The organism is Paraburkholderia rhizosphaerae (assembly GCF_004366595.1).
GTDB lineage: Bacteria > Pseudomonadota > Gammaproteobacteria > Burkholderiales > Burkholderiaceae > Paraburkholderia > Paraburkholderia rhizosphaerae.
Genome location: NZ_SORE01000031.1, coordinates 1 through 57,671, shown reverse-complemented (window position 1 = coordinate 57,671; position 57,671 = coordinate 1). Strand labels below are relative to the sequence as shown.

At 61.0% G+C, this 57,671-nt stretch carries 53 protein-coding genes (1 of these 53 running past the window's edge); 16 read left to right on the top strand and 37 right to left on the bottom strand.

The window, feature by feature from the left end; genetic code table 11:
- The 4 genes from BX592_RS29390 to BX592_RS29375 all read right to left on the bottom strand — a co-directional run.
- Positions 1-61: the start of a cytotoxic necrotizing factor Rho-activating domain-containing protein gene (locus BX592_RS29390; protein ID WP_166676500.1), read on the bottom strand. It extends 2,063 nt beyond the left edge of the window; the window shows 61 of its 2,124 coding nt (coding positions 1-61); it begins with the start codon at positions 59-61; the stop codon falls past the left edge of the window.
- A gap of 468 nt (positions 62-529) precedes the next feature.
- Positions 530-2,146, bottom strand: a complete 1,617-nt coding sequence (locus tag BX592_RS29385; RefSeq protein WP_134196803.1) for a cytotoxic necrotizing factor Rho-activating domain-containing protein — start codon at positions 2,144-2,146, stop codon at positions 530-532.
- Between the two features lie 207 nt (positions 2,147-2,353).
- Entirely contained in the window at positions 2,354-2,614 is a 261-nt protein-coding gene (locus tag BX592_RS29380; protein WP_134196802.1) for a hypothetical protein, read from the bottom strand.
- A 38-nt stretch (positions 2,615-2,652) separates the two neighbouring features.
- On the bottom strand, positions 2,653-3,189 hold the full coding sequence (locus tag BX592_RS29375) for a lecithin retinol acyltransferase family protein (protein ID WP_134196801.1): 537 nt from the start codon (positions 3,187-3,189) through the stop codon (positions 2,653-2,655).
- 458 nt (positions 3,190-3,647) lie between these two features.
- Between BX592_RS29375 and BX592_RS29370 the strand changes: the two genes are divergently transcribed.
- Together BX592_RS29370 and BX592_RS29365 are read left to right on the top strand one after the other, a co-directional pair.
- Positions 3,648-3,935 (top strand): hypothetical protein, encoded by a 288-nt coding sequence (locus BX592_RS29370; protein WP_134196800.1) that lies wholly within the window; start codon positions 3,648-3,650, stop codon positions 3,933-3,935.
- A gap of 8 nt (positions 3,936-3,943) precedes the next feature.
- On the top strand, positions 3,944-4,720 hold the full coding sequence (locus tag BX592_RS29365; RefSeq protein ID WP_134196816.1) for a PP2C family protein-serine/threonine phosphatase: 777 nt from the start codon (positions 3,944-3,946) through the stop codon (positions 4,718-4,720).
- Between the two features lie 58 nt (positions 4,721-4,778).
- Here the strand turns inward: BX592_RS29365 and BX592_RS29360 are convergent, their stop codons facing one another.
- The 9 genes from BX592_RS29360 to BX592_RS29320 all read right to left on the bottom strand — a co-directional run bounded on the left by BX592_RS29360 (position 4,779) and on the right by BX592_RS29320 (position 17,515).
- Positions 4,779-6,146, bottom strand: coding sequence for a sigma-54 interaction domain-containing protein (locus tag BX592_RS29360; protein WP_134196799.1), 1,368 nt, complete (start codon positions 6,144-6,146; stop codon positions 4,779-4,781).
- Entirely contained in the window at positions 6,143-9,199 is a 3,057-nt protein-coding gene (locus BX592_RS29355) for a peptidase domain-containing ABC transporter (RefSeq protein ID WP_134196798.1), read from the bottom strand. The genes BX592_RS29360 and BX592_RS29355 overlap by 4 nt, the downstream gene beginning before the upstream one ends.
- A 57-nt stretch (positions 9,200-9,256) precedes the next feature.
- Complete coding sequence (locus BX592_RS29350; protein ID WP_134196797.1) at positions 9,257-10,009, bottom strand: peptidylprolyl isomerase; 753 nt, start codon at positions 10,007-10,009, stop codon at positions 9,257-9,259.
- 59 nt (positions 10,010-10,068) lie between these two features.
- On the bottom strand, positions 10,069-11,442 hold the full coding sequence (locus BX592_RS29345; RefSeq protein WP_134196796.1) for a beta-barrel domain-containing protein: 1,374 nt from the start codon (positions 11,440-11,442) through the stop codon (positions 10,069-10,071).
- On the bottom strand, positions 11,420-14,041 hold the full coding sequence (locus BX592_RS29340) for an FHA domain-containing protein (protein ID WP_134196795.1): 2,622 nt from the start codon (positions 14,039-14,041) through the stop codon (positions 11,420-11,422). Before BX592_RS29340 ends, BX592_RS29345 begins: the two co-directional genes overlap by 23 nt.
- Positions 14,042-14,274: 233 nt before the next feature.
- Complete coding sequence (locus tag BX592_RS29335; protein ID WP_134196794.1) at positions 14,275-15,690, bottom strand: efflux transporter outer membrane subunit; 1,416 nt, start codon at positions 15,688-15,690, stop codon at positions 14,275-14,277.
- Between the two features lie 354 nt (positions 15,691-16,044).
- A complete protein-coding gene (locus BX592_RS29330) occupies positions 16,045-16,314 on the bottom strand; it encodes a hypothetical protein (protein WP_134196793.1) in 270 nt (89 codons plus the stop codon).
- Between the two features lie 254 nt (positions 16,315-16,568).
- Entirely contained in the window at positions 16,569-17,003 is a 435-nt protein-coding gene (locus tag BX592_RS29325; RefSeq protein WP_134196792.1) for a DUF4399 domain-containing protein, read from the bottom strand.
- Between the two features lie 59 nt (positions 17,004-17,062).
- Complete coding sequence (locus tag BX592_RS29320) at positions 17,063-17,515, bottom strand: DUF4399 domain-containing protein (protein ID WP_134196791.1); 453 nt, start codon at positions 17,513-17,515, stop codon at positions 17,063-17,065.
- 179 nt (positions 17,516-17,694) lie between these two features.
- Between BX592_RS29320 and BX592_RS29315 the strand changes: the two genes are divergently transcribed.
- On the top strand, positions 17,695-19,647 hold the full coding sequence (locus BX592_RS29315) for an SUMF1/EgtB/PvdO family nonheme iron enzyme (protein WP_134196790.1): 1,953 nt from the start codon (positions 17,695-17,697) through the stop codon (positions 19,645-19,647).
- A 44-nt stretch (positions 19,648-19,691) separates the two neighbouring features.
- Here the strand turns inward: BX592_RS29315 and BX592_RS29310 are convergent, their stop codons facing one another.
- Positions 19,692-21,881 carry a serine/threonine protein kinase gene (locus tag BX592_RS29310; RefSeq protein WP_134196789.1) on the bottom strand — a complete coding sequence of 730 codons (2,190 nt, stop codon included), beginning with the start codon at positions 21,879-21,881 and terminating at the stop codon, positions 19,692-19,694.
- 382 nt (positions 21,882-22,263) lie between these two features.
- Between BX592_RS29310 and BX592_RS29305 the strand changes: the two genes are divergently transcribed.
- The 5 genes from BX592_RS29305 to BX592_RS29285 all read left to right on the top strand — a co-directional run bounded on the left by BX592_RS29305 (position 22,264) and on the right by BX592_RS29285 (position 24,696).
- Positions 22,264-22,533, top strand: a complete 270-nt coding sequence (locus tag BX592_RS29305; protein WP_134196788.1) for a hypothetical protein — start codon at positions 22,264-22,266, stop codon at positions 22,531-22,533.
- 130 nt (positions 22,534-22,663) lie between these two features.
- The gene (locus tag BX592_RS29300; RefSeq protein WP_134196787.1) at positions 22,664-22,936 is read left to right on the top strand and encodes a hypothetical protein; all 273 of its coding nucleotides are present in this window, start codon (positions 22,664-22,666) and stop codon (positions 22,934-22,936) included.
- Between the two features lie 220 nt (positions 22,937-23,156).
- Positions 23,157-23,384: a hypothetical protein gene (locus BX592_RS29295; RefSeq protein ID WP_134196786.1), complete on the top strand. Its 228-nt coding sequence runs from the start codon at positions 23,157-23,159 to the stop codon at positions 23,382-23,384.
- 329 nt (positions 23,385-23,713) lie between these two features.
- Complete coding sequence (locus BX592_RS29290) at positions 23,714-23,956, top strand: hypothetical protein (RefSeq protein ID WP_243849785.1); 243 nt, start codon at positions 23,714-23,716, stop codon at positions 23,954-23,956.
- Positions 23,957-24,099: 143 nt separating this feature from the next.
- A complete protein-coding gene (locus BX592_RS29285; protein WP_134196785.1) occupies positions 24,100-24,696 on the top strand; it encodes an IMPACT family protein in 597 nt (198 codons plus the stop codon).
- A gap of 132 nt (positions 24,697-24,828) precedes the next feature.
- Here BX592_RS29285 and BX592_RS29280 read toward each other — a convergent pair whose 3' ends face one another.
- The gene (locus BX592_RS29280) at positions 24,829-25,608 is read right to left on the bottom strand and encodes an H-NS histone family protein (protein WP_243849784.1); all 780 of its coding nucleotides are present in this window, start codon (positions 25,606-25,608) and stop codon (positions 24,829-24,831) included.
- A gap of 659 nt (positions 25,609-26,267) precedes the next feature.
- Between BX592_RS29280 and BX592_RS29275 the strand changes: the two genes are divergently transcribed.
- Both BX592_RS29275 and BX592_RS29270 read left to right on the top strand, forming a co-directional pair.
- Positions 26,268-28,271: a bifunctional DedA family/phosphatase PAP2 family protein gene (locus tag BX592_RS29275; protein WP_134196784.1), complete on the top strand. Its 2,004-nt coding sequence runs from the start codon at positions 26,268-26,270 to the stop codon at positions 28,269-28,271.
- A 130-nt stretch (positions 28,272-28,401) separates the two neighbouring features.
- Positions 28,402-29,451 carry a VTT domain-containing protein gene (locus BX592_RS29270; RefSeq protein WP_243849783.1) on the top strand — a complete coding sequence of 350 codons (1,050 nt, stop codon included), beginning with the start codon at positions 28,402-28,404 and terminating at the stop codon, positions 29,449-29,451.
- 59 nt (positions 29,452-29,510) lie between these two features.
- On the opposite strand, the gene BX592_RS29265 is transcribed toward BX592_RS29270, so the two are convergent.
- Positions 29,511-30,620, bottom strand: a complete 1,110-nt coding sequence (locus BX592_RS29265; protein WP_134196782.1) for a diguanylate cyclase — start codon at positions 30,618-30,620, stop codon at positions 29,511-29,513.
- A gap of 102 nt (positions 30,621-30,722) precedes the next feature.
- Entirely contained in the window at positions 30,723-30,992 is a 270-nt protein-coding gene (locus tag BX592_RS29260) for a hypothetical protein (protein ID WP_134196781.1), read from the bottom strand.
- A 3-nt stretch (positions 30,993-30,995) separates the two neighbouring features.
- Here BX592_RS29260 and BX592_RS29255 point away from each other — a divergent pair, with 3 nt between their 5' ends.
- Entirely contained in the window at positions 30,996-32,582 is a 1,587-nt protein-coding gene (locus BX592_RS29255; RefSeq protein ID WP_134196780.1) for an inorganic phosphate transporter, read from the top strand.
- Positions 32,583-32,737: 155 nt separating this feature from the next.
- Here the strand turns inward: BX592_RS29255 and ppk2 are convergent, their stop codons facing one another.
- The 16 genes from ppk2 to BX592_RS29175 all read right to left on the bottom strand — a co-directional run bounded on the left by ppk2 (position 32,738) and on the right by BX592_RS29175 (position 50,852).
- Positions 32,738-33,652, bottom strand: coding sequence for a polyphosphate kinase 2 (ppk2, locus tag BX592_RS29250; protein WP_134196779.1), 915 nt, complete (start codon positions 33,650-33,652; stop codon positions 32,738-32,740).
- 124 nt (positions 33,653-33,776) lie between these two features.
- On the bottom strand, positions 33,777-34,178 hold the full coding sequence (locus BX592_RS29245; RefSeq protein WP_134196778.1) for a VOC family protein: 402 nt from the start codon (positions 34,176-34,178) through the stop codon (positions 33,777-33,779).
- A 117-nt stretch (positions 34,179-34,295) separates the two neighbouring features.
- A complete protein-coding gene (gene ggt / locus BX592_RS29240) occupies positions 34,296-36,032 on the bottom strand; it encodes a gamma-glutamyltransferase (protein ID WP_134196777.1) in 1,737 nt (578 codons plus the stop codon).
- 147 nt (positions 36,033-36,179) lie between these two features.
- On the bottom strand, positions 36,180-37,580 hold the full coding sequence (locus BX592_RS29235; RefSeq protein WP_134196776.1) for an aspartate aminotransferase family protein: 1,401 nt from the start codon (positions 37,578-37,580) through the stop codon (positions 36,180-36,182).
- Between the two features lie 65 nt (positions 37,581-37,645).
- Entirely contained in the window at positions 37,646-39,148 is a 1,503-nt protein-coding gene (locus BX592_RS29230; RefSeq protein ID WP_134196775.1) for an NAD-dependent succinate-semialdehyde dehydrogenase, read from the bottom strand.
- Between the two features lie 146 nt (positions 39,149-39,294).
- Complete coding sequence (locus tag BX592_RS29225) at positions 39,295-39,786, bottom strand: Lrp/AsnC family transcriptional regulator (protein WP_134196774.1); 492 nt, start codon at positions 39,784-39,786, stop codon at positions 39,295-39,297.
- A 46-nt stretch (positions 39,787-39,832) separates the two neighbouring features.
- On the bottom strand, positions 39,833-40,906 hold the full coding sequence (gene doeB / locus BX592_RS29220) for a N(2)-acetyl-L-2,4-diaminobutanoate deacetylase DoeB (RefSeq protein WP_134196773.1): 1,074 nt from the start codon (positions 40,904-40,906) through the stop codon (positions 39,833-39,835).
- Between the two features lie 3 nt (positions 40,907-40,909).
- Positions 40,910-42,130 (bottom strand): ectoine hydrolase DoeA, encoded by a 1,221-nt coding sequence (gene doeA / locus BX592_RS29215; RefSeq protein ID WP_134196772.1) that lies wholly within the window; start codon positions 42,128-42,130, stop codon positions 40,910-40,912.
- A 9-nt stretch (positions 42,131-42,139) separates the two neighbouring features.
- Positions 42,140-43,141, bottom strand: coding sequence for a cyclodeaminase (locus tag BX592_RS29210; protein WP_134196771.1), 1,002 nt, complete (start codon positions 43,139-43,141; stop codon positions 42,140-42,142).
- A gap of 15 nt (positions 43,142-43,156) precedes the next feature.
- Positions 43,157-44,131: a hydroxyectoine utilization dehydratase EutB gene (gene eutB, locus BX592_RS29205; protein WP_134196770.1), complete on the bottom strand. Its 975-nt coding sequence runs from the start codon at positions 44,129-44,131 to the stop codon at positions 43,157-43,159.
- Between the two features lie 191 nt (positions 44,132-44,322).
- On the bottom strand, positions 44,323-45,720 hold the full coding sequence (gene ehuR, locus BX592_RS29200; RefSeq protein ID WP_134196769.1) for a MocR-like ectoine utilization transcription factor EhuR: 1,398 nt from the start codon (positions 45,718-45,720) through the stop codon (positions 44,323-44,325).
- A 249-nt stretch (positions 45,721-45,969) separates the two neighbouring features.
- The gene (locus BX592_RS29195) at positions 45,970-47,373 is read right to left on the bottom strand and encodes an MFS transporter (protein WP_134196768.1); all 1,404 of its coding nucleotides are present in this window, start codon (positions 47,371-47,373) and stop codon (positions 45,970-45,972) included.
- A 148-nt stretch (positions 47,374-47,521) separates the two neighbouring features.
- On the bottom strand, positions 47,522-48,286 hold the full coding sequence (locus BX592_RS29190; RefSeq protein ID WP_134196767.1) for a phosphocholine cytidylyltransferase family protein: 765 nt from the start codon (positions 48,284-48,286) through the stop codon (positions 47,522-47,524).
- A gap of 33 nt (positions 48,287-48,319) precedes the next feature.
- Entirely contained in the window at positions 48,320-49,324 is a 1,005-nt protein-coding gene (locus BX592_RS29185) for a flippase-like domain-containing protein (protein ID WP_134196766.1), read from the bottom strand.
- Positions 49,321-50,145, bottom strand: a complete 825-nt coding sequence (locus BX592_RS29180) for a HalD/BesD family halogenase (RefSeq protein WP_134196765.1) — start codon at positions 50,143-50,145, stop codon at positions 49,321-49,323. The genes BX592_RS29185 and BX592_RS29180 overlap by 4 nt, the downstream gene beginning before the upstream one ends.
- The gene (locus tag BX592_RS29175) at positions 50,142-50,852 is read right to left on the bottom strand and encodes a CDP-alcohol phosphatidyltransferase family protein (protein WP_134196813.1); all 711 of its coding nucleotides are present in this window, start codon (positions 50,850-50,852) and stop codon (positions 50,142-50,144) included. Before BX592_RS29175 ends, BX592_RS29180 begins: the two co-directional genes overlap by 4 nt.
- 233 nt (positions 50,853-51,085) lie before the next feature.
- Here BX592_RS29175 and BX592_RS29170 point away from each other — a divergent pair, with 233 nt between their 5' ends.
- From BX592_RS29170 to BX592_RS29150, 5 genes are all read left to right on the top strand, one after another.
- Positions 51,086-51,520 (top strand): hypothetical protein, encoded by a 435-nt coding sequence (locus BX592_RS29170; protein ID WP_134196764.1) that lies wholly within the window; start codon positions 51,086-51,088, stop codon positions 51,518-51,520.
- 250 nt (positions 51,521-51,770) lie between these two features.
- Positions 51,771-52,199, top strand: coding sequence for an HIT family protein (locus tag BX592_RS29165; protein ID WP_134196763.1), 429 nt, complete (start codon positions 51,771-51,773; stop codon positions 52,197-52,199).
- A gap of 566 nt (positions 52,200-52,765) precedes the next feature.
- Positions 52,766-53,917: a porin gene (locus BX592_RS29160; protein WP_134196762.1), complete on the top strand. Its 1,152-nt coding sequence runs from the start codon at positions 52,766-52,768 to the stop codon at positions 53,915-53,917.
- Between the two features lie 314 nt (positions 53,918-54,231).
- Complete coding sequence (locus BX592_RS29155; protein ID WP_134196761.1) at positions 54,232-54,570, top strand: sugar ABC transporter ATPase; 339 nt, start codon at positions 54,232-54,234, stop codon at positions 54,568-54,570.
- Entirely contained in the window at positions 54,570-55,103 is a 534-nt protein-coding gene (locus BX592_RS29150) for a metal-dependent hydrolase (RefSeq protein WP_134196760.1), read from the top strand. Before BX592_RS29155 ends, BX592_RS29150 begins: the two co-directional genes overlap by 1 nt.
- Here the strand turns inward: BX592_RS29150 and BX592_RS29145 are convergent.
- The 4 genes from BX592_RS29145 to BX592_RS29130 form a co-directional block, all read right to left on the bottom strand.
- On the bottom strand, positions 55,100-55,387 hold the full coding sequence (locus BX592_RS29145; RefSeq protein WP_134196759.1) for a hypothetical protein: 288 nt from the start codon (positions 55,385-55,387) through the stop codon (positions 55,100-55,102). The two genes, BX592_RS29150 and BX592_RS29145, sit on opposite strands and share 4 nt — an antisense overlap.
- A 454-nt stretch (positions 55,388-55,841) precedes the next feature.
- Positions 55,842-56,756, bottom strand: coding sequence for a hypothetical protein (locus BX592_RS29140; RefSeq protein ID WP_134196758.1), 915 nt, complete (start codon positions 56,754-56,756; stop codon positions 55,842-55,844).
- Complete coding sequence (locus BX592_RS29135) at positions 56,753-57,487, bottom strand: glycoside hydrolase family 19 protein (protein WP_243849782.1); 735 nt, start codon at positions 57,485-57,487, stop codon at positions 56,753-56,755. Before BX592_RS29135 ends, BX592_RS29140 begins: the two co-directional genes overlap by 4 nt.
- 4 nt (positions 57,488-57,491) lie before the next feature.
- A partial coding sequence (locus tag BX592_RS29130; protein WP_243849781.1) for a hypothetical protein occupies positions 57,492-57,671 on the bottom strand: 180 nt, incomplete at its 5' end.

Genomic DNA, 57,671 nt, shown 5'->3' with positions numbered 1-57,671 from the left:
GCGGCACCATCTGAGCGGCGTCCGGATAGTGCTTGAGCGTGTCGTTCGGCTGCGCAGGCATGGCCGCGTCCGAATTGTCCTGAACTTTGCGTCGACCTGACCGTTTCACCGACGGTTCGCGTCGCCCGGAAGCATTTCGTTTCGTCTCCACCCTATTTCTTTGCGCAGGCCCGCGTTGCATCGCGGGAATGGCATTCGACTGCGGCGCGTCATCGTCATCGGGCCGAGGGGAAGTAAAGTCGGGGCGTTTCAATAATGTCGGATAAGGTGTTCCCGCGACAATCTGCATGGTGCGCGCTCCTTGAAAGCGGTCGGTCGACTTGCCACGCGGCACGACCACGCGGCCCCCACAGCATAGGCAGCGCGGCCAGCGTTCATGTGGTGGCCGATCAGGACGGCTCGCAATTGAAAGGTGCACGGCGGCGGCGGGCTTGCGGCGTGTCCAGCGTCTTAAGTTTCGCTTAATCTTCGGGGGCCAAGATCGTTCGCATCCCCTGTTAAGCCGCCGCGGTCCTGGCGGCATTTTTTTTTACTGCGTCGATGGCGGTACGGTATAGCTCGTGGTCATACTGTCGATCGACTTATACCGAAAGCCGACGGCTCCGTCTCCGAGATGCTTCATCGAATCCAGATAGCCCCGTTCGCCCAGTACCTGAACCGTCACCACGCCCTGTTTGCTCTTCGATATCACCGCCTCTGCCGTGCCGATCGGCCGCGGATACTCGTTAAGTGGTGTGAAATAGCTGTAGATCTTCGAGGATGCCCGTGCCGGGTCGCCTCTATCGTCAGCCGCATTGATGCGGTCATCAGACGTTTTTCGCTGCGGATCCGTCGTGTATTTGCCGTAGTGGATCAACGTCGAAAACGGATACTGCCGCGCCGCCGCCACCAGCTGATCGCGATTGCTCAGCGAGGTTGAAGACACCGAAGCATCGTCCGGCCGCATCAACTCATGCGCATTCACAATACTGCGCGCGCCATTCTCCGCCATCGACCAGCCGCGGGTCGAGCGCCCGGCATGATACGCATAAAAGCTCTTTTGATCGGCCGCGAACAGCATCGTACTGGTTTGCATCGGCCCGCCGGTCACGACCGTGGTCGAACCCGGCGGGATGTCTTCGAAGTTCAGACGCATCGCGGCGACGCCGTCTTTTCCCGGTCCCAACTTGATGATGTTGGCGCCTTGCAGTTCGGAAATCCCATCGCGCGGCGTCCAGTTTCTACCGACGTACGCGTTCGCCTCCGGGAAGTAAGAGGTCGCGTCTTCGCCCTTGCCGACCGCCAGCACGCCGTCGCGCGCATCGGCGTCTGTCCTGCTTGCGGCAATTGGCTCGAGCAGGTCCAACGTGTCCTTGTCGTTCCGGTAATAGCTGAACCGCGGCTTGAATTGTTCGATGCGCTGCTGATCTTCGCCTGCATCGCGCGCGGGCTCAAGGTTGACCGGCCCTGCCGCTTTTAACCGCTTGATCGTCGCCACGCCTTGACGAACCGACGTGGGTGGCGATATTGCCGAGGACCAGGTCCCACCCGGCGCAGGTGCAGCCGGCGGCTGACCTGGAAGCTCAAGGATGTCCCGCCCTGGCGCGAATTTGACGGCGTTGGGCATCTTGAGCTCAACGGAGAACATCGATACCACGCCATGTATGTGGTCACCCATTTGTTCCGGTGTCGGCATATCGCCATGAATGGCTTGATTCAAGTGGTTGACCATCGTGCCGGCAAATTGGGTCGCGCCATTCACCGGTGCAATGCCAGCCAGTTTGTCCAGCACCTTTCCGACGTAGTCGATGTTGGCCTGTTCCTCTTTCGTCAACCTGCGATCGCTGAACAGTTGCGTTGCATGGTCCCCCGCGCTCCTCATGAAGCTGGTGAACGGTCCAGTGAACGCGTCGCCTGCTATCTGAAGAACCTCCCGCGTCGAATATTGTGTTTTTATTTTTATTCCGCTTATCCGCACCTTTGCTACGCCCCCATCGCCTGGCTTCGCGTTGTTGTGATCGGCAGACTCGTCCTTTCCTGGCAGCAACGGCGATGGCGGTGAAGGCGGCGCCGGCGATCGCTTCTGCCTTTCAACTATTCCGGTACCGGAGGAGCCCGCGGCGTCGCTCGCGGCGTATGAAGTCTGCTGCGTGAATGAATCGCTCACTCTCAATTCAAGTTTCTCCCTTTTTTCCGGTTACCTGACCAAACCCAAGGATCAACATCCGATATTCAGGCGGCATTTTTATGCGTAGAAACTTGACCGAAGCAATATAAGCATATGTTTTACACAGTTCGCATCCCTTCATCGTCGCGGTGCTCAGGCATCACCAGGGTTCGCAACGGTTGAGCCCACGCATCGATTAGTGCGCGATCATCGGACCATCGACGACGTGCTTATCGAGCCGCTCATCGCCGGACGCTCAACCGCGGGCGGGAATACATTCCACGAACCATCGCGATGACGGAAGAAGAAGATCGCCATCAGGCCGCCCGGCTGCTCGGCTTCAACGCGCACGCAACGACGCCCCTGTCCGTCGCCGCGGGCGAAACGCGTCACGCGCGCGGGTCTCGCGGGTGTTGGCGCAAGCCATTTGTCGACGGCCCAATGCAGCGTCTTTCCGGTGGCATTCATGTCGGTCTCCCTCGGCTGTTGTTTGGCAAACCGCGACATCACGCGGCACGTGCGGCAAGCTGGCCGCCCTTGCACTTCGCGCCACGCGCGGCGAATGCGGTAATCAGGTACAGCAGCGCACGCAGGCCCGCGCAGGGATGCGTGAGGCACGCATGGACCTGCTCGCTGCGGCTTTCGCCGAACAGACACCATGCGCAAAAGTGTTCGCAGTTGTTGGTCAGCAAGCGATAGTGGTCTTCGCCAAGACGCGAACGGGCCCGCCGCACCGCTTCGGCGCCGAAGAACGTCGGCAACGGATGCGGTTCCACCGAGATCGGATGACCTGCGGAAAACTGTTCGAGTGTGATCTCGGCAACCGGGCCGCGATGCGCGGAGCCGGCATAACCCGCGTAATGAACGACCTTGCCGCCGCCGACGTAGATGCCGTGGTGCGCATAACCACGACGTTGCGTGACGAGATGAGCGCCGAGCGCCGGTTCGTCGTCGAAGCCGTAGACCGTGACATCGTTCACCGCGCAGGCCGCCGCGTTGCGCATCGGCTGATGTTCGATGTTCGCTGGCAGGTAGGTGTTCATCGCTCGCCTCGGATCCGTTCAGAAAGTCCCCACAGTTGCGAGCTTTTTTGCATCATCCGGACCAGCGCATGCAAGTCATTGATTCATCGGCAAAGCCAGCAAAAATGGCGGTGCACGTGACGCACAGATGTGCGTGCGAGTCGAACACATCGGGCACACGACTGTTGGTTGCGATCGATCATTTCAGAGGCATCGTGCGCGCTTTGCTGCCGCACGGATTCACGGCGCAATGTGTTGGGTCCACCAACGCCGTGCGCGCGATTGTGTTGGCCAGCGCGGAACGCATCGCGACGCCCGCAGATGCGAACGCACGGCCGCGCATCCGAAGATCGCTACACAATCAATGCCTTAGCGCGGAGTATCCGCAACGGATACAAACTGGCATACCCCTTGCGCCATTTGCCGCAGCTATCCTTTGACTTGTAGCCGCTTCGTCACGGCTCTCCCGGAGGCTCACCATGGCTTCGATTGCTATTCATGATCTCTCACACAGCCTCGCGCTCGATCGCAAGGCGATGACCGCGATCCGCGGCGGCAACAGCAGCGGCGCGTGGGTATTCGGCTGGATTGCGCCGTATGTGAGAACCACGCCGAGCATGGGTCCAGTCGTCAACCTGTACGAAGTGCAGAACAACTTCTACGCGGACCAGATGATCAACCAGTTCCAGACTGTCGACGTGCGCAATAACGGCGCGAACTCGAATATCCACGTGTCGCCTGACGCGCTTAGCCGGAATACTGCGTGACCGATGCCGTGAGTTGCGCGAGCCACTTTCACTGGGTGTCGGCGGCGCGCTCGGACACTGGGCGCGTCCGCGACATCAACGAGGACGCCTGTCTGGACGAGCCGGCCGTTGGTCGCTGGGCAGTCGCCGATGGCATGGGCGGCCACGCGGTCGGCGATCTGGCGAGCCGGCTAGTCATCGATATGCTCGAAAAAATGCCCAACGCCACGGGCATCAAGCAGCGCTGCGCGCAAGCACACGCGCAGTTGCTGGATGCGAACCGGCAGTTGCGCGACGAAGCGGCGCGCCGCCAGGTGCAGCGTATCGGCAGCACCGTCGTCGTGCTGCTCGCCAGCGACCGCTTCTGCGGCTATCTATGGGCCGGCGATAGCCGCATCTATCTATACCGGCACGGACAACTGCGGCAATTGACGCGCGATCATAGCCATGTCGAGGAATTGCGCGCGCTCGGTCAGCTGACTGACGAGGAAGCGCGCAATCATCCGGCGCACCACATCATCACGCGCGCGGTGGGAGCGACCGACAGTCTGTCCGTGGACGAAGACGCGATCGAAGTGGCCGACGGCGACGTGTTTCTGCTTTGCAGCGATGGACTGTCGAATGAACTGACCGACGCAGAAATTCGCGCGACGCTCGCCTCCGCCCCGCACGATTGCCGACGCGTAACCGATGAGTTGATCGACATGGCTCTCGCGCGCGGCGGGCGCGACAACATCACCGTCGTGGTCGTGCAGGCCGAAGACCCGCATGCGTCCGACAAGACGCTGATCAATCCGGTAAGCTGATCGTCGACGCACGCGGCGGATGAACCAGCCTAAGGTGCGAACGAAACCTGTCGGCACCTCAAAGCGTATCGGCCTCGCTATCGTCGGCGTCATTTACGCTGTTCTTGTGCACTCCGCCGCGCGTCGGTTGCGGATGGCGAAAGTCCTTCGAATGGAGCCCGTGCTTCTTCAGCAGCATCTGCAGATGCGAGCGATTCATATCGACACGCCGCGCCAGTTCCGCGACAGTGCCGCCAACTTCACGCAAACCGCGTTGCAAGAACGCCTTCTCCGCTTCGTCGCTAGCCGCGCGCTTTGCATCGCTTAGCGAAAGCAGATTGGCGATACCCGTGGCTTCGCCGTTCACCGGCGCCGCAAACGCCGCTGCCGCCGCCGATGGCGTGTGCTCCGTCGGCCGCACGTCGAGCGGCAAATGCTCGATATCCGCGATATCGCCGGCAAGACACGAGATTCGATACATGATGTTGCGCAACTCGCGGATATTGCCGGGGTACGCATAAGTCAGCAGAAAATCGCGCAGACGCGGCGTCAACCGGACCGGCCGGCGCTTGAGCATACCCGCCGCTTCGTCGCCGAAATACGAGAACAGCAGCGGTATTTCATCGCGCCGGTCGCGCAACGGCGGCAACGTTACGTGGATTACGCTCAGCCGATAGAACAGGTCCTCGCGGAAGATCCCCTGCTCGCTTAGCTTGCGCAAGTTCCGGTTCGTTGCAGCGACGATGCGCGTATCCACCGCGATCGGTTCGTCGGAGCCAACCCGCTGTATTTCATGCGCCTCGAGCACGCGCAGCAGTTTCACCTGTCCAGGCAGCGGCAACTCGCCGATCTCATCGAGAAAGATCGTGCCCGTATGCGCGCTTTCGAATTTGCCCTTGCGGTCGCCGACCGCGCCCGTAAACGCGCCCTTGCGATGGCCGAACAGTTCCGATTCGAGCAGGTTGTCCGGTATCGCGCCGCAATTCACCGAAATGAACGGCTTGTCCGCGCGGCCTCCGTTCGCATGAATCACCTTCGCCATCAGTTCCTTGCCGGTGCCGCTTTCGCCGTCGATCAGCACCGGAAGGTCTGTGGGCGCCGCCTTTTCCGCAATTTCGAGCGCTTCGAGCAGCTTCGGGTTATCGCCGAACGTCCCTTCGAAAATAAAGCTGCGTGCGAGCAACGCTTCGCGGCGCGCCGCGCGCGACAGATCGGCGTGACGCTCAGGCTCCGCGGACGCCGCAGCCTGCACGAAGCGCTCCTTGTGCGACATCTGCATGACCTCGTCGCGAAGCGTACTGGCCTGACGCAACAGCTTTTCGATGTCCGCGCGTTCGAGCCGCGATGACCAGCGCAACGTCGAGCGCAGAATTTCGATCTTTTCGATCAGCCCGGCATAGGAAATCGCGGGGCTGCTGTCTTCCGGCTGGTCGAGTATCTTCATCATGCGCTCAACTGTTTCTGGACGAGCTGGTAGTACATGCCCTTCCGGTTGACCAGTTCCTCGTGTCGCCCCTGCTCGACAATCGCGCCTTCATACAGCACGAGGATCTTGTCCGCCCGCATGATCGTACTCAACCGGTGTGCAATGATCACCGCGGTGCGGCCTTTCAGGATGTCGTGCATATTGCTGAGAATATTGCTTTCCGATTGCGTATCGAGCGCCGACGTCGCTTCGTCGAACACCAGCAAGCGCGGGTCGTGATACAGCGCCCGCGCGATGCACAGCCGCTGGATCTGTCCGCCTGACAATCCAATGCCGCGTTCGCCGACCACCTGCTCGTAGCCGAGCGGCATCTTCGCGATAAATGCATGCGCATCGGCCATCTTCGCGACTTCTTCGATACGCCGCCGGTCCGGCGTATCGTCGCCGCTCGCGATGTTTTCGGCGATCGTCCCCGAAAACAGCAGGTTACTTTGCATTACGTACCCGATTTGCGCGCGGTAGTACGCCTTGTCGATTACGTTGAGGTCGTAGCCGTCGACTGTCATCTTGCCTTCGCTCGGTGCATAGAAGCCGACCAGCAGCTTCGCGAGCGTGGTTTTTCCCGAGCCGCTGCGCCCGACGATCGCGACCAGTTCGCCGGGCTTGATATCGAAGCTGATGTTTTCCAGCACATACGGCGTATCGGTATCGCCATAGCGAAAGTAGACGCCATTCAGGCTGATCTCGCCTTGCAAATCCGGCAGCATCACGCGCGATTGAAGATCCGCGGGCTTCTGCTCCGGCTCGATATCGAGCACGTCGCCCAGCCGCTCCATCGCGACGCCCGCGTCATTCAGCATGCTCCACAAGCCGACGAGCCCCATCAACGGACTCAGCACGCTGCCCATGAACGCGTTGAATGCGATCAGCTGGCCAATCGTCATTTCACGTGCGAGCACGAGGTTCGCGCCGACCCAAAGAATTGCGATTGTCGTTGCGGCATTCAGCAACTGGCTGCCGAAGCCGACCATGATGTTGAACGCGTGCGCGCGGTACTGCACTTCGAGCGCCTTCGCGTACTTCTTTTCCCAGCGCAAGCGGACCGGACGCTCGATGCCCATCCCCTTGACCGTCTCGACGCCCGACAGCGCCTCCATCAGAAACGCCTTCGAATCGGTGGACGCGGCGAACACTTCGCGCGCGTAGCCCTTGATTTTCGGCGTCGCGATTACGGTCAACGCGATGATCGGAACGACGAACGCGATGAGCGTCAATGTCATCTTCACGTTATAAAAAAACATGATCGCGAAGTAGATGAACACCATCAGCAGATTCAGCGCGGTGGTCACCGTCGACTCGGTGAGGAACGCGCGAATCGTCTGGTTCTCCTGGAAGCGCGCGAAGATGTCGCCGGTCTTGCGTTTCGCAAAGAATGAAAACGGCAGCGACATCGTATGTTTGAAAAACTGCGACATCATCGCGAAGTCCATATTGCGAACCATAAAGTTCGACAGATACGCGCGAATGGTCGACATCAGCTGCGAAAACACGTTCGAGATGATCAGCCCGATAATCAGCAGGTGCAGCAGACCGATGTTTTGATGAACGATCACGCCATCGAGGATGTTCTGGATAATCAGCGGCGGAATCACGCCCAGCACCTGGATGACGAAGGTCGCCATAAACAGGTACGCCAGTATCTTGCGATAAGGCGTCAGGTAACCGATAAAGCGCAGCCACGGCGAGCGCGACGCGGCCAGTTGGATCAGGTTCGCGCCCGGCGAAAAGAGCAGACAGGTGCCGCTCCAGCCGCGCTCGAAGTCTTCGACGGCGAGCTTTCTGAACCCGAGCGCCGGGTCCGCCAGCCACACGTAGTCGCGCGACACGCCGTACACGATCACGTAGTGGTAACCCTCCCAGTGAACGATGAACGGTAACTCGAAGCCGCGCAACGAGTCGAACGTGCACTGCACGCCATGCGTGGTGAAGCCAAGCGATTCGCCGGCGCGCGCGAGGCTGTCCAGCGTCGCGCCCTGCGTCGTCACATTCGCAAGCTCGCGCAGCTTGCCGAGCGTCATCGGGATGCCATAGTGTTTGCAGATCATCGCGAGGCACGCGGCGCCGCAGTCCATCTCTTCCGCTTGCTCGACCAGCGCAAAGCGGCGTATCACCCGTTCGCCAAATTCCGGCTTCGTGTGCAGATCGAGCGTCAGCGGTAGCTTGCGCCGCTGCTCGAGGCGTTTCTGGCGTTCGAGTTCGCGATCCGAATAGCGTATCCGGTCATCCAGCACCTCGCGCAGCTTCGGGTTGCGCTCGAGAATAAAGTGCACCGTGCGCTCAGGAATGACGAGTAGCCGCGTATCGGTGCTCGCGATCACGGACGCCATTTGCTCCTGACGCATCAGGCACGCCTTTTCGCCGAAAATCTCGCCGTCGCGCAAGGTCGCGATCGTATAGTCATGCCCGTCCTCATGGCGCACGAGCTTCACTTCCCCCTGCCGCACCACGTACAGCCGGCGGTCATCACGCGCATCCTGTTTCAGAATTTCCTTGCCGGCGCTCACGCGTTTCACGCCGACGCTGCGCACATACTCTTCAAGTTCCGCCTTGTTCAGCTTTCCGCGCAGATCGAAGAGTTGCGCAACGAAGCCGCCCGCCGAATTAATCGCGACATAGCTCGCAACGAAAGCATGCGCCGCCTGATTGGCGAGTATCACCGGCTCAATCGCCGCATGCGGAATAAACAGCAGTTCCGTTTTCGCCGATGCACGCACCGATGACTCGTGCACAAACGCACGCAGCATCGAGATCTCGCCGAAGATCTCGCCTTGCTTGCGCACGCCCATGCTGATTTCCTTGCCGTGCTCATCGGTGAAAATGCGTACCGATCCGGACTTGATCACGAACAGCCCGTCGGCCGGATCCCCGGCATTGCACACGGTTTCGCCAAACGTATAGAAGCGCGACTGCGCATGCGCGGCGAGCCGCTCCAGTTCATCGCGCGAAAACGGCGACAGGATCTCGACCGACGCGAGAAACTCGGCGGTGGACGGCGAAGTTTGCGGAGCGTCCATATCAGTTCGATCCGGTGCTTGTGCGGCGTGTGCGATAGCGCGCGGCGGCTAACGCCGTCAGCGCGCCTCGATGATGTGTTCCTGCGCGCGCGCCATTAACCATTCCTCGCGCAGCAGCCGCTTGATTTCCGCGGCGACATCCGCATCGAGCTGGGCCGGATACTTCGCGGTCACCGCGAAAATCTCGAAGCATGAGCGATCCGCCGATGCAAACGGACCAAGCAGATCGCCGACGGCCGCATTGAATATCTTCGCTTCGATGTCCGGTTTCAGCGACCCGCGCAGCACCTTGCCGATCACGCCGCCCGCCGAACCGGTATCGGCAATAGAATGCTCGCGCGCCATCTCCGCAAAGCTGTCCGGATCGTCGTGCAGATACGAGATCATCTCCTTCGCCTTGCCTTCGCTGTCCAGCACGATATGACTGACTTCGATTGCGTCGAACTTCGGCGAATTCAGCGAAAAGTACTCTCCGATTGCGCCATCGTCGGCAATACTGTCGAGCATTTTTTCCTGATACAAACCATCGGCGATGAACGTCTCGAACTGATCGAGCGATACACCCATCGCATCCAGATACTGATTCGTATCGGCCGCGCGGTGCAGGCCTCGTACGCGGCGAAACTGGTCGGCGCGCTGCTGGATTTCATCGGCACTGACTGTGACGCCGTGTTTTCTTGCCGCGTGCACCGTCAGCTTTTCACGCACCAGTTGCTCGATCAGGCTCTCGAACTGGCCCGTCAATTTCAGCAAGCGTATGAACTCGGCATCGTCGACGACCTCATCGTCGATTCGTACAATCGCGGTCATCTCATTCGCTCCTCAGGTTGTGGCCCGCGCATGCGAAACGGGCTCGAGCTTGTTTTCTGCTAGCCGGCAAGTTGCCGGAACGGGTCCAGTCCCAGGTCGATCAGCCGGCGTTCGCGCACGACAATCTCCGCACTCGCGGTCATTCCGTAGCGCAACGGGTAGCGATTTTCCGCGACCTGGTAGTAGTCTTTGTCGAGCGTGACACGGCCCTCGTAGACCGGTTGCTTGTCCGCGCCGGACGGCTTGGTTGCCGGCGAAATGTACGCGAGCGTGCCTTTGACAATGCCGTAGCGCTGGTAAGGAAACGCGTTGAACTTCATCTTCACCGGCATCCCCTCGTGAAGGAACGCTCGGTCGCGTTCAGCAATTTCTATTTTCAGCACCGGGCGCGCATCCTTCGGCGCGATACCGCCGAGCGGCGCGTTCGCCTGAATCTTGTCGCCGGTCTGCGTCGACGTGACGTCGGTGATCACACCGGACACCGGCGCGAGGATCAGCAGGAAATTGTCCTTATCGATGTTCTCGAAGCGGATGCGCGCGGCGGCATCCGACACGAGCCGTGCGGTCTGCAATTGCAGGCGTAACTTGTCTTCGGTGCTGGTAATTTCTCGCACGGCCGCGTCATACTGTAACTTGAGGCTGGTCGACTGCTGGCCGCTGGTTTCGAGCTGTGCGTTCGCTTCGGAGAACTCGTGGCTCAAGCGAAAATCGAGTTCGGTTAATTTCGATTGAGCAACGCGGTACGCGTTTTCCGCTTCCAGATACGCATTGCGCTTCTGTTCGACCTGCAGTTCGGCCACGCCGCCGCCGCCGGGCTGCGCGAAGAGCCGTGAGTACTTGTCGAGTTCGCTGCGCGTCGCATCACGTGCACGACGTGCATTGTCGAGGTTGCTACGGGCTTCTTCGAGTTGCGCCTTCTGGCCTTCGGCAAGCTTGGTCGTGCCTTCCGATACGCGGTTTTCGTGAAGCCGTTCTTCGACTTCCAGCTGGTCTTTTAGAGCAGCCGCCTTGCGTTCCATCAGTTGTTTCTTTTCCGGGAACTGCTTCCATTCGCGTTCCGCGTCATCGAGCTTCAACTGCGCTTGCAGCGCGTTGGTCGCCGCTTCGATCGCGCCGCGCGCGTTCAGGCGCGCAAGCACGTCGCCTTTCGATACCGGCTGCCCTTCCGCGATATAAAGGTCCGCGAGTTCTCCGTCGATGGGCGCATAGATGCGCCGTACTTCCGATTCAGGCGACAACGTGCCTTGCGCGGTCACGATCACATCGGCGCGGCCGAAGAACGACCACAGCAAACCCGCGGCGACCAGCGCGACCATTGCCAGCACAAGCGCCTGCGCAATACGGACGGGCTCAGCCGTCAGAATCGCGATGCCCTCGACGCTGTGGTCCTCCAGCGCCTCATGCAGCGGCTTAGGGTGAGGATCGCGCTTCATCGTCATCCGCTCCGATCAATGCCAGCTTCGTTTTAAGCAGGTTCGGCTCGAGCACCATCCGTAGTTCTTCGAGCGAGCGGCGCTGCAATGCAGCCTCCGCGTCGATGTCTTCGAGCATCTGGTCCCATTGCGATGGATGATCCGCTTTGAGCTGTGTATACACGCGCATGCCGCGCTGCGCGGAGGCCTGCGCGTCGGTCAGTAAGCGGGCCTGGCTGCGAAACCGTTCGGAGATGCCCGATTCGAGCCGTTGCGTGCCGCCAATCGAACCGTTTGCGCGGTACTGGCGCCACCAGGTCTGCGCGCGCTCCAGCTGATCGTGCGCATGCGCCAATGCGTTATCGCGCACGGCCGCGACATCCGGCGCAATGGCGTGTGCAAACCAGCTGTCTTCGGTCGGGTTTAGCCCAGCATAGAACGATAGGAGACGCTGCTCGTAGTCCTTGCCGCCACGATTGCGTCTCAAGTCCGCGAATTGAGCGGCCAGCGCCTTCTTGTGCGCGTATTCAGCGGAGATCTCCGTCGACCAGGCGCCGCTTGAAATGTGTTGCAAGCCGTCGAGCGCACGGTCGACGTCGCCGCGCTGCCATGCGGCAAGCACCGCATCGAGCTGGCGCACCGCGTCCGCGGATGGCAAACGCGATGCCGCGAATTGACGGTATTGCGCGACGAACGGCGGCGTCGTGAATCGCACCTGTTTCATCCGCGTGAGCAGTTCGGTCAAACGGCGCGCGAGCAGCACATTGAGCAGGCCGGTGTATTGGCGCAAGTCATCGCGTAGCGCGTCGAGTCCGGCAAGCCGCGGATAGCGCTGCGCGTAGTCGTCGAATATCGCGGTTAGCACATCCGGTTTGTCGCGGGCGAGCTCCGCGTTGATCGTGGCATTCAGGCGATCGATCGCGGCGACGTACACCGAATCGTCGCTTTGCAGCTTGCGCAGATGGCTTAGCGCGACGGCGTACGGATCGGCGAATTGCGGCACGTAGGACGCGATGCGATCGAGTGTTCGTTGGTGACTCTTCGGATCGTCGTTCCAGTGCTGCAGCAAACCGTTGATGCGATCCTCGTCGCCATAAATGCGGATCGGCGGATCGCCGCCCGGTGCATCACCACCAGGCTGCGCGCCACTTGAACCCGCGGCGCCGTCGCGACGCAACGCGAAGCGCTCGAGATCGCCGACCCATTGCAGTTCATCGATCAACGGCGCCGTGTCGGTATTACCCGCGCTGGTCGCTCGCATACCGCCGATCAGCGCGGCCGCGCGATCGAATTGACGCGCTCGCACCGCATCGACCCAACCGGGCACACGCGCCTTCATCAGCGCCTCGCTCGCGAGCGCCTTCACTGCATCGTCTGCCGGATTGTGTGTCAAATAGCTGTTTGCCACCGCGACCGCCTGTTCATCGTCGCCGCTTGCCAGCAGATGTTTCAGCTCCCTCAGCGACGAACCTCGCATATGGAGCACCGTCGCGATGGCCGCGATCACTATCAGAGTCGCGACCGACCCGAAGCCGATGCGACGCAGCGTCGTGCGATCGCCGCCGGCAAACGTGCGCGCGAACTCCGAGGCGAGTGCGCCGATCAGATGCCGCGGCTTGCGCTTGCGCGATTCGTTTTCCTGACGATCGACGCTCGCCGGACGCGCGGCTTCGTTGACCTCATCCTCCCGTTGCACCGCACGATCGACATAGAAGATGTCGAGAAACGAATGCGCGGCACCGACAAACGTCGTCTTATCCATATCGACGGCCGGCTCCGGCACGGGCGCCGGTCGTCCAGCCACAGCGCCATCCGGCGAAGCGGAAGCGGGTTGCGGAGCATTGTCGGGCAGAGCGTTGCGCGCCATCAGATGAGTGACAGTCGGCTCGATCTCAACCGGCTTGTGCACCTTCACCCGGTAAACGAAGTGGTCGCCGCCGAATCCAAGTACGTCGCCATCATGCAGTTCGACTGCGGACTCGTCGAGCCGCTTTCCTCCGACAAAGGTACCGTTCGTGCTGCCGAGATCTTCGACGTAAGGCTCGCCGCCGCGCAAAAAGAGGTGCGCATGACGGCGCGAGATGTAGTTCACCTGATGCGGAAAGCGCTCTTTGTAGCGCGCAAACAGCGCATCGGTTTTGCTGACAAGAAACGGGAATGCGGTGATGTCGATCGGCTCGAGGCCAAGGTCGGCGCGCTCGGGAATCAACGTGACGCCGAGCAGTTGCGCGGCGCGCGCCGCAGCCGGATCGAACGCGCGCGGCTCGATGCCGACGCGGTATGCGAGTTCGCCGCCGAAGCACAACTCGTCGCCGGCTCGCACACGGCTCGGCGACTCGCATACGCTGATGCCGTTGACTGACGTTCCGTTCTTGCTATCCAGATCTGCGACGTACACCGCGCCTTGCTCGGAAAAGATGCGCGCATGACGCCGCGATAGACGTGCGACGGTCTCATGCGGATAGTCGGCGAACGGGGCCTCGCTGCGACCGATCGCAAACAGGCTTTCGGAGATGCGGATCACGCCCAGCGCCGGATTCGAGACCGGCACGAGCACGACGTCGAACTCCTGGTTCAAGGTCGCCCGCATCTCAGCAATCGGAGCTTCGCCGGGGTTCATCTCTCTGCATCACTAAGCGTATACCCGCTGGCGCATGCGTTGAACCGAAGCGTCAGAGGAATGCCGTCAGGAAGCGCGGCGGATGGCGCGCGAGCGGCCCGGAACACCGGGCGGCCGGCACACAGCGATTGTAAGTCACGCATCACGGTAGTCAATTTTCTGATCGAGCGGATTAAAAGCGGTGCTTCACATCTTTATCCGGCGAGCCCAGAATGAAGAGCGCCGGGTTTTCCCTACTGCTTGACGTCATTCACCTGCATCTGGATATCGACTGGCGGCCAGCCGCCACCCAGTGCCTTATAAAGCAACACCGTGTCCGACAGAATCTGCTGATGGTTCAGCAACAGTTCGAGTTGCGCCTCGAGGTACGACCGGTCGGTTTCGAATACATCGAGTTGGGAAATCACCCCTTCTTTCAACTGCGAATTCACCTGATCCGCGACAATCCGCAGACGCTCGACCTGCTGCAGCAACTCGACACGCTGCGCCTTGTGCGCATTCAGACTAACGAGCGCACTCTCGACTTCTTCAAACGCGCCCATCACCGTGCGCCGGTATTCCTGCTCGGCGACCGTCGCTTGCGCTTCGGTGGTCTTCACATGGGCACGCGTGCCGGGGTCGAGAATCGGAATGTTGATGCTCGGCATCAAGCCGAACGTGAACGATTTCAGCAAGTCCGACAAAGCGAGGCTCGCAGTGCCACCGTGCGCGGTCAGACTGACCGTCGGCAGCTGCGCGAGCTTCGCTTCGCCGACCAGGTCATACGCTTCGAGCACGCGCAATTCCGACGCGACAATGTCGGGCCGCCGCGCGAGCAGCTGTGACGGCAGGCCAGCCGGCACCGGCGGCAACTGCACGCGTTGCTGCAAGTGCCCGGGTGGCACCTTGTACTCACCGGCCGGCACGCCGATCAATGTGCACAGCGCGTTGTTCGCGAGTTCGCGCGAGCGGCGCAAATCGAGCAGATCTTTTGTGAGGCGGTTGATTTCGGCCTGCTGCCGCAACACTTGCGTCTTCGGAATCAAACCGTTCGCGCTCATCCCTTCGAAAATCGTCAGAATCTGGCGGTTTGCGTCGATCATCTTTTGCTGCTCGTCGATCTGGTCGTCAAACTGCAGGATCTGGAAATAGGTGCTCGACACGTTCGACACGAGTTCCAGGTATCCCGCGCGCCAATCGGCTTCGCTCGCGCGAAATTCGGCTTTTTGCGCCTGCACGCCCTTCTCGACCTTGCCCCAGATGTCGATGTCCCAGTTCACCTGGGTCGCCAGGTTGTACTGCCGCGAAAGCGGTGAGCCTGTCGTCTTCTGGAAACTCGCGCCGGCGCCAAGGTCCATGGTCGGCAACGCGCCTGCGTTTGCTTCGGCAATTTGCGCACCGGCGACATTGATGCGCGCCGCGAGAATCTTGATGTCGAAGTTGCCGTCGATCGATTTCGCGATCAGCGTATTCAGATACGGATCCTGAAACGTCTTCCACCAGTCCGGTTCGATGGTGTTCGCAGCGGAGATCGATGAGCCGGTGCGATCGGTCCACGCTGTCTTCTCCGGTGTGTCCGGGCGATGGTATTCCGGCACGTGCGCGTCGATGCAGCCCCCGAGCAATGCGACCGTTAGCAGCGCCTGAGCTGCGGCGACAGACACGCGCATGCACGTCCGGCGATCGTGCAGTCGTAGCACGACGTGGCTGCGGATGTAGCCCGGCAAGCGGCGAACCAATGAACGAGGCAACGCGAACACGGTATTCTCCGAACGATCCCGGCAATGCCGCACAGCGAATACGCGATTCAAGTAAAGCACGTCCCGCGCAGCATCTCTATCGATGTCTGCGTGAATTCGCGCGTTCGGGAGTGCGTGCGTTTCGCGTGCGACCGTCGGACGGATCGTGTGGAAAGGACGATTCTGCTTATGACTTTTTGATGCGCGACCGTGGCTACCGCGATCAAGCTTTCAGCGCGGCCCGCGGAAGGCCCGGTCCAGCCTCCGCGGAGCCGTCAGGCCGTCTTAATGAACGTTGACGTTGTTCGTCGCGGTCATCGTCGGCGTAATCGTCGTGTCGAAGTTCTTCGCGAACGCGTTGCCATTGCCGCTCACGTTGTTGATCGACTGCGACTGGTCGATCAGCTGTTGCGCGCTGACGGTCTTGCTGCCGTCGAACTTGAACGACAGGCTGGGGAAGTACGGGTAAGCGATAAAGCCACCGCGCACGGCTTTCATCGCTTTGCTATCGAGTTGTTCGGTAACGTGCAGGTCTTTGATCGTCAGCGAGGTCATCACAGTTCTCCTAAGAGGTGGACGCAGGATTGCGTTTTCAGCTTCGAGCATTCTTTGTCTGCTCGGGTGTGACTAACGCATACGCTGTGCCAATGATGAACGCGCGTTGGCTCGATTCACGCAATGCCTTGAAAATAAGGCCTTTTCTTTTTGTCGTCCGGATTTTACGAGCGCTTCGACAGACGCGCCACGGTCCGGAACCGATGGGCCGAAACCAACAGCATGCTTGCGGGTGTCGGCGCGACAGCCACACTTCACTTCGCGATCACGGTGATCTTCTTCGAGTAGATCGGCGGATCATGCGGCACATGCTTATCGTCGCCCATCAGCAGCTGCAGCGTGTGCTTACCGGGCGGCAATTCGATCATCGTTTCCGTTTCGCCCGCGCCGAAATGCAGATGCTGGCGATCCGACGGAATCTCCTGGTCCATTGGCGGCAAATCGGTATCGATCAGCAGATGATGATGACCGGTGTTCGGATATTTGACACCCTTGGGCGCGACGCCCATATAGCGCAGCCCGAACCATACGCGAAACGGCTTGTTGGCCGGCACGATCTGGCCGTCGTTCGGATAGCCGATATAGGCGATCGCATCGCGTGGCGCCGGCGTCGTGCCGGCCAATGCCGTATTCGACACGAAGGCGCACATCGACGCGGCAAGCACGGCTGCGGCAAGGATCTTGTACATGGTTGGGTTCTCCCGTCGGCGCTCATCGGCCCCGCGCGCCGCAAGGTCCGGCGCGGACACTATTTGACGATGATCGTGATCTTCTTCGAGTACACCGGCGGCACGTGCGGTACATGGTTCTGATCGCCTAGCAGCAGTTGCAGCGTGTGCTTGCCGGGCGGCAGTTCGATGCGCGCGTCGGTCTCGCCCGCGCCGAAATGCAGGTGCTGACGATCGGACGGAATTTCCTGGTCGAGCGGCGGCAAGTCCGTGTCGATCAGCAGATGGTGATGGCCGGTATTGGGCACGTTGACGCCCTTTGGACACACGCCCATATTGCGCAAGCCCATCCGGACCCACAACTTGCCGCCGGTGATGACCGCGCCGTCGTACGGCCAGATGATGTACTCCTGTGCGCCTGGCGGCGACGGAGTTTGCGCGGCGGAGTGTGCGGTCGATGGACCCAGACCGACGCTAACGGCCGACGCAATGAACAGCGCGGCTAGCACGCCTGGCATTCTTGTTCTTTGCATGGCGCATTCTCCCGATGGAAGGTCAGGACTTCGCGGTTCTGCTAGCTTAGGACGGAACTTGCCAAAAAGATACGCGACACTCGTTAACGTTCTGACGTTCGGACTGCGTGCTATCTTTTCGATGATGGCCTGCGAGACGTCCCGTACATTTAAACGGTCCAACGCGGACAGGATTGAATATGTGGCGAAAACTCCTGCTGGTATGCCTGATCGGGGTCGGCAACGCACAAGCGGCCGTGGCGGACACGAATCTTGTCCGGGCTGTCGACGAAGCAGCGCGAGTCACAGGGCGGCCGGCGGCCATTGCCGATCCAGGCCCCGATGTCGTTGAACGTAAGGTCGCGCTTGTGATCGGCAACGGCGACTATCCGGTTAGCCCGCTTTCAAACACCCGACGCGATGCACAGGCAATCGCCGCAGCTTTAGCGGCGCTAGGTTTTGACGTCATCAGCGCGCCCGACGCGACGCCGCAACAAATGAATGAGGCAATTGCCGAATTCGGCAAACGTCTGCAAGCGGGCGGCACGGGTCTTTTCTACTTCGCTGGCCACGCCATTCAAACATCGCATTCGACCTTGCTGCTCCCAACGGGCAGCGATATGCGCGCACCGGCGGCATTGGTGCGCAACGGAGTCGACGTGAGCGCGGTGCTGCGCGTGATGTCCGCAACGCGTGCGCAGCAGCGCAACGTGCTGGTACTCGACGCATGCCTTGCACAACCGTTCGCGCCACCCGCGCAATCCGACGCCGCGCTGCCGGCAGTGCCCAGCCAAACCCTGATTGTGTACGCGACGGCCCCCGGCGGACTTGCGCTGGATGGTTTGCAGCACGGCTTGCTGACCTCTGCATGGCTACGTGAGCTTCAAAGCGCGCACGGCGAGAACGTCGGCACGATGTTCGAGCGTGCGTCGGCTGAAGTCGCGCAGGTGACACATGGGCGACAAAAGCCATGGATGTCGTCGACGTTGAGCGACGCATTGGAGCTGACCGATGGCGCACAACTGCAGCGAGGCGGAGTGCCGCACATCACACTGGCGCAAGCGCTGGAAGCACCTGACGCCGCGTCAGCGCAGATGCAAACCCGCGGCATCATGCCGAAGGACAGCAACGAGCAATACGAACTGACGTTCTGGGACTCGATCAAGGACAGCAACTACGCGAGCGACTACGAGGCCTATTTGAAGGCCTATCCGAACGGACGCTTTGCGACGCTCGCACGCGCGCGCATCGAGCGGCTCAAGGCAGCCTCGGGTGCGCAAAAACCACAGGCAACGCCTGCCGCACCGTCCGCGCCTGCGCCGCAAGCCGTAGCGCCCGCCGCGCCGGCAGCCCAACAGCGCCCCGCTGCGGCGGCCACACCCGCACCCGCTGCGCCAACGGCCGCACAATCGCCGGCCAAAGCGACAGTGACCGCAAGCGGCGAAAGCAAGGACTGCGCGGCATGCCCGGTGATGGTGCCCTTGCCCGCGGGGTCATTCACGATGGGCAGCAATTCCGACGACCCATCCGAAAAGCCACCTCACCGCGTGACGATCAGCGCGCCTTTTGCAATCGGCAAGTACGAAGTGACGGTCGAGCAATGGAATGCATGCGCGGATGCGAATGGCTGTCCGCGTCTGTCGCCGGAGAGCAACACTGTCAAAAATGCGCCGGCGCGCGATCTCAGTTGGGACGATACACAGTTGTACGTCAAATGGCTGGCGAAAACGACCGGAAAACCATACCGTCTGCCGACCGAAGCGGAATGGGAATACGCGGACCGCGCAGGCACGACGACCAAATACTGGTGGGGCGACCAGATGCGCAAAGGCCAGGCCAATTGCAAGGACTGCGGCGACCCGTGGCACAAGGAAGGGCCGGAGACCATCGGATCCTTCGCACCGAACCCGTATGGCCTGCACGACATGAACGGCAGCGTATGGGAATGGGTCAGCGATTGCTGGCACAACTCATACCAGAACGCGCCGAACGACGGGCGGGCATGGGATGCGCCCGGCTGCAACATGCGCGTGATTCGCGGCGGTTCATGGCGCGAAGGCGGCGACTACATGTTGACGTCCACGCGTTTCAAGTACAGCCAGAGCGTGCGCCAATCTCAAGATGGCTTCCGCGTCGCGAAGGACCTGAAATAACGAACGCGCGACGCGAAAGCGAAACCGCACAACGTACGCGCGCTTCACTGTCCGCGCGCGTGGCTTGTGATCGGCACAATATCCGCGGCGATCCGGTCCTGCCCGTACTTCGCGGCGATCTGCCTGAGCCTCGCGTCGAGCGCACGCAAATAATCGGCACGCGACTCGCTTTCCGGCCTCAGGCTGTCGAACAGCGGCGCCGGCGTAGTCAGCAGCACGACCATTTCCGTGCCGAACGGTTTCGACACGATCCAGTCGCCGGCCGCGCCAACCGTCGCCAAATGGTGCGGCGGCGCCTGATTGTCCTTCGCACGCGGCCCTGGCACCATATGCACGACACTGCCGTCAAGCACGAAATAGTCGACGTTCACATACGAGTCGTAACCCGGCGTCGACACGTCGACGACCAGCGGATCGCCTTCGGTCAGCTGTCCGCCCGGTGCGCGAGTATGCAGCGCCGCCACGTGGCCTGCTTGCCAGTTGCGCACCCAGTATGGCGCGTACGCATCGAGCACCTCGCATTTGTCCGCACCGAGCGACTGCACATCGAGATTGACCGCCTCGACACCGGGGATTGCGGCGACCGTTTCCTTCAGCCTGCCGATATCGCCCGGCTGACCGACGAAGCCGCGCAAGTGCACTGCGCGATCATGAATGGCAGGTGCGAGCGCGGAACAAGGCACTTTCGCAAGCAAGGGCGCAAGCATCGCGAGCGTCGGTGGCGGTGCGGTCACCGCATGCGACGCGGGCGCGCCGTTTTGCGCTGCCGGCTGTTGTACCACGGCGGACGCAGCCGGCTGAGCCGAGGCCTCCGATGCAACCGGCGCCGACGTTTCCGAAGCCGCGGATGTTTGCCGATCGGCATCCGGTTCGACATGCGACGCACGATACCGGACCACGCCGACGCCCGCCGCAACCAGCACCACTAGCCCCGCGATGCCTGTTTTCAGCGGCCAGCCGGACAGCGATGCGAACGCGCCGCTGCCGTTGCCCGCCGCGCCGTGGCCGCTCGCCTTGCCGTTCGCCGCGCGCGGGTCGTCGCTGCAAAACTCTTCGACAAAGCGCGCGACGGTCGGCATGCGCGTTGCCCGATCGAATGACAGCGCCGCACGCAGCGCGCGCCATTGCCGCGTGCTGACCTGCTCCGGCCTCTCCGGTTGCCGATGCGCAGCGCGCGCCTGGGTTGCCGACAACCGGTCGAACGGATGCCGCCCGGTGAGCAGCTCGTACGTGATGCAACCTAGCGCATAGATATCGTCGCGGGGATCGGGCTCGAGATGTTCAAGCATTTCCGGGCTCGCATACGCGGGCGTCAACGCACCAAGACTGCCTGGGTCGAACACGGTTGCGTCGTTTTCCTCCTCGGTGCGCTGAAATACGCGCGCGATGCCGAAATCGATCACCTTCACTTCGCCTTGCTCGGTCAGGAACACATTCGCCGGCTTGAAATCGCAATGCACGAAGCCGCGCTCGTGCGCATACGCAAGCGCAGCCGACATGCCGCGCACGATCGGCAGCGCCGCGCTAACCGGCATGCCGTGAAAATCCGGTGTCCGCAAAATCTGGCTAAGCGGCTTGCCGGACAGATACTCCATCGTCAGATAGACAATCGCGCCGTCGCGGTCGAAGTCGTACACCGTGACGATGTTCCGGTGCGCGAGCACCTGCGCCTTGCGCGCTTCGCGCTGCAGCGCGATCAGCGACTTCGGATTGCCGCGGAATTGCACATTGAGCACCTTGATCGCCACATACGGCTTGCGATCCGATGCTTCGAGCTTGCGCAGATCGAGCGCTTTGTAGACGGTGCCCATTCCGCCTACGCCCAGACATTCTTCGAGCACGAAGCGATTGTTCAGCGTATCGCCGGTGCTTTTCACCTGGTCGGACGCAGCGCCTTGCGCAAGCGTCGCGCCGAAGGTACCCGATGGTGACGACGGCGATGACGGTGGCGCTGGCGGCACATCGACGCCGGCTTGCCCCGGCGTTGTTTGCACCCGCGTTTCCTCGCCGCCTCCGGCAAGGTTCGACACCGGCAATTGTTCGATTCTGCGGCGCACTTCCGCATGAAGATCCGCCGGCAGCGGCATGCGTGCGTGCGCGTCGTCGAGAATTTCGCGCAACCGCGCCGCACTGAGGCCTTCGGTCGTCAGCGTGTTGTCGAGCTGTGCGACGAACGCATCGTGCGAAAGCGCGCCGCTCTGGTAGTCCCGGATCAGATGCGCAAGGTTGGCCATGGGTGCGAAGCGATGCAGCGCTCGTTGGGATAAGAGAGATCCTGTCGTAATCAATTACATGCGCTCGTTCGATAGTAGCCCGCACGTTTCTGTTTCGCAAACGGATTTGGCCGCGTGTTGCGCAAACCGGATGTGTTGCGAAGCGGCCAACTACGTTGGGCAATCCGTTGGCCTCGAACCGTCATCATCGGCGTTGCCGGTCGTCGCGCACGGAGCGCGCCGATTGCGTCTCAAGCGGATAGGCCCTTGTGCGGCAACGGCCTGATCGCTTTGCGGCTGTCTGATCGCGCGCCTGGCACAGCCTGTGCGTTGGTGACGTCCGAGCAGACAGAATGCTCAAACGAACCGCAAGACCCATCTATTCCTTGTTAGGAGAACTTTCATGAAATCGCTCACCATCAAAGACCTGTCCCTGACCGAACAACTCGACAGCCGCGCGATGAAGGCCGTGCGCGGTGGCTACCTCGCCTACCCGTACTACCCGAACCTGTCGTTGAAGTTCGATACCAGCAAGACGGTTAACGCGCAGCAGCTTGTAAACCAGTCGATGGACGTCAGCAACGTCAGCAACAACGGCAACGCGTTCACCAAGAACTTCGATACGACGATCACGCCGACGATGACGGGCACGAACAACGTCAACGTGTACTGATCACGGCGACGCTCGCACGGGGCCAGGAGCGCGCATGCCGCGCGCGTTCCTGGTGATCGCGGTCCGCCTGTCCGCTGCTTCCCGCTAATGCTTGCCGCTGTCTCGCACCTGAATTCCCTGGAGAAATATCATGTCGTCCATCATCATCAGCGATCTGTCCGGGACCCGGGCACTCGACCGCCGCGCGATGTCCGCCGTCTCGGGTGGCGCGCCCGGCAATTCGTGGCTTGCGGGCCTGGGCCCGGTTGCCAACGTCAATATCGGCGTTAACCAGAACATCACGCAGATGCAGTTCGTCAATGTCGAAGCATTGAACAACATCGGTGTAATCGGTGCGGGCTTCGTGCCGCCGAACCTGAACGTCAGCCCGAAGCTTTGGGCAAGCACGAACGCAGTCGTGTAACCACGCATTGCTGTGGAGGCACGGGGGCCTCCGCATCGTGCGCTAGCGTGCGCTGCCGGTATCCAGGCGTTCCTTGCCGGTTCCTTGCCGGTTCCGATACGCACGCGTTTTTCCTATACTGGTTGTTCGAACTGAATGCGATTCGCGCGAAGTCACGTGTGATGCAGCTTGCGCACGGACCGCGTGCACCGCGTGGTGTGATCAAGCTTCAGGAACAGCCATGGCCAAGCTCGTTATCAAAGACCTGTCCGCGAATGTCGAACTCGACCGCGCGGCGATGACCGCGATCGTCGGCGGTGCGCGTGTCGGCGCGCGCCTTTTCGGTGTGACGGATCAACCCGCCGTCACGCGTACGGCCGCAAGAGTCGTCGATTTTCCGCCGGGCTTTGCGTCCGCGCGGCAAACAGTCGACGAAAGAATTCCGTCGCAAAGCCTGTTGCGCAAATAGCCGTTGCATACAACGCGTCGTGCTGTCGCAATGCGTCGCGCAATGCAGAGGCGTGCGCGCCTTTAGCGGTGCACGACCGATGCGCGGACCGCTCTGCTGAATCCAACAGAAGCACCCGGATGTGCGGTCACGTCCAACAGGCCTCTCGTTCAACCGTGTGCCTGAATACGCAAACTAGCTCGATACCGGCGCTCACACGTACTAGCCTCAACGCTTTTGAACGCAACCGTGCGCTACCGCACGTAGTCCGTCGTTAATGGCATCCCCCTTGCGCGGGTTGATGCGGGCACAACGTCGTGCTCGCATCAAAGTGTTCAAGGGGAAATGCCATGAAAGCCACGCTTGTCGTCAACGACCTGTCTTTGCCGGCAGTGTCAAATGTGTCGGACCCATCGATTGCACCGCATATTCGCGAGTTGCGACGGATCGCGCTTACGCGGGACAAAATGAAACGTATCGTCGGCGGCCGGACGGTCGTGGTGGGCGTGGACGGTCATGGGACCGGCACGGTCGACGATTGGGAAATCAACACCGCTATCTTCGAAGGTCGCATCAAGGGATCGTATCTGTAGCGGGATCAGGGGTTTTTGTCAAAGGCGCCCCTCTTCGACATGAAGTCAGGGAGGGGCTGCCCATCCGTTCCCGCACCGCCGCATACGCTAACATTGAGGCCTGCGCACCGCCCGGTTGCGCGTCGCCGATATGATCACCCGCTTTGCCGACCTATACCCTTCCGACCGCTTTAACCGCGGAACTCGAAATTCGCAAGAGCCGCTTTATCGCTTATGCGATTCCGGTCGCGGACCGCGATGCCGCGATGAACGAGTTGCGCCGCCTGCGCGACGCACATCCGACGGCGACCCATGTCTGCTGGGCTTTGCTTGCCGGCGGGCAATCGGGCATGTCCGATGACGGCGAACCGTCAGGCACGGCCGGCCGGCCGATTCTCGAAGTGCTGCGCCATCATGATCTGGACGGCGTACTGGCTGCCGTCGTGCGTTATTACGGTGGAGTCAAGCTGGGCGCCGGCGGACTCGTACGCGCTTATACCGATGCTATTGCGAGCGCATTGCAAGACGCGCCGCGCGTCGAGCGGATCGCGCTTGCGACGCTTGCCGTCACAATCGGCTACGCGGACGAAGCGCGCGTACGCCGCTGGATTGAACAGCAAAGCTATGTGCTGGAAAGCAGCGCATATGGAATGGAAGTGGGCTTTGCGATTCGCATGCCGGTTACCGCCCTTAACGAAGCACGGGATGAATTGCGCGATCTCACTCAAGGACGCGCAATCTTTTCGTCAAACGACGGTTAAGGCCGCTTAAGCAACGCAGCGGCGGCAGCGCATCGCGAAGTTTCGCGATGCGCTGCCGCCGCTGCTATTCAAGCCTTTTCAAACTTGATGCGCTTGACGCGCATCACTCCGCGCTCAGCCGCTGCAACGCTATCAGCTCAGCGTGAGCGCGCCGTTTACCGCCGCGGGCGCTGCAACCGATGCGGTGCGGCTTGCCGTCTTGCTCACGCCGCCGCGACCGGTCTTGCGCGCAGACCTTTTACCGGCCACGGCCTTTCTGACTACCGCTTTTTTTGCGGCCTTGCTAGCGGTCGCCTTCTTTGTCGCCTTCTTTGCTGCCGTCTTTCCAGCAACTGCCGCCCGTGCAGAAGCACCCTTTTTAGCTGCAGCCTTCGCGCCGGCAATCTTCTTCGCCGCAGTCTTTCCGGTTGCAGTCTTCGCAGCAGCCATCTTTCTGGCCGCCCCCTTGCTGGTAGCCGTCTTTTTAGACGCCGCTTTACGGCCCACCGCGCTGCTTGCCGCCGGCTTGACAGTCACGCTAGCCGAGACTGCCGCGCTGCCGCCATCGATCAAGAACTTGCTTCGGTCTTTCACGTTCTTGATCCATGCCGGCGGCCGGGCATGCCCGCTCCAGGTGGCGCCTGTCTTTGGGTCGCGGTACTTGGGAGGCAGTTTGCCTTTCGTTGCAACTGCGCTTTTTAGCTTGCCGGCGCCAAGCCCGAGTCTTTGCGCCCTTTCGCGTTCACGTCTTGCCTTCGCGCGCGTTTCGATATCGTGCGTCGTAAGCCCATGCTTGAGCATCAGTTCGCGAATCTGGTCAAGCGCGTTTTGAGCGCGTCTTGCGATGATGACCTCGGCCTGCGCTTGCAGCTTTTTCATGCGCGTCTGGATTTGCTCCAATGTGGCCATACTCCTCTCCTGGTTGAACGACATAAGCGGACTATGCCACGGATATACATTGAAGTGCTATGTTTTTAACCCGAAGTAAGGTAATAACAACAACTTCAGGCTTAGCAACCGTCGCAAAAAAGCAAAAGACGCCTATTGAAATTATGCGCAAGCCGGTCAAGCCGCCTGTTTTTTCGATATCACCGCGCGAACGCCAGCAAGCCGTTAGCTGTTTTTAACAGAATCGCACAGGCGACGATCATATCCACAACACGCGATGACGATCGTCCCGGCAAAGCCGATAAGGATAGGCGCTCGATACGAAACAGGAACTCAGGATTGAATCGACATCGCGTGCATGATTACGCGAATACGGTCTATTGAAAGTTCGTGAGCTTGCTGGCGTGGCAATCGCGCATCAATTCAATGATTGGCTATTACCACGACGACGCGAACCGCTATGCCAATTTTCATCAACCGGTGGTCACGATTCTTACGTTTTGAATTACGGCTATCGTCGCAAGCTCGAGCTAAACGCTGAACTCGCGCGTTCGGGTTCGATAGACGCAGGACCGACGCAGGGTCCACTGCGCGCATACGTGCATTACCCTTAGACTGTTACAGTCATGCAGGCCACACCATGCCGCTCGCATCCATGGCCGCGTCACTCACCGCCACTCGTTGCCTTAGATCGGGAGATTCCTATGGAGCATGCGTACATCCAGTTACTGCACCTGTTAGCGGGGCACGCTGGATGGACGTTGGCTGTCGTCTTTCTTGCCGCCTTTCTTGAAGCACTCGCCGTGATCGGCACGTTCGTGCCCGGCAGCACCACGCTGTTCATTGCAGGCGCGCTGGTCGGTACCGGCTCGCTCAATCTCGGCTGGCTGCTGGCCGTTGCAATAGTCGGCGCGATCGCGGGCGACGGCATCAGTTACTGGATCGGTCATCGCTATCGACACACTATCCCCGGAATATGGCCGTTCCGCACGCATCCCAAACTGCTCGAAAGAGGCCATCAGTACTTCGATAAATACGGCGCCAAAGCGGTCTTGTTCGGACGTTTTGTCGGACCGCTGCGCGCGGTCGTGCCGGTGGTCGCCGGCATGATGGAAATGCCACCGGCGCGTTTCTACGCAATGAACGTGCTGTCCGCCGCGCTATGGGCGCCCGCGCATATCCTGCCGGGCGTCGTGTTCGGTGCATCGATACAGCTTGCCGGGGACGTGTCGTTCCGGCTCGTCGCCGCGCTGGCGATTATCGTCTGCGCGGTGTGGCTGATCTACGTAACCGCGCGCTTCCTGCTTTCGCATGCGCACGCATGGGCAATCACGTCACAGCGACGCGTGGTGCAGTGGGCCCGCCATCATCGTGGGCCCGCTGGCCGCTTCGTGCTGCACCTGATCGACCCGGCACAGCACAGCACCGTGCTCGTCGTCTCGATCTCGATCTTCGTGTTGCTATGCGCGGGAATTTTCTTCGGCGTACTGCAGGACGTCGTGCGGGGCGACCCGCTGGTGCAGATCGATCTGTCGGTCTACCGCTTCATGCGTTCGATCCATTCGCCATGGCTGGCCGACGTGCTCGCCCGCGTGACCGCGCTCGGCACCGTGCCGACGCTCACTGCGCTGATCGCCACCGGCGTGCTGTGGATGGTCTATGAGCGGCGCTGGCGCACCGTCGTCTACTGGCTGGTGGCGGTCACGTTTTCACAGGCACTGATCGTCGCGATCCAGTTGATCGTGAATCGCGCGCCGCCTTGGGGCGGAAGCGCCGACGGATACGCATTTCCTAGCAACCACGTAGCGGCAAGCGTGGTCGTCTATGGGTTTCTTGGCTTTATTCTCACGCGCCGGGTCGGCGTATTCAGCGCAATCCTCGTCACGACGGTCGGCACCGCGATCCTCATCGCAATTGCGTTTGCCGGCGTGTATTCGGGCCGCTTCGCGTTTTCGGACGCAATCGGTGGCGCCGCGTTTGCGGCGATCTGGGTCGCGATCGTCGCGTTGACCGCCGTGTGGCGCAACCCGCATATTCAGTCGACCCGTCCATGGATGCCGGTCGTCGTGCTCGCGGTGATCTGCGCGAGCGTCGTGCTGCAACAGCACTTCCGCCCCGAATCGCTTGCGATGCCGCCGATGACGCCCCGTCCCGCAATCGTCGTCACCGAAGCGCAATGGACCGATTCGTTGTGGAAGACCTTTCCGTGCTATCGCTCGGACCTGAAGGGCGACCATCGCGAGCCGATCACGGTGCAATGGGCGGCCGACGCCGATCAGATCAAAAAGCAACTTGGCAGCCGCGGCTGGGTGCCGGGCACGCGTTTCTCCACACGCAGTGTTTTTTCGCTGATCTCGCCAAATGTCCCCGCGATGGACTTGCCGGTGCTGCCCAAGCTCAACGATGGCGTACCGTCGACGCTCGTATTCGCCCGTCAGCGCGAGCGGCGCGATGAGCGCGACGTGCTGCGCTTCTGGGAGACCGGCTATGCGGTGCAGCGCAAAGAGGGTGCGCCCGCGACGCCGATCTGGCTCGGCTCCCTCGTGCACGAGCGGCTACTACGTCCTTCGTGGCCGTTCAACGTGCTGTACACGGACCGTAAGCTCGATCCGATGATTTCCCATCAAGGCAGACCTGAATGGGAGGAATTCGAAATGTCGCAAGGGGTGGGCTGCAAAGGTGTGCCGATCACGCTGATCGCGCGGTAAGCCAGGGGCCACGTGCGCGCGGCGCGCATCCATGCAACAATGCCCGGGACCAGATCGCCCGCCACCTGCTTTGGCTTTGCGCCAGTTAGCTTGCGCTTTAGCCTGGGGCGCGCCGCAAGGAGACTTTCCCGTGATCGAATTTCCGGCCGACGCAGTCGCGAAGTGGGGCAGCGCGCTGGTGTTCCTCAATGTGCTGATCGCGCGCCTGGGCATACCGATTCCCGCGGTGCCGCTGCTGCTATTCGCCGGCGTCGCGATCGTGGACCACCGGCTGTCGTTCTGGCACGTGCTCGGCGCCGCGGGGTTAGGCGCACTGACCGGCGACAGCGTCTGGTTCACAGCCGGCCGGATATTCGGTCGACGGCTGATTCACGCACTCGCGCGTTTGTCGGTTACCGTCGAAAAGCGTGTCCGAAAAGCACGGGCGCTATTTGCCCGTTTCGGTCCTGGCATTGTCGCCGTGTCGAAGTTCGTTCCAGGTCTCGCGATCATCACACCGCCGCTGATGGGCACGACGCGCGTAAGCGCCGCGATCTTCTTCGCGTGGGATGCGCTCGGTGTCACTGCATGGGCGACCTTCTGGTTACTCGGCGGCGCGCTGTTCGAGCGGCATTTGCGAATGTTCATCGTCGAGGTGCGCCGCCACGGCGCGACGGCAATCGACGTGCTCGTTGTGCTCGCACTCATCTATCTGCTTTATCGGCTGATTCTGCGCTGGCGCGCACAGCCTCCGTTCGCACTTGCCAGCGTCACACCAGAGGGGATCGACGAGATGTTGCGCCCGGCCTTGCCGCCGATGATTCTCGATGCGCGACCGGAACCGGTGCGGCAACAGGAACCGTATCGGCTGCCACGCGTGATGCATGTCGAGCGCAATTCGCTGGGCGAAGTGGACGCATCGTCGGTCGAGCGGAATACCGTAGTTTACTGCGTGTGCCCCGATCAGGAGACCGCGCGTACGTTATCGCAGCAAATGCGCGACAAGGGTTTCAGGCAAGTCCGCGCGATCAGGGGCGGACTCGATGCGTGGGAGCGCCGCGGCTACGCGGTCGAGCCAGTCCCCACGAAACACGCACGGACGCGCGACGGACGGGACGACGAGCATGAGGCCAAGCAGGAAACGTCATCCGAAGTGACGCTGCGCGCGATTGCGTCGTGGCATCCGCTTTCTTCCACCTGACTTCATTTCATCGATAAGACGCGCGACGTGCGGCAACGCCGCAACGCGCCAATGCCGGATCACAGCTTCGCGCCGGCCGCCGGAACGGACGTCGTGCTCGCCGCGACGACGATGCGGTCCCGCCCCTGCGCCTTCGCCTGGTAAAGGCTGCGGTCCGCTTCGAGCAGCCATCGGTGATAGTCCGGCATATCCGGCGTCAGTTGCGCAATCCCCGCGCTGACCGTGCATGGACATGAAGCGCCGGGCTCATGCGCCTGTTCGCGCACTCGCAATAGCAACTCCGTCGCGACTGCCTGCGTCTCGCGCAACGTTGCGCCCGGCAGCACTACCCCGAATTCCTCGCCGCCATAGCGGCCGATGCTGTCGCCTGAGCGAAAATGCCGGCGCAACAGATCGGCGAAAGCGATCAGCACCGCGTCGCCGGCTGGATGGCCGAGCGTGTCGTTGATGCGCTTGAAGTGATCGAGGTCGATCAGCAGCAGACATGACGCATAGCCGTTTGCGCGGCAGCGATCGAACTCTCTTGCGAGTTGCCCCTCCCAATGCCGGCGGTTCCATAGTCTTGTCAGCCCATCGGTGCGGCTCAGGTGCTCGAATTCGCGCGTACGCGCGGCGAGCTTCTGGGAGATCCGGTACATCGCCCAGCCCAGCGCGATCGGATAGATGATGAGCAGCGGCAGGCACGCGACGATCGTGGTCATCGTCGACATCGGCGTGAACGTGACACCCATGACGAGCACGCCAAGCGCGATGCCGGCCGCATGTGCGCCGATACCCCGCACGAACAGACGTACGCCGCCCGCCGCGACATTGTCCATGCTGAGCATCACGAGGATCACCACGCTCGGCAGCACGTTGAACTGCATCACGACAATCCAGAAGCCACCGAATAACGAGTCGACCATCAGATTGAGTCGCTCGCCGCGGTACGGAACCACACACGCGAGCGCAGCGCGGCGCGCGACATGCGGCCAGATAAAGCCGTGGAACACCGCGAGGGCCCACAGCGCGATGCCGCGCTGCTGACCGAGGAGAACCGAAGCAACGCACAGAAAGCCCAGGCCGAACCCGACAATGCGAAGCCGGTAAAGACGTTCGACGAAGCGCTTTCCACTGCCGGCCGGAAGGTCAGCCGGCCGATCCGTCGTTCGATCCGTTTCTGATGCCATCTACCACCTGCGCAAAGAACAGCCGGACACACAAGGACACCCAATCGATGCGCACGCAACGGTGAGCGCTGAAGGTATGACGTGCTTAATGCGGTAAAAATTCTACCAGTTTATCTTTGCCGAGCAGTACGATATGGAAGTTTTTCCGCATCCGGCGTGCCCGCGCCGCTGCTGAGTCCACATCGCGTTTGCATCGCGTGCGCCCTGCGCCTTGAAGCCCGTTTCATCGCCCATTGAATCCGCCTTTTGCTGTGTCGTGAACAGTGAATTCGTCAGTTTTTTGCGCGGCTCATTAGTCACGCCGCTGTCATCCTGACGACACACTTTCAACTCAGCATCGAAAATCCACGCGACCAATCCTGGGAGGTACACGCGATGCCGGAACTCTCCTTCCCGCAAGCGGGCTCAGCAAGCGGAAAAGGCCGCAGCATAGGCCTCGTCGTCTTTCTGCTGGTGATCATTGCCGGCGCGATCTATTGCGCGATGCATCTGATCAACGATCTGCAGAATGTCAGGCAAGCTTCATTTCTGCCGTATCTGATGCTCGGGGTCGCACTGCTGATCGCGCTCGGTTTTGAGTTCGTCAACGGCTTTCACGACACCGCCAATGCGGTTGCGACTGTTATCTACACCCATTCGCTAGCGCCGAACATTGCGGTGGTCTGGTCGGGTGCATGGAATTTTCTTGGCGTCCTGACCTCGACCGGCGCCGTCGCGTTCGGCATCCTCCAACTGCTGCCCGTCGAGCTGATCCTGCAGGTCGGCAGTGGCGCCGGTTTTGCGATGGTGTTCGCGCTGCTGATCGCGGCGATCATCTGGAATCTCGGCACCTGGTACCTCGGTTTGCCGTCGTCCAGTTCGCATACGCTGATCGGTTCGATCGTCGGCGTCGGGCTGATGAATCAGTTGCTGCACGGCACGTCGGGCACGAGTGGCGTGGACTGGAACCAGGCGCTTGGCGTCGGCAAGTCGCTGCTGTTTTCGCCGATCGTCGGCTTCCTCGCAGCGGGGCTGCTGCTGCTGGTGCTGAAAGCGGTCGTGCGCGTGCCAGCGCTCTATAAGGAGCCCGCCGGTAAAGAACCGCCGCCGTTCTGGATTCGCGCACTGCTGATCCTCACCTGCACCGGCGTGTCGTTCGCGCACGGCTCGAACGACGGTCAGAAAGGCATGGGCCTTATCATGCTGATCCTGATCGGCATCGTACCGACCGCCTACGCACTAAACAAGGCGGTCACGCCTTCGCAAACGCAGACTTTCCTTGCGGTGTCGCAACAAGCCGCCGCGGCATTCGGCCGGTACACCGATGGCGCGGCGCCGTCGGTTGCGCCGCGCAACGACGTCGAGCGCTTCGTGCAGACCCGCCAGTTGTCCAGGACCACGATTGCCGCCATGCAGCAACTGTCGGAGCGTATCGGCCAGCAGATCAGCGAATCGGGATCGCTCGCGAATGTGCCGCAGGACCAGGTCAACAACGTGCGTAACGACATGTACATCGCATCCGAAGCGATTCGCCTGATGCTGAAGGCGAATACGCCCGCGTTCGCGCCTGACGATGCGAAGGCGATCGAGAACTTCAAGAAACAGATGGACAGCGCAACCAGGTTCATCCCGACCTGGGTGAAGGTCGCGGTCGCGATCGCGTTGGGTCTGGGGACGATGGTCGGCTGGAAGCGCATCGTCGTCACGGTCGGTGAAAAGATCGGCAAACAGCATCTGACTTATGGACAGGGCGCTTCGGCCGAAGTCGTCGCCATGCTGACGATCGGTGCGGCCGACGCCTACGGCCTGCCGGTATCGACCACCCATGTGCTGTCGTCGGGCGTCGCCGGCACGATGGCGGCGAACGGCTCGGGTCTGCAGTGGGGCACGGTGCGCAGCCTCGTACTCGCATGGGTGCTGACCCTGCCTGTGTCGATCGCGTTGTCGGCGGGCTTGTATTGGGTGTTTCGCAATCTGTTCTGATCCGGCATCGGGCGGCGCCGCCAAGCCGGCGAAGCGCCAGTAAAAAAGCGCGGCGCAGATCCAACTCCGCCGCGCTTTGCTTTTGATGCGTGACCGTATGTCTGCGCGCCTGCACCGATGCTCGCGCCTGGCGACGCGAACAACGCGCCGTTCAATCAATACAACTCAGGCACGATCATATTGCCCGGCACGGGCTGCCGGATGTAGTCCGGATGGTGCACGCGCTCCGGCAGCGTGATCGAAGCGTGCTCGACTTCCTTGTACGGCACCTGGCTTAACAGATGGTGAATGCAGTTCAGGCGCGCGCGCTTCTTGTCGACCGCCTGCACAACCCACCACGGCGCCTCCGGAATATGCGAGCGCTGCAGCATCACCTCTTTCGCCTGCGTGTACGCTTCCCAGCGGCGACGGCTTTCGAGGTCCATCGGGCTTAGCTTCCATTGCTTCAGCGGATCGTGAATACGCGCCTGGAAACGGATTTCCTGTTCCTCGTCGGTAATCGAAAACCAGTATTTGAGGATCTGGATGCCGCTGCGCACGAGCATCTTTTCGAACTCCGGCACCGAGCGAAAAAACTCTTCGTACTCCGCGTCATTGCAAAAGCCCATCACACGTTCGACGCCTGCGCGGTTGTACCAGCTACGATCGAACAGCACCATTTCGCCGCCAGCCGGCAGATGACTCACGTAACGCTGGAAATACCATTGCGTGCGCTCGCGGTTATTCGGCGCCGGCAGCGCCGCGACGCGGCACACGCGCGGATTCAGCCGCTGCGTGATGCGCTTGATCGCGCCGCCCTTGCCGGCCGCGTCGCGGCCCTCGAAAATCACGACTACCCGGTGGCCGGTCTGCACGATCCAGTCCTGCAGCTTCACCAGTTCGCCCTGCAACCGGAACAGCTCGCGAAAATACTGTTTGCGTGATGCGCGCGCTTCATCGGTCAACGCGTCCGCGCCGTCGAGGATGCGGTCGTCGACTTCCATTTCCAGTTCCTCATCGTACGCGTCGATAAGGTCTTCCTCGAAGCGCCGCTGCCGCGCGGCCAGGGACTCACGGTCAAGCTCGTTCATCGCGTTTCTCCACAATTGCGCACTGCACTCGAATGGCAGCGCCGAAAGGTCGATTATCGGCGCACGAGGTGTCAGCCTTGTTACCTGTCAGCGCAATGTCATCGAACCTGGGTATCCGCAAAGTTTACCGCAGCCGTTTTGCGAAACTCAGTTGATGGCCATCCGGGTCCTGGATGTGGAAATAGCGTTCGCCCCATGTCGCGTCGGCCGGGGCGCTTTCGGGCGCGAGGCCCGCATCGAGCGCGCGCTGATACAGTGCATCGACATCGGACACGTGGATGATCACGCGCCCCCACCAGTTGATCGGCCCATGCGTTTCCGCGATCAGATTCAGGTGCGACCCGCCGAATGCGTATGACGTGAAGTCCGCATCGGCGCCGCCGTACGCGAACGGAAAACCGAGCGCGCCGTAGAACTGCACCGCACGCGCCATGTCGGCAGTCGCCAGCGTGACCGCGTTGATCGATTCGATGCGGGCGTCAATTGCGCCAACGGGCTGCACCGAAGTTTTCGGGCTGCGGGCCATGTGCACTCCTCCTTCACGCCAAGGCGAAAACGGCAGCCGCGCGACTGCGGCTGCCGTTCGGTCTACTGTAACGACGCCGCCCATGCATCGGGTGGCGCAACGCGCATGTGCGCTGTATCACTGAACCAGATACACGCGCGTCACGCCGCGACCGCGCGGGTCCGACACCGCATTCGGCATATCGCCATTGATCTTGATTGCCTGAACGTCGCCATTGAAGTTCTGCTTTTGCAGAACGTAGCCTTTTGCTTCGACCTGCTTCGCAAGTTGGCCGTCAATCGGCGCGTACGGTTCCCAGAAAATCGTATTCGGTGGCAACAGCTGATGATGAAAGCGCATCGCGGCAACGGCGTCTTTCAACGGCATGTCGAAATCGTACACGTTGTTGATCACCTGGAAAATCGTCGTGAAGATCCGTGAGCCGCCCGGCGTACCGATGACCAGCGACACCTTGCCATCTTTGGTCAGAATGGTCGGCGTCATCGACGAAAGCGGACGTTTCTTCGGTTCGATCGCATTCGCATCGCTGCCGACCACGCCAAACATGTTTGGCACGCCCGGCTTCGATGCGAAGTCGTCCATTTCATCGTTGAGCACGATGCCGGTGCCTTGCGCAACGACTCCCGAGCCGAAATAGCCGTTAACCGTGTAGGTGTTCGATACCGCGTTGCCCCACTTGTCGACCACCGAGAAATGCGTCGTCTCCGCTTTTTCGGGCATCGACGTACCAAGGCCCGCCTGCACGCTCTTCGTGTCGGACGGCGTATCCGGATTGACTTCGGCCGCGCGCTTCGCGAGATACGCGTCATTGGTCAGTTGCGCGACCGGCACCTTGTAGAAGTCCGGATCACCGAGATATTGCGCGCGATCCGCGAACACGCGCTTTTCGATCTCCGCCAGCAGATGAATGTATTGCGGAGAATTCAGCTCGACGCCATTGAAGTCCTGCTTCAAGTCCGCCTTCATCTTCAGCAGCTGTACAAGACCGACGCCGCCCGAACTCGGCGGCGGTGCGGTAATCACGCGATAGCCGTTCCAGTTCGCTTCGATCGGCTGGCGCCAGACCGCTTTATAGTCGTGCAGATCGCGCTTCGTGATCAGCCCATGTCCCCGCATTGAAGCGGCGATCAGATCCGCGGTCTTGCCGTCATAGAATTCTTTCGCACCACGATTCGCGATGCGCGTGAGTACCGCGGCCAGATCCGGCTGCTTGAACGTTTCGCCCGCCTTCATGCTGCCGAAATAGGTATCGAAGTTCGTCTTGCCCTCGAAGTCTTTCGCGGATTTGTCGCGCCGCTCGGCCAGTTGCTCGTCGACGACGAAACCATCGCGCGCATATTTGATTGCGGGCGCAAGCACCTGTTTCCACTGCAACCGGCCGAAGCGGCGCTGCGCTTCCCACATGCCGGCGACCGTGCCCGGCACGCCGACCGCGTAGTAGCCGTACAGACTTTTGCCCTTGATCACGTTGCCCTGCTCGTCGAGATACATCGTGCGGGTCGCCGCGAGCGGCGCACGCTCTCGATAGTCGATGAAATAGGGCTTGCCGTTCACGTACAGCGTCATAAAGCCGCCGCCACCGATATTGCCTGCCTCCGGATAGGTCACGGCCAGCGTGAACGCGATCGCCACCGCGGCATCGACCGCGTTGCCGCCTTCCTTGAAAATCTGTTCCGCGGCGTCCGCGCTGTATTTGTCGGCAACCGCAATGGCCGATGCGGATAGCACCACCGGCTGATTCGCGGGGCCCTTCGCATAGACCGGCGTGGCTTCAAGAAAGCTTGCCGAAAGGGACACGAGCCCGGCAAATGCCAGACCCGCGATGGAGAGTTTCGCTTTGTTATTGGGCGCCATTGGCTGTTCTCCCTGACATGAACTGCGCGACTCTCAACAGCGAGTGAGAATCCTGTCATGGGCTTATAACATGCCAACGCGCGATTGCGAACCCCGCCGCATGCGTTTGTCGCGCATGCGGCGGTGCGGCGTGACGAAGGTCGACGTTTATGCAGCGGCCTTCGAGGTCAACACCTGACCGGCCACTTCATCGACCGCGGCCTTCGTGAGACGCACGATTTCATCGACGTCCGCACGGGTCGCAACGAGCGGCGGCGCGAAGCCGAGAATGTCGCCATGCGGCATCGCACGTGCGATCAGACCGCGCTGGAACGCAGCGGTCGACACGCGCGGCCCGACCTTCAACGTCGCATCGAATGGCCGGCGCTCGTCCTTATCGGCCATGAATTCAAGCGCAGCAAGCATGCCTGCGCCGCGCACTTCGCCGACGAGCGGATGCGCATCGAATGCCGCATGCATTTGCTCGAGCAAATACGCGCCGGTTTGCGCCGCGTTTTCGCTGATGTTCTCGCGTTCGAGAATGTCGAGGTTCGCGAGCGCCGCCGCTGCGCAGATCGGGTGGCCCGAGTACGTCCAGCCGTGCCCCATCGGGCCGGCTTCCTGCGATGCGCTGTCGATCACATCCCACACGCGCTCGCTGACGATCACGCCGGACAGCGGCGCATACGCGCTTGTCAGTCCCTTCGCGACGGTGATCAGATCCGGCTCGATGCCGTAGTGCTGCGCGCCCATTTTCGAGCCGAGCCGGCCGAAGCCACAGACGACTTCGTCGCAGATCAACAGGATGTCGTGTTTCTGCAGCACTTTCTGGATCGCGGGCCAGTAACCTGCCGGCGGCGGCACGATACCGCCGGTGCCCATCACCGGTTCGCCGATGAACGCGGCGATCGTATCGGCGCCTTCCTGCGCGATCAGCTTTTCGAGCTCATCGACGCAATAATTGACAAATTGAGCCTCATTCATGCCGGCCGGCGCCTGCCGGTACCAATGCGGACACACGGTGTGCTTGACCCGTTCGATTGGCAGATCGAAGAACTGATGAAAGCTCGGCAGCCCGGTCAGACTTCCGGTGACGATGCCGGACCCGTGATAGCCGCGCTGGCGCGAAATGATCTTCTTCTTGTTCGGCCGCCCTTTCACATTGTTGTAGTACCAGACAATCTTGATCTGCGTTTCATTCGCGTCCGAGCCGGACATGCCGTAGTAAACCTTCTTCATGCCAGCCGGCGACCAGTCGATGATGCGCGACGACAGCTCGATAATCGTGTCCGTCGAATGCCCGACGTACGTGTGGTAATACGCGAGCTTTTTGGCCTGTTCGTAGATCGCTTCGGCCACTTCGGTGCGGCCGTAACCAATGTTCACGCAGTAAAGGCCCGCAAAAGCATCGATATACGACTTGCCCTGATGGTCTTCGATGCGAATGCCTTTCGCGCCGGTCACGATACGGCCGGGCAGCGCACCGCTTGCATGGTCGTGCGCATGCGTCGACGGGTGCATGAAATGCGCGCGGTCGGCGGCCAGCAGTTGTTCGAGTGATTGAGTCATGGCGTGCTCCCTCTTGAATAGTCAGTTGCGTTCGGTAGTAAAGGCCATTAGCCGTTTTCGGCCTGTCAGCCGGCAATGGCGTGTGCGGCGCGCGTCGCATCGGCAACCGGCAGGCCCAGTTGACCGAGGCAGAAGTAACGGGTCTCGACGAACGGCTCGAAGCCTTCAGCTCCGCCTTCGCGACCAAGCCCCGACGCCTTCATGCCGCCGAACGGAATCGGCGCACCGGTGAACTTCGCGCCATTGACCGACACCATCGCGAACTCCAGACGGCGGATCAGCTGGAACACCGTATTCAGGTCAGTCGCGCACAAATACGCGGCAAGCCCATACTCGGTGTCGTTGGCGCGCGTAATCGCTTCATCGAGCGTGTCGAACGGGGACACCGCCGAGATCGGCGCGAAATTTTCCTCATCATAGACACGCATGCCAGGCGTCGCGTCCGCGATCACCGTCGGTTCGAAGAACCAGCCACCGCGTGCATGCGGCGCGCCACCGACCGTGATGCGTGCGCCTCTCGTGCGCGCATCGACCACCCGCGCGACGGTCGCATCGAACGCGCCCTGGTGCATCAGCGGGCCGACGTCGACATTCGCATCGAATGCGGCGCCGACCTTCAGCGCACCCACCGCGTCGCTGTAGCGCTCGACGAATCGCTCGTACAGCGGCCGCGCGACGAAGATGCGATTAGCTGCGCAACAATCCTGCCCGGACGTCTGGAACTTTGCGGCAACCGCGACGCGCACGGCCTGTTCGAGGTCAGCGTCCGCGGTCACGATAAACGGCGCGTTGCCGCCGAGTTCGAGCGCGGTCTTCTTGATTCCCGATTGCGCCGCAGCCTGCATCACGAGCCCGCCGACACGCGTCGAGCCGGTAAAGCTGACCGTGCGCACACGCGGGTCGCGCACCAGTGTTTCCATCGCCATTTGCGGCTCGCCGAGCACGACATTGAAAACGCCCGCCGGGAATCCCGCTTCTTCGGCGAGCTGCGCAAGCGCAAGCGCCGAAAACGGCGTTTCATGCGCCGGCTTGACGACGACAGTGCAGCCCGCTGCGAGCGCCGCCGCGGCTTTGCGCGTGATCATCGCGTGCGGAAAATTCCATGGCGTAATCAAAGCGGCAACACCGACCGGTTCAAGGATCGTACCCAGATGCGCGCCATCGATATGCGTCGGAATCGTGCGGCCGTTCAGGCGTTTTCCCTCATGCGCGAACCACTCGATAAAGCTCGCACCGTATGCGACCTCACCGCGCGATTCGGCAAGCGGCTTACCTTGCTCGATCGACAGAATGCCAGCCAGGTCGTGCTGATGACGCATCACGAGTTCATGCCAGCGCAGCAGCAACGCCGCGCGCTTCGCGACCGGCACATAACGCCAGCTTTCGAATGCACGTTGTGCAGCGTCGACCGCTTGTGTGATTTGCGGCGCTTCGAGCATCGGTACATGGCCGATCACTTCCTGGTCCGCGGGGTTCTGCACCGCGACCGTGGATGCACTATCGCTATGCACCCAGCGACCATCGACATAGCACAGCGATTTGAAAAGAACGGGATGACCCAGCAACATACGCACCTCCTCCGTGTGTTCATCGTCTATGCATTACTGTACGGGCGATCGAAGTGCGGTTTTTTCGGTTCATGGCACTGCGCGTTGCTGATTTTTCTGTTTTATACGTCTGCGCGACGTGTTTTTTCGGGCGCTGCCATGACGCGTCATGCGTCGTCGACAGCGGCTCCGTCAACCCAGTCGGACAGGTCCTCGGGCACGCTCTTCACGACCTTGGTCACGATATAGGTGAAGTAACGCTCGATGCCGAGGTCATCGGTCAGCAGCGAGTCGATAAAACGCTGGTAGTGATCGATATCGCGCGACATCACATGCAGCACATAGTCAACGCCGCCGCCGGTCGCGTGGCATTGCACGACTTCGGGCGCCGCCACCACGCGCTCCTCGAAGCGGCGCATATCCTGCGCGGTATGCCGCGCAAGCGTCACCTCGACGATGATGCGGCTGCCCTTGAACGCGCGCGCCCAATCGATATCGGCGCGGTAGCCGCGAATCACGCTGCTTTCCTCGAGCCGTCGCACCCGTTCCCACGCGGGCGAAATCGACAGATTCACTTCCTCCGCGAGACGCGACTTCGTAATACGTCCGTCGCGCGCGAGAATGCGCAAAATGGCGAGATCGTAGCGGTCGAGTTTCATCGTGTTCGGACGGCATGCGCTGCGCGGCGCATGCCCGTCCTCGTCCTCATCCGTGGATTGCGCTATGTTGCGCCGCGCCATGCGTGACCGGAATGCCTTTCTCGACGACATCGGCAACCACGGCCACCGTATCGCCGATATGCACAAGCCCCGGAAAATGCCGCGCGGCCAGCAGGCCACCGCGGCGCGCGCGGTATTCGACAGGCATTGCACCGCTACGCGTCGCATCGTAGATGCGCGCGATTACGTCCCCCGTTTCAACCGTGTCGCCGAGGTCCTTGCAAAGTTCGAGCAAGCCATCGTGTTCGCTGATCGTGTAGCAACTGCCGTCGGGCATGTCGAGCAACGTGGTCGTGCGCGCGGCGGTATCCGGCACGTGTGTTTTCACGCACTGCGAGTTCCAGGCGAGCACGCCCGCATGCGCAAGAAACCCATAGATGCCCCGCACCGCCACAGCGACGCTTTCGACCGTCGCCGTGCCGCCGCCGCCCAACTCGGTCGATACGAACACCTTCCCCGCTTCCTCGACAGCACTGTCGAACAAGCCGATGCTGTCGAGTTCGAGCATCCGCATCGAGTACGGCGCGCCGAACGCATGCATCGCCGCTTCGCAGCGAGCCTGCTGTGCGGCGTCCTCAAGGACGTGGATCGCGGCAAACGGCACAAAGTCGAGCGTACGCCCGCCGGCATGCAGATCCAGCACATAGTCAGCAAGCGGTAGCAGATAGCGCTGGAAGTAGTCAGCGATCTTCTCGGTCACCGTGCCGTCCGGCTTGCCCGGAAAACTGCGATTCAGATTGCCGCGATCGATCGGCGACGTGCGCGTCCCGGCACGAAACGCCGGGTAATTCATATACGGCACGATGATCACGCGGCCCTTCACGTCGGTGGTCTTCAGCGTCGCGGCCAGTTTCGCGAGCGCGATCGGCCCTTCGTACTCGTCGCCGTGATTACCGCCCGTCAATAGCACGGTCGGCCCGTCGCCGCGCCGGATCACGGTAACCGGAATCATCACCGCACCCCACGCGGACGTATCGTGCGAATACGGCAGCTTCAGAAAGCCGTGCTGCTCGCCGTCGGCATTAAAATCGACAGTGGCCTGAATCGGCGATGGCCTCATGGGCTACTCCTTCACAAACAGCTTGCGCGGCGTATTGCAGAACGTCTCGACGCCGGTATCGGTAATCAGGATGCTTTCGGTAATTTCGAGGCCCCAGTCGTCGAGCCACAATCCGGGCATGAAGTGAAACGTCATGCCCGCTTCGAGGACAGTCTTGTCCCCCGGACGCAGGCTCATCGTGCGCTCGCCCCAGTCCGGCGGATAGCTCGCGCCGATCGGATAGCCGCAGCGGCTGTTCTTTTCGATGCCCGCCTTGCGCAATACCGCGAAAAACGCGTTCGCAATGTCTTCGCAGGTATTGCCAGGCTTCGCCGCGGCGAGCCCTGCCTCGATGCCATCGACCACCGCACGCTCGCCGTTTAAGAAATGCCGCGGTGGTTTGCCAAGAAACACCGTGCGCGACTGCGGACAGTGATAGCGCTTGAAGCAGCCGGCGATTTCGAAGAACGTGCCCGCACCATTGCGCAACGGCGTATCGTCCCAGGTCAGGTGCGGTGCGGCCGCGTCCGCGCCGGTCGGCAGCAGCGGCACGATTGCCGGATAGTCGCCGCCGTGCCCGTCAACACCGGTAATGCCGGTCGCATAGATATCGGCCACCAGATCGCTCTTGCGCATGCCCGGCTCGATCCGCTCGACAATCCGCGCATGCATTTTCTCGACAATTCGCGCGGCCACGCGCATATATTCGATTTCGCGCGGCGACTTCACCGCGCGCTGCCAGTTCACCAGCGCGGTCGCGTCATGCCACTTGGCATTCGGCAGGTTTTGCACGAGTGATCCGTACGCGGCCGCGCTGAAGTAGTAGTTATCCATCTCGACGCCGATCTGCACGGACTGCCAGCCACGCGCCGCGATCACTTCGCGTGCGAGATAGTCCATCGGATGACGCTCGGTCGATTGCACGTAATGATCCGGATAACCAACAATATTCTCGCGCCGCATGAACACGGTGCGTAGCGCGCCGTTTGCATCCTGACCACGGCCGAACCACACCGGTTCGCCATCGAGCGCGAGCAGCACGCACTGGTGCACATAGAACGACCAGCCGTCGTAGCCGGTTAGCCACGCCATATTGGTCGGGTCGCTGACAATCAACAGATCGATGCCCGCCATCTGCATCGCGCGGCGCGTCTTTGCGATCCGCGCGTCGTATTCGGCCCGCTCGAACGGTAGTCGTACGACAGGCGCCGCGGCCTGTCTTTCCAGTTGTGTCGATTCCGCCATTGTCTCCTCTCAGCGTGTTGCTTCGTTACGGAAAAGGGTGCCGGCACCGGCAGACTGAGCACGCGCAAGCGCGAGCGCCGCGATCGCGGTGTCCTGCGCACCGGTGCCGGTCAGATCACACAGCGTGATCTCATCGTCGTTCGCGCGACCACGCGTAGTACCCGCAATCACCTGCCCGAGTTCGGTAAAGGTTGCGCGCGCATCCAATGCGCCGGCTTCGAGCGCGTGATGCAACTCGCCGAGCACGCGCGTTTGCGATACGCGATCGCACACATAGCGGACCGCTGCGAGCACCTCAGGCGCGATTTCGTTTTTATGCTCCGCGTCCGAACCCATTGCAGTGATGTGCAAACCCGGATGCAGATCGGCCGCTTGAATCAGAGGCTCGGTGCTTGGCGTCGTCGTGATCGCAATGTCCGCTTCAGCAAGCGCGTGATGCGGGTCGCGCGCGACATCGCAGGCGACCTTCATCCGCGCGGACAGATCGGCTGCGAAGCGCTCGGCGTTGTTGCGCTTGCGCGCCCATACGGTCACGCGTTCGAACGGCCGCACCAGCGAGAGCGCCTGCAACTGCAAGCGGGCCTGCTCGCCCGCGCCAAGCACCGCGACATGCGGCGTAGCGCGCTTCGCAAGCCAGCGCGCGGCGACCGCACCGGCCGCCGCGGTGCGCACCGCCGTCAGGTAGCCGTTATCCAGCAACACGGCTTGCGTCAATCCGGTCCTGGCCGACAACACGAGCATCAGGCCGTTCAAACTCGGCAGGCCAAGCGACGGGTTGTCGAAGAAACCCGGGCTGACCTTGATCGCAAAGCTATCGAAGCGCGGCAAATACGCAGTCTTTACGTCAACCTCGCCGTGATGCTCAGGCAGATCGAGCCGCAGGATCGGCGGCATCGCGACTGCTTCGGTTGCCAGCGCCGCAAACGCGGCTTCGACCTGGTCGATCGCGGCGAGATCGAGTGGCACGAGTTCACGAAGCTGTGCTTCGCCTAGCAAGGTAATGGCTGTCATGTCGGATGTCCCGCGTCAGGCCGCGTCGATCACGCGGCGATGCTGGTCGATATCGATGTTCGCGCCGGTCACGATCAGCACGACCGGTCCGCGTTGCAATGACTGCTCCGGCAATGCGCGATCGAGCAGCGCCGCGATGCCGATGGCCGCCGCGCCTTCGACTACGAGCCGTTCCTGCCGATACGCATGCACGATCCCGCGCGCGATCGATGCCTCGTCGAGCAGGATCAACGCGTCGATCAGATCGCGCGTCATCGCGAACGTGTAACGGTTTTCAAGGCCAATCCCGCCGCCCAGCGAATCGGCAAGCGTCGCCTGTTCGTCGACCTGCACGGGACGGCCGGCATCAAGGCTTGCATGCATTGCGGCGCCGCGCTCCATCGTCACACCGGTCAGCCGCACCTTGGGGCTCACCTGCTTCGCGGCAAACGCGACGCCGGCAAAGAGGCCACCGCCCGACAACGGCACGACGATGTTCGCGACATCCGGCAGCGCTTCGAGTATCTCGACGCCTAGCGTTGCCTGCCCCGCGATCACATCGATGTGATCGAACGGCGGCACATACGCATACCCTTCGTCTCGCGTGAGGCGCAATGCTTCATGTTCCGCATCGTCCTGACTGTTGCCGACGATATGCGCGCGTGCGCCGAGCGCGCGCACCGCTTCCACCTTGTTGTCCGGCACCAGCGATGACATGCACACCGTCGTTTCCATGCCGAACGTGCGTGCCGCATACGCGACCGCGCGTCCGTGATTGCCGGTCGACGCGGTTACGACACGCTTGCAACCTTGATCGGCAAGACGGGCAACGGCGTGCGTCGCGCCGCGCAGCTTGAAACTACCGGTCGGCTGCACAGTCTCCAGTTTCAGATAGACAGGGGTGCGCGCGAGCGCCGATAGTGAAGGCGATTCGACGAGCGGCGTACGGCATACTCGCCCTTCGATACGACGGCGCGCGCGATAAACATCGGCAAGCGTGAGAACGGACATGGGCCTCGAACCAGCATTCGAACTTTCATGATGCCGATGCGCGAGGCCGCCGAAGCCACATCAGGCGACTTCGATCGAACAGTCGCATCGGTGCACAGAAGCCCAGTCTAATGAGCCACAATTTGATTTTCATTGTCCTGGTACATTTCAGCGACATCCGCTGAAGTGGGCATCGAATTCAGCAGCGGAATTCAGCCGAAATCATGCACCTGCGGAAATTGCTCGAATACGTCACGCATCGTTTCGAGCGCATCGCGATACGTGTTGTCGCTGACTTCCGCGCCGACGCACAAACGCACCGCATTCGGCCGATCGGCGCCGCGCACGAGAAACGGGTCCGGCGATGTCACCGCGATGTCCCGGTTGCGCAATTCGCGCACGAGCCGCTCGGCCTGCCAGTGGTCCGGCACGCGAAGCCATGCGGACAACGCATGCGGATGCGCACCGAGCAGATAGTCGCCCAGTACCTGCTGCAACGCAGCCTGACGCTTCGCGAGCCGATCGCGCTGAACCTGCACGAGACGCGCAGCGGTACCGTCGTTAATCCATCGCGTCGCGACTTCGGCCATCGGCGACGTGGCCATCCAGCTGCTCACGCGCAACACGCTTTCAACGCGCAACGCGAGACGCCGCGGCGTCGTCAGATAGCCGACGCGCAAACCCGCGAGCACCGACTTGGTCATGCTCGTGCAGTAGAACGACAACTCGGGAATCAGGCTGGAGATCGGCGGAATCGGCTTGGCCGGAAGCGGACCGTAGACATCGTCCTCGATCACATATACGCCGTAGCGCTCCGCGATACGCGCAATCGCGCGACGGCGTGATTCCGGCATCAGCGCCACGGTCGGGTTGTTTAATGTCGGCGTGCAGACGAGCGCGGTAATGCGCTCGCTGTCGCACATCTCTTCGAAGTGTTCAGGATGCAACCCGTACTCGTCGATTTCGAGTCCCTTCAGCGTAAAGCCGAGCACGTTCGCCGAGCCGATCACGCCATGGTCCGTCAGACTCTCGCACAGAACCGTGTCGCCCGGCCCGACAAGCGATGCGAGCGCAAGGAAAATGCCGTGCGCCGCGCCATTCGTGACCAGCAGCGTATCGATCGACGCGGGCATGCCAAGTGTCGCGAGCCAGTCGATGCCCGCCTGACGGTGATGCTCAAAGCCCGCAATCGGCCGGAATGCGCGTATCCACGGCTGGTCCTCGGCCGCGGCAAGTGCGGCGCAAACCTTGCGCCACATCGCATCGTGTTCCGGCGTGTGGATAATGCGCGCAATCGAAAAGTCGACGACAGACCGTTCCGCGGTGTCGAGCATATAACTCGACATCGCCTCCGTCACCCGTTCAGCGACGAAACTGCCGCGCCCGACCTCGCAGCGGATCAGCCCTTGCCGCTCCAGTTCCTTATACGCATTGGTGACCGTCTGCACGCTGATCGACAGTTCCGATGCGACATCGCGCTGCGGCGGCAAGCGGGTGCCCGCCGATAACTCCTCGCTTTCAATATCGCCGGCGATCGCCTTGACCAGCCGTTTGTATTTCGATTCAACACCGTGTACCGCACGTACAGCCTCTCGCCATTGCTCGATCAAGTCGTTCTCCCTTGCTCTCCCCACCTTGCATAGTGCGATGAAATAGCGCTGGAAAAGAATTGTCCTAGTGCAATTCAGACGAAAAATCTGGCTTTATAAAGTCCGATTGCTCACAGATACGGCGGCGTCAAGGCGCGGTGACGGACTGAATCGGACAAAGGGACGCGACGCAATTGAACCGGTTCAAACGACACGGCGCATACCGCGTGCCGCATCGCGGTCGTTTTTTGCTTGCGCTTGTTTACCGGGCTACGCCGCGCCCCGTTTGCCGCGCGCGAGTTCGTCGCCGGTGCCCTGCGGCAGGCGCCGGGTAATTGGAATGGATGCGCACGAGAACAGGCCGATCACGAAAAAGGCTGGCCAGAAGTCGGACCAGACGATCGTCTTGTGGCCTTGCAGCACATGTGAAACCTGCAGCACGATACCGGCGATCGTCACGCCGAGCCCCAGCGACAGTTGCTGGATTACGCTCGACACGCCGGTCGCCCGGCCGATATCGCGGGTCGGAATATCGGCATACGCAAGCGAGTTCAGCGACGTGAACTGCAGCGAAGGAAAGATCCCGCCCACCAGCACGATGCACCAGATCAACCAATGCGGCATTCCCGGAAAGAACAGTCCGTAGACCGCGATCGCACAGCCGGCGAACACCGCGTTGACCATCAGCACCGAGCGAAAACCGAAGCGCGCGAGCACCCGCAGCGCGATCGTCTTCATAAAGATCGCGCCAAATGCGGACGCACAGGTAATCGAACCGGACTTGAACGCGGTCATCCCGAGCCCTTCCTGCAACGCTAGCGGCAGCAGAAACGGCACCGCGCCGAGACCGATGCGAAACAGCGATCCGCCTACGACGCTCGCGTGAAAAGACGGAATTCGAAGCAATCGCAGATCGAGCACCGGCGCTGCGACGCGGCTCGCATACAGCCAATAGACGAATAGCAGCGCGGCGCCCAGCGCGCACATGACGAACATCGCGCTGCCCGATACGAGGCCGCTGCCGATTAGCGACAAACCGAGCATCAGCAGCGCCGCGCCACTGGCCGACAACGCAAAGCCAAACCAGTCGAGCGGCCCCGGATGCGGCTCACGCAGGTTCTGGATATGACGGTTCGTGAGCCAGATGCCGAGGATGCCGATCGGCACGTTGACGAAGAAAATCAGCCGCCAGTGCAGATACGTCGTGATAAAGCCGCCGATCGGCGGCCCGATCACCGGCCCGAGCAGCGCGGGCACGGTCAGATAGTTGACCGCGCGAATGAAGTCCGACTTCGGCATCGAACGGAAGATGATGATGCGCCCGACCGGCACCATCAGCGCGCCGCCGACCCCTTGCACAAAACGCGCGGCGACGAGCGTCGCCAGCGACGTGGAAGCCGCGCACATCAGCGAGCCGGCCACGAAAATGCCGATCGCCGTGCGAAACACCGTGCGTGAGCCGAAGCGGTCGGCCACCCAGCCGCAGATCGGAATGAATACGCCAAGGCCGATCACGTAGCTCGTGACTGCCAGTTTCAGCGTGATCGGGTCGGTGCCGAAGTCGCGCGCGATCACCGGCAGCGAGGTGACGATGACCGTCGAATCCACGTTCTCCATGAACATCGCGCACGCGACGATCAAAGGAACGATAAAGGCGCCTAAGGCAAGAGGCATAACGGACGAAGCGGCCACCGCAGACGGCGGCGTATTGGAACGCGGTTCACGACCACCGCTAACCGGTCACGATACCGCGCGGCGAAACACCGCGCCGGCGCGCACCGCGCGGCGCGACTGATGCAAACAAAGCACGCAAATAAAGCGTCTAGCGCGACGCGCCGACCAGCGGTTGCAGCAACGGCAGAATCTCGGCGCTGGCGCGCTCGACGTCGTTCGGGAAGTCGATTTCGATCCACGGTGCACCGGTCACGTCCGCTGTTTCGAACACCTGGCTGCGTTCGAGCAGCAGATCGCGCACCGCTTCTTCGTGCGGCAGGTTCGCACGACCGCTATCGATATAGCCGGCGACGATCTGGGCGAAGCGCTGTGCGGCCGCTTCGCGGAAACGGAAGAACCCGACCGACTCGCCGATCGTGTCATAAGCGAGATTCGCCGCCACTTGCTTGCGCAATTCGACCGGCACGCCGTCTTTCAGGCACAGCTTCACCGGTTCGTCGCCCGTTTCGAAATCGCGGTCGATCAGCAGCCGGTTTGCTTCAGTGCCCGCAACCAGCGCGGCCAGAATGCGCTCGTCGTACAGCACGTCCGCGTCCATCAGCAGCACATCGCCGCCGCGCGTCAGCGCGTCGGCGACCGTATGCACGGTCAGAACACTGCCCAGGTCATAGCGCGGGTTCAGCATGATCTCGACTGGCCGGGGCCAGCCGATCCGCTTCAATTCGGCTTCCACCAACTCGGGCTGAAAACCCAGCGCGAGCACGACTTCGTGCACGCCCGCCGCATCGAGCATCTGCAAGTGGCGTTCGAGCAGCGTCATGCCGTCGAAGCGCAGCAGGCACTTCGGAAACTGTTCGCCGGGTTGCTGCTGAAGACGCAGGCCCAAGCCCGCGGCAAGAATGATGGCGCGCATTCGCGGTTCTTCCTGTTCTGGTTTTCGGGTAATTCAATCGGTGGCCGGCAGGCGTGTTGCGCGCCGCCGTTGCCAGCTTCTTTCGCTGAAATGCAGGTAGAGCAGACCCGGCAGGCCAAGCAGCAGCTCACGCGCGCGCTTGACGAGCGACAGCGCGAGCGCTGCTTCCGGCGGCAGCCCGACCAGCGGCGCGAGCAGCAGATAGCCGCCCTCCTGAACGCCAAGCGAGCCGGGAATCGCAAACGCCGCGCCGCGGATCGCCTGGCCAATGCTTTCGAGCAGCAACGCGTCGATCCAGCCGACCGGGTGGCCGAGAAAGCGCAGCGCAAGCCACACCTCAGCGGTACCGACAATCCAGCCCGCCAGGCTCAATGCGAAACTCGCGGCGACGCGACGGCGCTCGCTGTACAGCGCGTGCACGGCCGCGTCGACCGCATCGGCGCGCGTCGTCAGCGACGACCAGTCGCGCTTGCCGAACACCTTCGACACCGTGCGCAGCGCACGTCCAAATAGCCCGCGACGCTGCGCCAGATAAAAGCCGACGACCATCGCGCCGAGCACCGCGGTCGCGATGATCGCCGCGGTCTGCAGGTTATGGAATGCGCCGTGCGACGCGGATGCGCCGAACAGTAAAAGCCCGAGCATCGCAAAGACGATCTGCGCGATCGCCTGCAACGTCGTGCTGACCGTGATCGCCGCGGCGGCATCGCGCATCTGCATCCCACGTTGGGCGAGCTGGCGCACCATCATCACCGGACCGCCGATCTGGCCGGCCGGCAACAGGCTGTTCACCGATTCGCCGATCCAGCGAGCGAACACCGCATCGCGCTCGGTGAGCGAATCGCGACGCTTGTCGAACAGTACGGAAATCGCCCCCGCGTCGAGCGCGAGCGGTAGCAGATGCAACGCGGCAACCAGCCCGAGCCCCCAGCCCGCGGCGAGCAGCGTCGATGCAACCGAACCGAAGCCCTGCCATGCGAGCAGCGCGACAAACAGCGCGCCGCCGATCGTCAACAGGATCATGGCCGCCCGGCTCACGCGCGCTCCCGGCTTTTGCGTTTCGCGAACTGGCTGAATACCTGGCGGAAACCGAAATACGCGATCGCGTCTTTCAGGTTCGAGATCACGCGACGCCACGGCCGCATGTTCGGATCGGTCACGTATTCGAAGGTCAGCGACACGCGCATTTCGTTTTCGCGCGCCGGCGTGATGCGGTGGCGCAGCTTGTCGCCGTCGAAAAACACGAGACCGCCGGGCGGAATCTGCACCGAACCGGGCACATCGGCCACGTCCGGGTTGCGGGTGTGCAGTTCGTAGTCGAGCCGGCACGACGATTCGTCGATCACGCCGAGCAGCAACGTATACCTCCGGCCGTCGTAGTACGACGTGTCATAGTGCCAGCCGATATGGTCGCCCGCGCGCGTGTAGTAATACAGCGCGTACGCATGCGGATCGTCCGCCGGCGACACCAGCAGTTTGTCGCCGGTCAGTTGCTCCAGCCAGCCGATCAGTTCCTTCGACCGGTATAAGTCGGCGATGAACGGCGCAAGCCGGTCGATCGTATGACGGCTCACGCTGCCGCCCTGCTTGTGGCCCGGCAGATAGTTGCGGTTGACCTCGCCCAGCAGCCCGCGCGCGCTTGCGATTAATTGCGCGGTGACTTCGGGTGCGAGGAAATCGTCGAGGTACAGGAACGCGCCCTGGTCGGCGAACTGCTTGCGCAACTGCGCGTTGTCGAAGGTACGGGTCCGGCTCGCGACCGCCTGATCGGGGTCCGGAACGACCGCTGCCGGCGGCGAGCCGGCAGCGTTATAAGAAGAAGCGTGCTTGGCGACTAAATGTTCGGCTGACGTGCTCATCGGCTAACCCAGATCTGACTGGCTTCCTGCTTCGCTTCGGGCTGAGGACGGCTGCGGCGCACGACGCGCCGATAATCGATCACGACCCACGCCGCAAACAGCGGCGCGCCAATCGACGCGGCGATCAGAAACGGTGCCACACCGCTAAACAGCGTCACGAGCGGCAACAGATACAACACGTCCTCGGTTTCGAAACCGCCGAGCGATGCTTGCTTCGTGCCCGCCTTGCCTTCCATTTCCTCGATTCGCATCCGCAGGAAGAAGATCAGCGCAACCGCAATGCCCGCCACGCAACCGAGCAGAAACGGCGACACGCCAACGCCGATCCATTCGCGCACGCTTGCCACCCGCACGCCATAACCGAGGCCGCCGAACAGCAGCACGGTCACGAGTGCGTCCGATGCGAGATCGTAGAAATGACCGATGCGGCTGCTCTTACCGCTGACGCGTGCCAATTCGCCATCGGTGTGATCGACGAAGTTCGAGATAACGATAAATAACGCGCCGAGATTGACCCACCCATATCCGCCGCGCGCGAGACAAAGCGCACCGATCAGACCGATCAGAAGGCGGACGGTGGTGAGGTGATTCGGTGTCACTCGGGTGTTCACGAGCGGCATGATGAGCCGTCGCGCCAACCTGGCATCCCACATTCTGGGAAGCGGGACGCTTCTCGGCGTTACAGAGGGGTGGTCTTTCGATGTCATAACCCGGCAATATATACGGGATTGCATTTTCATGCTGCGTTTGTCAGAAAACTGTCGGGTTGGGCGGGATCAAACTGACTACGTGCGAAGCAGGGATTGGCAAACCTCGTTACAGTGCCGGGTTTGTTGCCAGATTGTTGTGAAACGCGCGACGGGCTGTCGGCCAACGCGCAAGGCAATTGCAACCTGAAGCACACCCTACGGCGCGCGCCCCGCGCGTCTTCGACAAGAACATGAAACGCTCTTTTTTGCTCTTTTTCGCGGCGCTCGTTGCCGCAGCCGCGCCGCTCGCTTCGCACGCGGCCGAACTGGATGAGGCACTCGCCTGCGGCGAATCCGCGCATCAGTTCATCGGCGATCTCGCGAATCAGCAACTGATCGACCCGGAGCCGATGCGGGTCGAAAGCAACTCGATCAACGCGTTCCAGCCGGCGCGCGGCGAGCGGCTGACGGCTTTCGGATTCACCGCGTTCGCGGTCGTCGGCTTCGAGCAGGACGATCCGCTGTTCAAGAGCGGCAAAGGCGAACCGCTGGCGAAATCCGCGTATGGCGCAGTCGTGTTCGGCAGCGTCGAGAAAGTGCAGGCAGCCGTCACCGCGGCAGGCAGCGCCGCGATCGTGCATCACGTCGGGCCGCATATCACGGCCATTTTCTGCAAGCGGCGCTGACGAGGTTCGACGCAGGCGCCCGCCTCGCGTCCGGTTCGCGCGCTTTTCCACAGGTTCACTGAACAAGACTGTGGAGAACCTGCGCAAACGCGCGCTAAGTCCCGGACCGCAAGTGGATTATTTCGCGCCGCGCACAAACCGTGCAGGCTGCGTGGTGCTTCGCCGGATCAATCGAAGCGCGGCGTCACGTGATGGCGATCGGCTCGTCAGCTAGAATCGTCGCGCCTATCTCCCCTCTCGAGGCCGACTGATGGAATACGATCCGCAAAATCCCTTTGCCCGCATCCTGCGCGGCGAACTGCCGTCGCTGCGTGTATATGAGGACGACTTCACAGTCGCCTTGATGGACATCATGCCGCAAGCCGATGGCCACGTACTGATTCTCACGAAAGAGCCGGTTGCCGAAGTGTTCGAGCTATCGGCCGAAGGCGCAGCCGCTTGCATGCGCACGGCGCGCAGAGTCGCACGCGCGGTCAAGACCGCGCTAAATCCGCCCGGCGTGATGATCGTGCAATTGAATGGCAGCGCCGCGGGCCAGACCGTACCGCACGTGCACTTCCATGTGATTCCTCGCCATGCGGGCCTCGATTTGAAGTTGCACGCCGCCGTGGCCGCCGATATGACGCAGTTGCGGGAGTTCGCCGAACGGATCAAGGCCGCGCTGTCCACTGACGCGTAATCTGCCAGCCGCATTACTTCGCGTTCTGAAAGGCCGTGTTATTTGCGAATATGGCCTTTCAATAACGAAACAAATGCGTATTGCGAAATAATGCCATTCAAACACGCAAAAAAAACGCGGCTCGAAAGCCGCGTGACAAAGTACAGATAAAAAAGACCACCCTTGGTCAAGGGGCAGTTCAATTCTATGCGCAATCGCAGCGATAAGCGACCGCATAAGGTGGAAAACTTCTTTGCGAAAAACCATGCGAATAATTTGCCGCCTTTCCAATTTTCGAATTATTACTTCTCTTTCAGGAAAGCACGTACGTAGCGCTTGAGCAACAAGCTGAAGGTTGACACGCGTTCGAATCGTCAGCGTTGCCACAGATTTTCTCTTTGTTTAAACGTACTTACGACGATTAACCGCGCCATTCCGAATTCCGGAAAGAACTGTTGCGCGATACGCAGTTAAGACATGGAATAAGCAGAATAAACTTCGCCTCGGATCGTCTGTGGGCCGCGCGGAACGGCGGTATGCACAGTTTCAACGCGATTCTCTACGCACTGTCTCGGAGTTTACAAACCATGAAAAAAACAGTTTTCGTTGCGAGCATCATCGGCGCTTTTGCCGCGCCGGCCGTGTACGCGCAGAGCAGCGTGACGCTGTATGGCACGCTGGACGCAGGTCTGGTCTACTCGAACAATCAGCAAGGCCATAGCAACTGGCAGCAGTCGAGTGGCAGCGTCTCGAATACGTATTTCGGCCTGAAAGGCAACGAAGATCTCGGCGGCGGTCTGCATGCGATCTTCACGTTGGAAAGCGGTTTCAACCTGAACAACGGTCAGTTCTCGCAGAGCAACAACCTGTTCAACCGTCAGGCATTCGTCGGTTTGCAGAGCAATCAGTACGGTAGCGTGACGCTCGGCCGTCAGTATGACTCGATGGTCGACTATCTCGCGCCGCTGTCGGAAGCGGGCGGTGGCTACGGCAACAACCTCGCGGCGCACCCGTTCGATAACGACAATCTCGACAATTCGTTCTCGGTGCAGAACTCTGTGAAGTATACGAGCGCGAACTACGCCGGCTTCCAGTTCGGCGGTCTGTATGGCTTCTCGAACCAGGCTGGCGGCTTCTCGCAGAACCGTGCATGGAGTGCGGGCGCTTCGTATAACAATGGTCCGTTGAACGTCGCGGCATCGTACCTGCAGTTGAACAACGCAGGCAGCAACGTGAGCGGTGCGATTTCGGTGCAGAACGGCAACGCGAACATCGCGTCGAATCTGCAACGCACGTTCGGCGCGGGTATCGGCTATACGTACGGCCCGGCAACCGCGAACTTCGTCTATACGCACACGCAGCTGGATGGCGTGCAAGGTATCGACGCCGGTGGCATTCCGCTCGCAGGCGTAACCGGTATGAACCTGCATATGGACAACTATGAAATCAACGGCCGCTATGCGTTGACGCCGGCGTTGAGCCTCAATGCTGCGTACACGTTCACGGATGGCAAGGTGACGGGCACGGCGAACAACGGCGATCCGAAGTGGCATACGGTGTCGCTGATGACCGACTACTCGCTGAGCAAGCGCACTGACGTGTACCTCGAAGGTGTGTATCAACACGCGTCGGGCGAGTTCGGCAACTTCGGTTCGAATGTCGCGACGATCAACACGCTCGAGCCGTCGTCGACCGGCAATCAGGTCGCCGCTGCGGTGGGTCTGCGTCACCGCTTCTAAGCGTCAACACGATTGCGCAGTGCGCGCGGCTGATGAAGGTGGTGTGAAGTTCGATTGAAAGCAGCATGAAATTGAACTGATCACAGATCGCCCATTGTGCTTCGTTTCGAGAAACGCGCGCGTCTTTCCGACGTGCGCGTTTTTTTGTGTCAACACCGCTCAGCGGTTACGGAATGTAAACCACCTAACCGGTCGCCTTGATCGCGTGTGACAATCGCGTTGCTTTTGCAGCGCGAAGTGAAACGCTTCGCACGTGTCAACGCGCTGTGCCTGCGGTTGTCGATGCCGGCACACGCATTCTGGCGAGTCGTACGATGAAAAAACTTTTAACCCTCGCGCCTCTCGTGTTTCTTGCCGCATGCGGTTCGTCTCGCGGTCCCGAATCGGGCGCGGGTTCGGAACCGATGGTCTATGTATCATCTGCTCGCACGAGTTCGGATATTGCGCGCTGTCTCGACAGCCGGCTTTCGCGCGTGCATGCGTCGAAGAACAATGGCTCGACCGAACTGACGATCGGGTCTTCGTCGAACGCGTCATATTTCATCACGCTAACGCCGTCCCGAGGCGCGACGGTGGTGAAGGTGGTGCGTGGCGCGTCGGAAGATCCACCGGAAGAGCAACTGCGTTTCGCGATCGCGCGCTGTACCACGTAGTGGCATCGACGGCTGCTCATCATGCGACCGGTTGGGCTGCTGGCGTGATCGCGGCAGCGCTGGTCGCACATTCGGGTGCGGTTGGGCCTTATCACGTGTGGATTGTCGCGGCGTTTGCCGCTGGGGTCGCGGGTAGCACGGCACCGGATTGGCTTGAAGTGGCGTGGTGGTCGCGCAAACGCCGCTTGTGGATTACGCATCGCACCGCAACGCATTGGGGTGTTGGCTGGATTGTGTTGCTTGCCGGGGCGTATCGGTGGCTCGGGCATGATGCGCTTGCTGCGCCGCTGCTCGGGTTCGCATGCGGCGGCGTGATGCATCTGCTCGCGGACTGGCCGAATCCGCTTGGCGTGCCGTGGATTGCCGGGCGGCATTCATTGAACTGGTGGAATAGCGGGCGTTGCGATGTGCTGGTTGTTGGAGCGTCGTGGGTCAGCGCGTGGTTTGTTGTTGTGCATTTTTCGGCGCATGGGTGGTATGGGTGGCATGCGGTGCCGTGGTTGAGGAAGATTGGCGTGGGTCGATTTATTTAGCGCATCAGGTCCGCGAACGGCACAATGTGCCACTGTTCGAACTCGGGATCGAAGAGCGCAATTTCTTCGGATAGCGAGATATCCCCGACGGTCACCGTCATCGATGCGACCGCACGCGTCACCACCTCGTTCACGCGCCGCGAACTCCATTTCGTCACGTCGCGATGTGCTTCGCGCCATGCGAATAGACCCGCGCGTTCGTGAATCTCGTCAAGCTGATCAAGCGCCTCCTGATCGATCTCGAAGCACGGAGGCGGACTTGAAGCATCTGTGCGGTGAACCATGCGGCGTGAGCATGCGGCTAGACCGCCGTTCTCGCGCAAAAGAATTCGCCCGTCAAGGACTGGCCACCCTAGACGAAGATTTGCGGTGAGTCCTTTTCCATCCGCGGTGCGAAACACCTGCGGGTCGATCGAGCCCGCGTGTGCTACGTCATACCGCCTGCCGAGAAGCGCGTTATATTCGGCTTCGATCAACGCATGGATCGGAGAAATGTAGCAGCCGACGGAGGCGGCGTTTTCGTCGCCATCACCGGCAACCTGGTATGCTCCGTTCTCGCCGGGGCGCGCGAGGACATAGGTTGGGATGAGTGAGAAGTATGGGGCGTGCGGGTTGCTGTGTGGTGTTCGTGTCGGGTTCATTTCGACCTCTGCTTAATGTAACTTTGCCAGGAAAAGTGGCGGATATGAGTTGCCGATGTACGAAAGGACATTGGCTGCCGGACGTATTCGCAAAGTTTCAGTCATCCGGAAATCCCTGCAATAGCAGATTGAATTGAAATGCCTTTGCACTGTCGCTCGATTCCCATCGGCCAGAAAGGCCACCGTGACTTAGGCGTCCGCGGAACGTGCCTGACACACAGCCACCTTGACCGGCGAACTCCCTCAGCGAAATGAATTGATCCTCGTAAATCTCACCACGAAGTTCAATACAGGTGTCCGCGTGTGGTGCATATCGGAAACATCCTGACAAAGCATTCCCCTGACGTTCTATGATCATGCTTGATATTGGATACTTTCCTAACACACCCGAAAATTCATACTGAGCATGGTCGGAGAGTTTGGAAAAACGACGACAAGCAATGGATTCAACCGCCAAATTATCCATTCGATCGGCACGAGGTAAAGCACATATTTCGCCCTTACGTTTTCCGTTAACAGTTGAAATTTTTAAAAATGGATTTGGCCATTGAGATAGGACTGTAGGTGAGGGGCGGGCAATTGAAAATTCACCATAAAGGCGCTCCCAGATTTGTCCGTCGATACGCGACATGTGGAGTTTTATTTTCTTCCCATACCATCGTTTCCCAATGGCACTTGACGAATCCGTGACTGAAAGTCCAAACATGTACGCAGTGTCGTACATCCAATCTCCGCCATTCCACTTTAGCGGAACGACCAGCGTCACCCGATCATTTGTGAAACTTTCACGAATAATTGCGTAGCCATTTTGGTACTTGATGATTGATACGTTCGCCAGTATTCCTTCGTCGCCAATTTTGCCTGAGACAATCTTACCCGCTTGAAGTCGATCGTGGAGCACGCCGTTGCTGTCAATATACAGATTGCAATCAGGGTTCTGATGGTCGCAGTAGACGCCCGCATTTGCCAACGAGGCGTATGTAACGAGCAGCGCGCATAAGAGTGTCTTCATATGCATCGCCTCAAGATTATCGCGAATTTTTCCGCGTATTCAGCGAGAATTATGTTTTTGTCTATCCCATTAATTATTTTTCGCGCGTTCTTGTAATCAAAATTATTGATAAACATGAAATCGGCGAGTTTTTTCCCGGTGAATGCGCCCGTCAACATACCTTCGATCATGATTGAAGTCGCATTCTTCCAATCGAGTGCTGCATCGGGATTAGCCACAAGATCCACGCCTGTTATTTTCGAGAACCTTTCGTAGTTGATTTTCCATGTAATTTGTACTAACCCGCGCCCCCTATATTTGTGCCCATCCCCAATCGCTGTGTTGCCGAAGTTTCGCGCTCTATCGGGTGCTGCGGCTGTGGGCCCGCATCCGTATTGGTGCTCCGCCGTCTCATACGAGATAATTTCAGAAATGGGTCCAAAGAATGCTCCCGCTTGAAAATCATAAGCTTCCACGCGCGCTGTGGCCAACATATAAGCGATGTATTCGATCTTGGAATCCCGATGACAGGACAAATACAGCTCATTGATCCAGTGCAATAAAGCTCGGAGGTTCTCTTCGGATTTTTTCGACAGCGGCGGTAACTTGCTCTTCGGGCTGTTCTCCTTGCTATACCATCCGAAATCGACACTATGGGCAGGCTTGTAAAGGCGGACGAACATGTCGATATCAATCGCCTTCCAGGCTGCAAAATTCCCCACCAGCGCAACCGGATGAATGTGATGCACCACCGGACTATCCGGAAAGCCATCGACCTTGCCCTTCCTGATCCCACCACTGCAGCTTTTTGACTCGCTGCAGTTCGCATTCCCAGTTCTCGCGCGCATTGCGCATCAGCGGCGTGATCGCTTCCCAACGCGCCATGTTGCCGCCCCACTCGCTTTCGTAGCGCAAGACGAGATGCGCGAGTTCGCT

Coding starts and splice junctions, on each gene's coding strand:
- eutB (WP_134196770.1), bottom strand. CDS start 44,131: ATGTCCGTTCTCACGCTTGCCGATGTTTATCGCGCGCGCCGTCGTATC.
- BX592_RS29335 (WP_134196794.1), bottom strand. CDS start 15,690: ATGCGCGTGTCTGTCGCCGCAGCTCAGGCGCTGCTAACGGTCGCATTG.
- BX592_RS29140 (WP_134196758.1), bottom strand. CDS start 56,756: ATGAAGACACTCTTATGCGCGCTGCTCGTTACATACGCCTCGTTGGCA.
- ggt (WP_134196777.1), bottom strand. CDS start 36,032: ATGGCGCCCAATAACAAAGCGAAACTCTCCATCGCGGGTCTGGCATTT.
- BX592_RS29350 (WP_134196797.1), bottom strand. CDS start 10,009: ATGACCGCGATTGTACGAATCGACGATGAGGTCGTCGACGATGCCGAG.
- BX592_RS29300 (WP_134196787.1), top strand. CDS start 22,664: ATGTCGTCCATCATCATCAGCGATCTGTCCGGGACCCGGGCACTCGAC.
- BX592_RS29280 (WP_243849784.1), bottom strand. CDS start 25,608: ATGTCGTTCAACCAGGAGAGGAGTATGGCCACATTGGAGCAAATCCAG.
- BX592_RS29230 (WP_134196775.1), bottom strand. CDS start 39,148: ATGTTGCTGGGTCATCCCGTTCTTTTCAAATCGCTGTGCTATGTCGAT.
- BX592_RS29235 (WP_134196776.1), bottom strand. CDS start 37,580: ATGACTCAATCACTCGAACAACTGCTGGCCGCCGACCGCGCGCATTTC.
- BX592_RS29180 (WP_134196765.1), bottom strand. CDS start 50,145: ATGAGCACGTCAGCCGAACATTTAGTCGCCAAGCACGCTTCTTCTTAT.
- BX592_RS29325 (WP_134196792.1), bottom strand. CDS start 17,003: ATGTACAAGATCCTTGCCGCAGCCGTGCTTGCCGCGTCGATGTGCGCC.
- BX592_RS29170 (WP_134196764.1), top strand. CDS start 51,086: ATGAAACGCTCTTTTTTGCTCTTTTTCGCGGCGCTCGTTGCCGCAGCC.
- BX592_RS29210 (WP_134196771.1), bottom strand. CDS start 43,141: ATGACAGCCATTACCTTGCTAGGCGAAGCACAGCTTCGTGAACTCGTG.
- BX592_RS29225 (WP_134196774.1), bottom strand. CDS start 39,786: ATGAAACTCGACCGCTACGATCTCGCCATTTTGCGCATTCTCGCGCGC.
- BX592_RS29175 (WP_134196813.1), bottom strand. CDS start 50,852: ATGACATCGAAAGACCACCCCTCTGTAACGCCGAGAAGCGTCCCGCTT.
- BX592_RS29245 (WP_134196778.1), bottom strand. CDS start 34,178: ATGGCCCGCAGCCCGAAAACTTCGGTGCAGCCCGTTGGCGCAATTGAC.
- BX592_RS29160 (WP_134196762.1), top strand. CDS start 52,766: ATGAAAAAAACAGTTTTCGTTGCGAGCATCATCGGCGCTTTTGCCGCG.
- BX592_RS29155 (WP_134196761.1), top strand. CDS start 54,232: ATGAAAAAACTTTTAACCCTCGCGCCTCTCGTGTTTCTTGCCGCATGC.
- BX592_RS29355 (WP_134196798.1), bottom strand. CDS start 9,199: ATGGACGCTCCGCAAACTTCGCCGTCCACCGCCGAGTTTCTCGCGTCG.
- ppk2 (WP_134196779.1), bottom strand. CDS start 33,652: ATGAACGAGCTTGACCGTGAGTCCCTGGCCGCGCGGCAGCGGCGCTTC.
- BX592_RS29145 (WP_134196759.1), bottom strand. CDS start 55,387: ATGGTTCACCGCACAGATGCTTCAAGTCCGCCTCCGTGCTTCGAGATC.
- BX592_RS29295 (WP_134196786.1), top strand. CDS start 23,157: ATGGCCAAGCTCGTTATCAAAGACCTGTCCGCGAATGTCGAACTCGAC.
- BX592_RS29315 (WP_134196790.1), top strand. CDS start 17,695: ATGTGGCGAAAACTCCTGCTGGTATGCCTGATCGGGGTCGGCAACGCA.
- BX592_RS29265 (WP_134196782.1), bottom strand. CDS start 30,620: ATGGCATCAGAAACGGATCGAACGACGGATCGGCCGGCTGACCTTCCG.
- BX592_RS29370 (WP_134196800.1), top strand. CDS start 3,648: ATGGCTTCGATTGCTATTCATGATCTCTCACACAGCCTCGCGCTCGAT.
- doeB (WP_134196773.1), bottom strand. CDS start 40,906: ATGAGGCCATCGCCGATTCAGGCCACTGTCGATTTTAATGCCGACGGC.
- BX592_RS29275 (WP_134196784.1), top strand. CDS start 26,268: ATGGAGCATGCGTACATCCAGTTACTGCACCTGTTAGCGGGGCACGCT.
- BX592_RS29320 (WP_134196791.1), bottom strand. CDS start 17,515: ATGCAAAGAACAAGAATGCCAGGCGTGCTAGCCGCGCTGTTCATTGCG.
- BX592_RS29190 (WP_134196767.1), bottom strand. CDS start 48,286: ATGCGCGCCATCATTCTTGCCGCGGGCTTGGGCCTGCGTCTTCAGCAG.
- BX592_RS29195 (WP_134196768.1), bottom strand. CDS start 47,373: ATGCCTCTTGCCTTAGGCGCCTTTATCGTTCCTTTGATCGTCGCGTGC.
- BX592_RS29255 (WP_134196780.1), top strand. CDS start 30,996: ATGCCGGAACTCTCCTTCCCGCAAGCGGGCTCAGCAAGCGGAAAAGGC.
- BX592_RS29340 (WP_134196795.1), bottom strand. CDS start 14,041: ATGAACCCCGGCGAAGCTCCGATTGCTGAGATGCGGGCGACCTTGAAC.
- BX592_RS29290 (WP_243849785.1), top strand. CDS start 23,714: ATGAAAGCCACGCTTGTCGTCAACGACCTGTCTTTGCCGGCAGTGTCA.
- BX592_RS29375 (WP_134196801.1), bottom strand. CDS start 3,189: ATGAACACCTACCTGCCAGCGAACATCGAACATCAGCCGATGCGCAAC.
- doeA (WP_134196772.1), bottom strand. CDS start 42,130: ATGGCGGAATCGACACAACTGGAAAGACAGGCCGCGGCGCCTGTCGTA.
- BX592_RS29360 (WP_134196799.1), bottom strand. CDS start 6,146: ATGATGAAGATACTCGACCAGCCGGAAGACAGCAGCCCCGCGATTTCC.
- BX592_RS29305 (WP_134196788.1), top strand. CDS start 22,264: ATGAAATCGCTCACCATCAAAGACCTGTCCCTGACCGAACAACTCGAC.
- BX592_RS29165 (WP_134196763.1), top strand. CDS start 51,771: ATGGAATACGATCCGCAAAATCCCTTTGCCCGCATCCTGCGCGGCGAA.
- BX592_RS29345 (WP_134196796.1), bottom strand. CDS start 11,442: ATGAAGCGCGATCCTCACCCTAAGCCGCTGCATGAGGCGCTGGAGGAC.
- BX592_RS29380 (WP_134196802.1), bottom strand. CDS start 2,614: ATGAATGCCACCGGAAAGACGCTGCATTGGGCCGTCGACAAATGGCTT.
- BX592_RS29310 (WP_134196789.1), bottom strand. CDS start 21,881: ATGGCCAACCTTGCGCATCTGATCCGGGACTACCAGAGCGGCGCGCTT.
- BX592_RS29330 (WP_134196793.1), bottom strand. CDS start 16,314: ATGACCTCGCTGACGATCAAAGACCTGCACGTTACCGAACAACTCGAT.